The following is a 57083-nucleotide window of genomic DNA, read 5'->3' on the forward strand; positions in this document are numbered from 1 at the left end:
TTTGACTATGAGGTGATGATATCACCTCTATTCAGGTGGCCAAATTCACTATGCCACTACACCACTACATTTTCCAACTATTACCCAGGCCTGCGAATCATCTCATCTTCATCCCTTAAATTCTCAATGTATCGATAATCGCTCGTAGAGCGGGTGACACATTTCTGTGCGGATAATAGATATATGAACCTTCCAGGCGTTGGCTGTAGCATTGCAAAACTCTGATCAGCGCCCCCTGTTCTATATCATCAGACACCAATTCCTCCGGAACATAAGCCAGTCCCAGACCTAGCCTCGCGGCTTTGGCTTCCATATAACTGTCAGCAAAGGCCCATTGTCCCTGAGGCTGATGGGTGATCTTTTTACCGTCCTGATTGAGTTCCCAGGCATACAGGCTGCCGTCGCCGAACTGGTAAGCGATGCAGGGATGACCCACTAAATCGGTGGGGGTTTGCGGAAATCCGTAGCGACGAAAGTGCTCGGGTGTGCCGACAACGGCCATCTCCATATCGGGCGAAATACGCACCGCGACCATACCGCTATCCACTTCCGAGCCCAGACGTATACCGGCATCGAAGCGTTCAGTAATAATATCGACAAACCGGCTTTCACTGATGAGCTCCAGCCGAATATCCGGGTAGCGTTGTTTAAACACCGCCAGCTTCGGCAGCAGTACTTTGTCAATGGCGTGCTGGCTGGCATTAATACGGACCGTACCCGATGGTGTATGGCGATAATGGGCCAGCGTGGCAAGCCCCATATCTAAGGCGTCAAATCCAGATTCGACGTTTTTATAGAGCAACTCGCCAGCATGGGTGAGCGATAGCTTGCGCGTGGTGCGTACCAGAAGCTGCACGCCCAGTCGTTCTTCCAGCTCGCGCACTGCACGGCTAATTCCTGACTGCGCCAGACCAAGCCTCTGTGCGGCGGCGGTAAAACTCCCTTCTCGCACGACCTGCATAAACAGATAGAGATCGTTATAGTTTTCCCTTTTCGCCATCATTCTTCCTCTGCTGCTGCATCACAATTCAGAACAATATGGTATTAATCTTAGCATTATTTACCCTCTAATCAGCACTATTAGTGCTAACTATAATATGCGCGTTGCAACAAAGCACGGCAGCGTTGGCCGTATGAAACCAGTATCTGGCACATTTTATGAAGGGGATTTTGATGACTGCTTTCACCCAAAAATTGACAGCTGCGATACCCGCCATGCTGTTATGCGCATCATTAAGTGGAGTCACAAATATGAGTTACGCTGATACAACCAATCCGAACGCGCCCGTTTCGCTGGTTGAGAAATGGGATAAAACTTTTGCTGAGAGCACGAAAGTTGATCACCGTAAGGTGACCTTTCCGAACCGGTACGGGATCACCTTAGTCGGGGATCTCTACATACCGAAGGATCGTGGAGATCGCAAGCTGGCCGCTATTGCTGTTAGTGGCCCCTTCGGGGCGGTGAAAGAGCAATCCAGTGGCCTGTATGCGCAGACGCTGGCTGAACAGGGATTTGTCACTCTGGCTTTCGACCCTTCATACACGGGTGAAAGCGGCGGCTACCCGCGAAACGTCGCATCTCCGGATATCAACACCGAGGATTTCAGCGCGGCGGTTGATTTCTTAGGCCTGCAAAAAGAGGTGGATCGCAACCGTATCGGGTTGCTCGGTATTTGCGGATGGGGCGGCATGGCTTTAAACGACGCTGCGATGGACACGCGTGTCAAGGCGGTGGCGAGCAGCGTGATGTATGACATGAGCCGTGCAATGGGTCATGGCGTGGGCGATGGCAAAGACCGCTATACCACTGCCGATCGTCGTGCCGTATTGCAGTATCTGAACATGCAGCGCTGGAAGGATGCGGAAAATGGCGCTTTCGCGCCAGGCGGGCATGACATTTACGTTGATGAGAAGGGCAACGTCACCGCTTCCGATCGTATTTTACCGGAAACTCTGCCCACGAATCCTAATCCGGTATTGAAAGAGTTCTTTGATTATTACCGCATGCCGCGTGGTTTCCATGCGCGTTCGGTCAACTCAACCGGTGCCTGGAATGCAACCATGCCGCTGTCATTTATGAATATGCCGCTGCTGAGTTACGCTAATGAAGTTACTATCCCTACACTCATCGTGACCGGCGAAAAAGCCCATTCACGCTATTTTGCTGAAGATGCCTTTAACGCGATCGGCAGCAAAGAGAAAGAGTTAGTGATTGTTCCCGGGGCAAACCATGTTGATCTGTATGACAACGTTGCGGGTAAGATCCCATTTGCCAAATTTGAGCAATTTTTCAAGGCAAACTTAAGATAACCCGAAAGGTTTACCAGGCCACCTGTCGTAAACGGGTGGCTTTTAACTGCCTGGTGTGATGCAGAATATGCCACATCGCCCTCTATTCTCACCCAACTATTATGTCGTTATTCCCTGAATAACTTCTGACCCGACTGCGCCTGAATCTGGCTGGTTCGATATTAAGGGATGCTAATAATGTTCACTATAAGTCTAAAACAATCATACGAAAAAACGCATGCATACTGGAGCGGCGTATTTGCCATGACGCTTTGCGTGTTTGTGCTGATCGCTTCTGAGTTTATGCCAGTCAGCCTGCTTACGCTCATTGCCCATGATTTACACGTTACCGAAGGGCTGGCAGGGCAAGGAATTGCTGTGTCTGGCGCGCTGGCGGTGCTTACCAGTCTGACTATCTCCCGTATTGTCGGAGACCTGAATCGAAAATATCTTCTGCTGGGGCTGACGGTCTTAATGGCCATATCGGGAATAGTTATCACCATAGCGCCTAACTATCCGGTTTATATGCTGGGGAGGGCTCTGATTGGCGTCGTCATCGGAGGATTCTGGTCAATGTCGGCTGCAACCGCCATTCGGCTCGTGCCGCAGCACCAGGTCCCCCGCGCACTGGCAATTTTTAACGGCGGCAACGCGCTGGCCACCGTTGTGGCTGCGCCGCTTGGTAGCTATCTGGGGACAACCATCGGTTGGCGTGGCACCTTTTTATGTCTGGTCCCCCTTGCGATAGCTGCGTTCATCTGGCAATGGATCAGCCTGCCTTCGATGGAAAGCGATAAAACACATAAACCACAGGGGTCTGTGCTTCGTCTGTTCAGTGTCGCCATCGTACCAACGGGACTGCTGGCCTGTGGGCTCTTCTTTATGGGACAGTTTGCTTTATTTACCTACGTGCGCCCCTTTCTGGAAAGCGTCACCAGAGTGGGAGCTTCTGATCTTTCTCTGATTTTGCTCGCAATAGGTGTAGCAGGTTTTGTCGGCACAATGCTCGTCTCAACATTCCTGAACACCATATTTTATAAGACATTAATCATGATCCCGTTGCTTATGGCAGCGATTACCAGTGCGTTACTGCTGGTCGGACACCACATCTGGGCTGTTGCCGTTTTACTCAGCCTGTGGGGGCTACTTGCAACGGCTGCGCCAACGGGGTGGTGGACATGGATAGCACGTGCGTTACCCGAAGATGCAGAGACGGGGGGAGGCCTCATGGTTGCGGTGATTCAGCTATCTATTGCACTTGGTTCAACGGCTGGAGGTCTGGTATTCGACAGTCTGGGATGGAGAAGTGCTTTTGGTTTAAGTGGTTTGTTACTTCTGGGAGCGGTGGCGATGACATGGGTCACATCCCGTCAAAGTAGGAATGCGCAGTAGCGCAATCCTTTTATTTCTGGCGTACGTTCTTTAAGGCATACGGCTGAGGGGCTAATGACCGCTCCTCGCTCATAACAGACATTCAGTACAGTTGTGACAGAAAGGTATGCATGCTGGGGGTGGGGAAGTCGTGAAAGAAAAGAAGACATCTGCGTCGTTTGACATCACTGCTATCTTCTTACGGGTTATGCAGGTCGTAGTGGGTGGCACACAAAGCTTTGCACTGGAATACAAGGCGTTGTGCTTCTCTGGAGTGCGATATGTTCTGATGACAAAAAATTAGCGCAAGAAGACAAAAATCACCTTGCGCTAATGCTCTGTTACAGGTCACTAATACCATCTAAGTAGTTGATTCATAGTGACTGCACATGCTGTGTTTTGCAGTATTATGTAGTCTATTATTTAGACCAAAATCTTCATAACACATTGATATTAATGTTTTTTACAGTTTCTTGTTCAGCTTTTTTATACTAAGTTGAGCGAAACGGGAAGGTAAAAAGACAAAAAGTTGTTTTCAATACCTTTAAGTGATGCCAGATGGTATTGCGCCATCTGGCAGAGTATTTAACTGAACATCGCAGTAATCGAGGCACTTGCCAGAGAATGGAAATGGACGTTAAAACCGACCATCGCGCCGCTGGCACCTTCATCAACATCAATACGTTCTACATCCAGCGCGTGAACGGTAAAAATGTAGCGATGGGTTTCGCCTTTCGGCGGCGCTGCGCCATCGTACCCGGTTTTACCAAAATCGGTACGCGTCTGCAAAACACCGTCTGGCATTGCCACCAGACCAGAGCCAAACCCTTGCGGCAATACGCGGGTATCAGCAGGCAAGTTAACAACGACCCAGTGCCACCAGCCGGAGCCAGTAGGCGCATCCGGATCATAACAGGTGACAACAAAACTTTTTGTTCCCGCAGGAACATCATCCCACGCCAGATGTGGCGAAATATTATCACCATCGTAACCCATGCCGTTAAAGACATGACGATGCGGTAGCTTATCGCCATCGCGCAGATCATTACTGATGAGTTTCATGAACCCTCCCTTCTTGTTTGCAGAAAGTGTAGCCAGAAACACTCACGCTGACTGCTCGTTATTGGCAAAAAAATGTTTCATCCTGCACCGCACGGTTAACTGCTGCAGTCAGACGCTGCAGCTGCTCCGGGCGAATAATATAGGGCGGCATCAGGTATATAAGCTTGCCAAAAGGCCGGATCCAGACGCCCTGTTCGACAAAGAATTTTTGCAGTACTGCCATATTCACCGGGCGAGTGGTTTCTACTACACCAATTGCCCCCAGTACGCGGACATCGGCAACCATTTCGGCATCACGGACTGGTGCCAGTTGCTCATGTAGCTGCGCTTCAATACTTGCCACCTGCTGTTGCCATTCGCCGGATTCGATAATTGTCAGGCTGGCGTTTGCTGCAGCGCAGGCCAGCGGATTGCCCATAAAAGTTGGCCCATGCATAAAGCAGCCGGCTTCGCCGTTACTGATGGTTTCAGCGACCAGACGCGTGGTGAGCGTGGCGGAAAGGGTCATCGTACCGCCGGTTAAGGCTTTGCCGAGGCATAAAATATCCGGCGCGATCCCCGCATGTTCGCAGGCAAACAGTTTGCCGGTGCGACCAAAACCAGTCGCTATTTCGTCAGCAATCAGCAAGATACCTTCACGATCGCACATTTTGCGGATTCGTTTTAACCATTCAGGATGGTAGATGCGCATTCCGCCAGCGCCCTGAACAATCGGTTCAATGATTACGGCGGCGATATCATGACGATGCGCCGCCATCAGGCGGGCAAAGCCCACCATATCGCGCTCATCCCATTCGCCGCCCATGCGGCTTTGCGGGGCGGGAGCAAACAAGTTTTCCGGCAGATATCCCTTCCACAGACTGTGCATTGAATTGTCCGGATCGCACACCGACATCGCGCCAAAGGTATCGCCATGATAACCATTGCGGAAAGTCAGAAAACGCTGGCGCGCTTCACCTTTGGCCTGCCAGTACTGCAACGCCATTTTCATCGCCACTTCCACCGCCACGGAACCGGAGTCTGCGAGAAAAACGCATTCCAGCGGTTGCGGCGTCATCGCCACCAGTTTGCGGCACAGCTCAATGGCTGGCGCATGGGTGATACCGCCAAACATCACATGCGACATGGCATCAATTTGCGACTTCATTGCGGCATTAAGCTGCGGGTGATTGTAGCCGTGGATCGCCGCCCACCAGGACGACATACCGTCAACCAGGCGTCTGCCGTCAGACAAAATCAACTCGCAACCTTCTGCACTCGCCACCGGATAAACCGGCAGCGGGGAGGTCATGGATGTGTACGGATGCCAGATATGGCGTTGGTCAAAGGCAAGATCGTCCGTTGTCATAATCGACTTGTAAACCAAATTGAAAAGATTTAGGTTTACAAGTCTACACCGAATTAACAACAAAAAACACGTTTTGGAGAAGCCCCATGGCTCACCGCCCACGCTGGACATTGTCGCAAGTCACAGAATTATTTGAAAAACCATTGCTGGATCTGCTGTTTGAAGCGCAGCAGGTGCATCGTCAGCATTTCGATCCTCGTCAGGTACAGGTTAGTACTTTGCTGTCGATTAAAACCGGCGCCTGTCCTGAAGATTGCAAATACTGTCCGCAAAGCTCGCGCTATAAAACTGGGCTGGAAGCCGAGCGGTTGATGGAAGTTGAGCAGGTGCTGGAGTCGGCGCGCAAAGCGAAGGCGGCGGGATCGACGCGCTTCTGCATGGGCGCGGCGTGGAAAAATCCCCACGAGCGCGATATGCCGTACCTGGAACAAATGGTGCAGGGGGTAAAAGCAATGGGTCTGGAAGCGTGTATGACGCTGGGCACATTGAGCGAATCTCAGGCGCAGCGCCTCGCGAATGCTGGACTGGATTACTATAACCACAACCTCGACACCTCGCCGGAGTTTTACGGCAATATCATCACCACACGTACTTATCAGGAACGCCTCGATACGCTGGAAAAAGTGCGCGAAGCCGGGATCAAAGTCTGTTCAGGCGGCATTGTGGGCTTAGGTGAAACGGTGAAAGATCGTGCCGGATTATTGCTGCAACTGGCGAATCTGCCGACGCCGCCGGAAAGCGTGCCAATCAACATGCTGGTGAAGGTGAAAGGCACACCGCTGGCCGATAACGAGGATGTCGATGCCTTTGATTTTATTCGCACCATTGCGGTGGCGCGGATCATGATGCCGACTTCCTATGTCCGCCTTTCTGCCGGACGCGAACAGATGAACGAACAGACCCAGGCAATGTGCTTTATGGCCGGGGCTAACTCGATTTTCTACGGCTGCAAACTGCTGACCACGCCGAATCCGGAAGAAGATAAAGACCTGCAACTGTTCCGCAAACTGGGACTGAATCCGCAACAAACCGCCGTGCTGGCGGGCGATAACGAACAACAGCAGCGTCTGGAGCAGGCACTGATGACCCCGGATACCGACGAATATTACAACGCGGCAGCACTATGACCTGGCAGGAGAAAATTGATGCGGCGCTTGATGCGCGGCGTGCTGCAGATGCCCTGCGTCGCCGTTATCCGGTGGCGCAAGGGGCCGGACGCTGGCTGGTGGCGGATGATCGCCAGTATCTGAACTTTTCCAGCAATGATTACCTCGGTTTAAGCCATCATCCGCACATCATCCGTGCCTGGCAGCAGGGTGCAGAAAAGTTTGGTGTCGGTAGCGGCGGCTCCGGGCATGTTAGCGGTTATAACGTGGCGCATCAGGCGCTGGAAGAGGAACTGGCGCAGTGGCTGGGCTATTCGCGTGCGCTGCTGTTTATCTCCGGTTTTGCTGCTAACCAGGCGGTCATTACCGCGATGATGGCGAAAGAGGACCGTATCGTTGCCGACCGCCTTAGCCATGCCTCATTGCTGGAGGCCGCCAGTTTAAGCCCGGCGCAGCTTCGCCGTTTTGCCCATAACGATGCCGCTCATCTGGAACGTCTGCTTGCTAGCTCCTGTCCGGGGCGGCAACTGGTGGTGACAGAAGGCGTGTTTAGTATGGACGGCGATAGTGCGCCGCTTACGGAAATTCAGCAGGTAACGCATCAGCAAAACGCCTGGTTAATGGTCGACGATGCCCACGGTACCGGGGTTATCGGTGAGCAGGGGCGAGGCAGCTGCTGGCAGCAAAAGGTGAAGCCGGAACTGCTGGTGGTCACTTTTGGCAAAGGATTTGGTGTCAGCGGAGCGGCGGTGCTTTGCTCTAATACCGTGGCGGATTATCTGCTGCAATTTGCCCGTCATCTTATCTACAGCACCAGTATGCCGCCCGCTCAGGCGCAGGCATTGCGTGCATCGCTGGCGGTTATTCGCAGCGAAGAGGGAGATGCACGGCGCGAAAAACTGGTGGCTCTGATCGCACGTTTCCGTGCCGGAGTGCAGGGCTCGCCATTTACTCTTGCTGATTCACGTAGCGCCATCCAGCCATTAATCGTAGGCGATAACAGTCGTGCATTACGACTGGCAGAAACACTGCGTCAGCAAGGTTGCTGGGTAACGGCGATTCGCCCGCCAACCGTCCCCGTCGGCACTGCGCGACTGCGCCTGACGTTGACTGCGGCCCATGAAACACAGGATATCGACCGCCTGCTGGAGGTGCTGCATGGCAACGGTCAATAAACAAGCCATTGCGGCGGCATTTGGTCGGGCAGCCTCACAGTATGAACAACACGCAGAGTTACAGCGCCAGAGCGCCGATGCCTTGCTGGCAATGCTCCCGCAGCGTAAATACGCCAGAGTGCTGGACGCTGGCTGTGGACCTGGCTGGATGAGCCGCCACTGGCGCGAGCATTGTCAGCAAGTCATGGCGCTCGATCTTTCGCCGACGATGCTTGCGCAGGCGCGCCAACAAGATGCCGCAGATTATTATCTGGCGGGCGATATCGAATCCTTACCGCTGGCGAACGAGACGTTTGATCTGGCGTGGAGCAACCTTGCCGTGCAGTGGTGTGGCGAGTTATCCACGGCATTATGCGAGCTTTGCCGAGTAGTACGTCCCGGCGGCGTGGTGGCGTTTACCACCCTGGCGCAGGGTTCGCTCCCTGAATTACATCAGGCGTGGCAAGCGGTAGACGAACGCCCGCATGCCAATCACTTTTTACCGCCCGCTGACATTGAACAGGCGCTGAAAGGTTTTCGTTATCAACACAATATGCAACCTGTCACGCTGTGCTTTGATGATGCGCTCAGTGCCATGCGTTCCCTGAAAGGCATTGGCGCAACGCATCTTCACGAAGGGCGCGACCCGCGAATATTAACGCGTTCACAGCTACAGCAACTGCAACTGGCCTGGCCGCAAAAACAGGGGCGATATCCTCTGACTTATCATCTTTTTTTGGGAGTGATTGCTCGTGAGTAAACGCTATTTTGTTACCGGAACAGACACCGAAGTGGGGAAAACCGTCGCCAGTTGTGCGCTTTTACAGGCCGCGAAGGCGGCAGGCTACCGGACGGTAGGTTACAAACCTGTTGCCTCCGGCAGTGAAATAACGGCAGAAGGATTACGCAATAGCGACGCACTGGCGTTGCAACGCAACAGTAGCCTGCAACTGGATTACGCCACGGTAAATCCTTACACCTTCGCAGAACCCACCTCGCCGCATATCATCAGCGCGCAAGAGGGCAGGCCGATTGAGTCATCAGTAATGAGCGCCGGATTACGCGCACTTGAACAACAGGCTGACTGGGTGTTAGTGGAAGGTGCAGGAGGCTGGTTTACGCCGCTTTCTGATTCTTTCACTTTTGCGGATTGGGTAACGCAAGAACAACTGCCAGTGATACTGGTTGTGGGCGTGAAACTCGGTTGTATTAATCACGCGATGCTGACCGCACAGGCTGTACAGCAAGTCGGACTTACCCTTGCAGGGTGGGTAGCGAACGATGTCACTCCACCGGGCAAACGTCATGCTGAATATATGGCCACGCTCAAGCGGATGATTTCCGCACCGCTGCTTGGGGAGATCCCGTGGCTTGATGAACCCCCTGAAAACGCGCTAACCGGAAAGTACCTCAATCTCACCGCATTGTTGTAGCAATATATTTGGTTAAAGTGCGAGCGAGATCGCGTCGTCTGTTGCCTGCAATTTAACCAATTAAATTTTAAAAGAATCGAGAAAAAATATTTACGCCCACAATATGCGGTTAGTGTGGGAATTGCCCAGGCGGCAGGGCATACGGGCTGCAGGCAGTTATCCACTATTCCTGTGGATAACCATGTGCATTAGAGTTAGAAAACGCGATGCAAGCGAGAGAATACGCGGCTTGCACGCGAATTGACGCGAAAGAAGGCTTGAGAAAATATTTGTTATTTTTCAATTAATTAAATAAAAGCAATGGCAGTCATGAAAGTGACATCTCTTGCCATAAATCCGTCATCAGTCATCTTGACAATTGTTAAAAAAGCCGTTGCTTTGGGGATAACCCCGCAAGCCTGGAGTTTTATCTCGTCACTGAGCAAATTATGCTCATGATTGACACCTTCGTTGACGATGTAACAGAAATAATGTGGCGTGAAACTGTTTTTTTATCCAGTATAATTTGTTGGCATTATTAAGCACGACGAGTAAAATTACATACCTGCCCGCCCACTCCTTCAGGTAGCGACTTATGAGTAAACCGTTCAAACTGAATTCCGCTTTCAAACCTTCTGGCGATCAGCCTGAGGCAATTCGACGCCTCGAAGAGGGACTTGAAGATGGCCTGGCTCACCAGACTCTACTTGGCGTAACGGGCTCCGGGAAAACATTTACCATCGCTAACGTCATCGCTGACCTTCAGCGCCCGACGATGGTGCTGGCGCCCAACAAAACGCTGGCGGCCCAGTTGTACGGCGAGATGAAAGAATTTTTCCCGGAAAATGCGGTGGAATACTTCGTCTCTTACTATGACTACTATCAGCCGGAAGCCTATGTGCCGAGTTCTGACACCTTCATTGAAAAAGATGCCTCGGTAAACGAACATATTGAACAGATGCGGCTTTCAGCGACTAAAGCTTTGCTGGAGCGCCGCGATGTGGTGGTGGTCGCCTCTGTTTCAGCCATCTACGGTCTGGGCGACCCTGACTTATATCTTAAGATGATGCTGCATCTGACGGTCGGCATGATTATCGATCAGCGCGCGATTCTGCGGCGTCTGGCGGAACTGCAATACACCCGCAACGACCAGGCGTTCCAGCGCGGGACTTTCCGTGTTCGCGGAGAAGTGATTGATATTTTTCCGGCGGAGTCCGACGACGTTGCGCTACGTGTTGAATTGTTCGACGAAGAGGTAGAGAGGCTGTCGCTTTTCGACCCGTTAACAGGGCAGATTATCTCAACCATTCCCCGCTTTACCATCTATCCGAAAACACACTACGTTACCCCGCGTGAGCGTATTGTGCAGGCAATGGAAGAGATCAAAGAAGAGCTGGCCGATCGGCGCAAAGTGCTGCTGGCAAATAACAAGCTGCTGGAAGAACAACGCCTGACTCAGCGTACCCAGTTTGATCTGGAGATGATGAACGAGCTGGGTTATTGCTCAGGCATTGAAAACTATTCGCGCTTTCTTTCCGGTCGTGGACCCGGTGAGCCACCGCCGACGCTGTTTGATTATCTACCCGCCGATGGTCTGTTGGTGGTCGATGAATCCCACGTGACTATTCCGCAAATTGGCGGCATGTATCGAGGCGATCGGGCGCGTAAAGAGACGCTGGTAGAGTACGGTTTCCGCCTGCCCTCGGCGCTGGATAACCGTCCGCTGAAGTTCGAAGAGTTCGAGGCATTAGCACCGCAAACCATCTATGTTTCTGCGACCCCCGGTAATTACGAGCTGGAGAAATCCGGTGGCGACGTGGTGGATCAGGTGGTGCGTCCAACAGGACTGCTGGACCCGATTATCGAAGTGCGCCCGGTAGCGACCCAGGTTGATGATCTTCTTTCAGAAATTCGCCTGCGGGCGGCAATTAACGAACGCGTACTGGTCACGACGTTGACTAAGCGGATGGCGGAAGATCTCACCGAATATCTGGAAGAACACGGTGAACGCGTGCGTTATCTTCACTCGGATATCGACACCGTCGAGCGTATGGAAATCATCCGCGACTTGCGTCTGGGCGAGTTCGATGTGTTGGTTGGCATCAACTTACTGCGCGAAGGTCTGGATATGCCGGAAGTCTCGCTGGTGGCGATCCTCGATGCCGACAAAGAAGGCTTCCTGCGTTCAGAACGTTCGCTGATCCAGACCATTGGTCGTGCAGCGCGTAACATCAACGGCAAAGCGATTCTCTACGGCGACAAGATAACCCCGTCGATGGCGAAAGCGATTGGCGAAACGGAACGTCGTCGTGAGAAACAGCAGCGGTACAACGAAGAGCATGGTATTACGCCACAAGGGCTTAACAAGAAAGTGGTCGATATCCTGGCGCTGGGGCAGAACATTGCTAAAACCAAAGCGAAGGGCAGAGGAAAATCGCGCCCGATTGTCGAACCGGATAATGTGCCGATGGATATGTCGCCTAAAGCGTTGCAGCAGAAAATCCATGAACTGGAAGGTCAGATGATGCAACACGCGCAAAACCTCGAATTCGAAGAGGCGGCACAAATTCGTGATCAGTTGCATCAGTTGCGTGAGTTGTTTATTGCAGCTTCGTAACAGGATAGCGAAGAAGACAGATGACAAATGAAAAACAGCCTGATGCGCTACGCTTATCAGGCCTACATTTTCTCTGCAATATATTGAATTTGCGCGGTTTGCACGCCGCATCCGGCATGAACAACGCGCGCTTTGTCAGCAATCTGAAGCCGGAATGTTCTTCCGGTTTTCCGTTAACCCAACGCCTGTAATGCCTTTTCCAGCGCGTTATGTAACAACTGGCGGTCATGACGATAGGGAATATCGCTGGCCTCCAGTACGTCCTGAATGACTAATCTGTCGTTAACCATAGAAACATCCACCTTCGGTCCGACAATTACCGCATCAATCACCTTTTTACCGACATACTGCTCCATAATCGCCAGCTTGTTTTCCAGCTTCAGATTCGCCGCAGGCAGGCTTAATTCTCTTCCCAAATTGCCAATATAAACCATCGGGGCTGGAGAGCGGCGTAGCGCCTGTGCCATTTCCTCAAGCAGCAGGATTGGCATCAGGCTGGTATAAAAACTCCCAGGCCCGATAATTATCAGGTCAGCCTCATTGATCGCCAGCACCGCTTCACGAGTGGCAGGTACGTTGGGGGTTAAAAGTAGTTCCTGAATCGGCGTAGTTAACTGATCGATATTGACCTCGCCGTAAACTTCGTGTCCCTGATCATCAATGGCCATCAGATCAACGGGATGCTCTGACATCGGAATTAATTGCGCGTCTACTTTCAGCAGATTACGAATCAAATTGATGGCTTCCAGAGGCCGCACGCTAAGGTGATCCAGCGCCTTTAACATCAAGTTTCCAAGGTTATGCCCGGAAAGTTCGCCATTACCGCCAAAACGGTATTCAAACATCGCGGAAGCGACGCTCGGTTCCGTTATCAGCTGGTTTAGACAGTTGCGCATATCGCCCCAGGCAATACCGCCTTCCGAGCGACGAATACGGCCCGTCGAACCACCATTATCAGTAGTGGTTACGATGCCCGTTAAACGAGAACCTAAAGACGAAAGTGATGAGAGAACGCGTCCCAGTCCATGCCCCCCGCCGAGAGCAACGACACGATCAAGGTCAGCCAGCGTACGATTGCGCATATACATTCCTGAAGTCAGATTATCCGCGCTACAGTAGCGCAAATTACGGGGAGACAGCAATTAGCCTGCCAATATTGAGGATACAACTCATGGTTTTCTACCTCCAAAGGACGATACTCGCTCTGCATCCCTGATGATGTATATCAAAGTAAAACCGCCATTTTCCCTTATTCTGTAGCGAAATAGGCCGATCATGACGCTATATACATGATTACATAGCGAAAAGGGTGAATGGTAAAAATCTCATTTACGCGCTAGTATCGGCATAACCACTAAACACTCTAGCCTCTGCACCTGGGTCAACTGATATGGTGCTTTGGCCGTGACAATGCTTTGAAAGGTTGCCACCAGGGCGAAGGAAGAAATGACTTCGCCTCCCGTATCTGGAAAGGTGTACATGGCTTCACAACTGACTGATGCATTTGCGCGTAAGTTTTATTACTTGCGCCTGTCGATTACCGATGTGTGTAACTTTCGTTGCACATATTGCCTGCCGGATGGCTACAAGCCGAGCGGCGTCACCAATAAAGGCTTTCTGACCGTCGATGAAATTCGCCGGGTTACACGCGCCTTTGCCAGTCTGGGTACCGAAAAAGTCCGTCTGACAGGCGGTGAGCCGTCTTTACGTCGCGACTTTACCGATATCATCGCCGCTGTACGAGAAAACGATGCTATCCGCCAGATTGCGGTCACCACTAATGGTTACCGTCTGGAACGCGACGTGGCGAACTGGCGCGATGCCGGCCTGACGGGCATTAACGTCAGCGTTGATAGCCTCGATGCCCGTCAGTTTCATGCTATTACCGGTCAGGATAAATTCAACCAGGTAATGGCGGGCATCGATGCCGCATTTGAAGCCGGTTTTGAGAAGGTCAAAGTCAATACCGTGCTGATGCGCGATGTCAATCATCACCAACTCGACACCTTTCTGAACTGGATCCAGCATCGCCCTATCCAGTTGCGTTTCATCGAACTGATGGAAACAGGCGAGGGCAGTGAACTCTTCCGTAAGCACCATATTTCTGGTCAGGTTCTGCGTGACGAGCTGCTGCGTCGCGGCTGGATCCATCAACTGCGTCAACGCAGCGACGGCCCGGCGCAAGTCTTTTGTCATCCGGATTACGCCGGAGAGATCGGCCTAATCATGCCGTATGAAAAAGACTTCTGTGCCACCTGCAACCGTCTGCGCGTCTCCTCCATTGGTAAACTCCACCTCTGCCTGTTTGGTGAGGGCGGCGTTAATCTGCGCGATCTACTGGAAGATGATACCCAGCAACAGGCGCTGGAAGCGCGTATTTCAGCGGCGCTGCGGGAGAAAAAACAGACCCATTTCCTGCATCAAAACAACACCGGTATTACGCAAAACTTATCGTACATTGGCGGTTAAAACGTCAAAAGGAGAGATCAGATGAGTCAGGTAAGCACTGAATTTATCCCGACCCGTATTGCTATTCTTACGGTTTCTAATCGTCGCGGTGAAGAAGACGATACCTCCGGTCACTATCTGCGCGATTCTGCGCAGGAAGCGGGCCATCATGTTGTAGATAAAGCTATTGTCAAAGAAAACCGCTACGCCATCCGTGCTCAGGTATCTGCGTGGATAGCCAGCGACGATGTACAAGTGGTGTTGATTACTGGCGGTACTGGCCTGACTGAAGGCGATCAGGCACCTGAAGCATTGCTGCCGCTGTTCGACCGTGAAGTCGAAGGTTTTGGCGAAGTGTTCCGTATGCTGTCGTTTGAAGAGATTGGCACCGCAACGTTGCAATCCCGTGCGGTAGCGGGCGTCGCTAACAAGACGCTGATTTTCGCCATGCCTGGTTCAACCAAAGCGTGTCGCACCGCCTGGGAAAACATCATCGCGCCGCAGCTGGACGCCCGTACGCGTCCGTGCAATTTCCATCCACATTTGAAGAAATAAGTATGTCGCAACTGACCCATATCAATGCCGCTGGCGAAGCGCACATGGTGGATGTCTCCGCCAAAGCGGAAACCGTACGTGAAGCGCGAGCTGAAGCTTTTGTCACCATGCGCAGCGAGACGTTGGCGATGATCATCGATGGTCGCCACCACAAAGGCGACGTGTTTGCTACTGCGCGTATTGCCGGTATTCAGGCAGCAAAACGCACCTGGGATCTGATCCCGCTGTGTCATCCGCTGATGCTCAGTAAAGTCGAAGTCAATTTACAGGCCGAGCCGGAGAATAATCGGGTACGTATTGAAACACTTTGTCGCCTGACCGGGAAAACCGGTGTCGAAATGGAAGCATTAACGGCGGCCTCCGTGGCCGCGCTGACCATCTACGATATGTGTAAAGCGGTGCAAAAAGATATGGTGATTGGTCCGGTACGTTTGCTGGCGAAAAGTGGCGGCAAGTCAGGTGACTTTAAGGTGGAAGCGGATGATTAACGTTCTTTTTTTCGCCCAGGTGCGCGAGCTGGTGGGGACCGATGCAATCGAAGTGACTGCGGATTTCCCAACCGTAGAAGTATTACGTCAACACCTGGCTGCGCAGAGCGATCGCTGGGCGCTGGCACTGGAAGATGGCAAATTACTGGCTGCCGTCAACCAGACGCTGGTGAGTTTTGACCATCCGCTGACTGACGGCGACGAAGTGGCTTTCTTCCCGCCGGTAACCGGAGGATAAGATGGCAGAAACCAAAATTGTTGTCGGACCTCAACCGTTCAGCGTAGGGGAAGAGTACCCGTGGCTGGCGGAGCGTGACGAAGACGGTGCAGTGGTCACCTTTACCGGAAAGGTGCGCAACCATAACCTGGGGGACAGCGTAAAAGCATTAACCCTCGAACACTATCCGGGGATGACTGAAAAAGCACTGGCTGAAATCGTTGATGAAGCGCGTAACCGCTGGCCGCTGGGAAGAGTAACGGTTATTCATCGCATTGGCGAATTATGGCCGGGTGATGAAATCGTTTTTGTCGGCGTTACCAGTGCGCACCGTAGCAGTGCGTTTGAGGCCGGGCAGTTTATTATGGATTATCTCAAAACCCGCGCGCCGTTCTGGAAGCGCGAAGCCACGCCGGAAGGCGACCGCTGGGTCGAAGCCCGGGAGAGCGATCAGCAGGCGGCAAAACGCTGGTAGTTTTTAGTATGCCGGATACCGCACAGTTGCATCCGGCAATTTCTCCGCTCTGGACATGCGTTTACGCGGCGTCGATGCACACCCTCCTCATTTGCAGTATCCTTAAGATATTCCTTATATCTTCAGGAGAAAGTCATGGACAGATTCCCACGTTCTGATTCAATCGTACAAACCCGAGCTGGCCTGCAAACCTATATGGCACAGGTCTATGGCTGGATGACAGTGGGCTTGCTGCTTACTGCATTTGTTGCCTGGTATGCGGCCAATTCCGCCGCCGTTATGGAGCTGTTATTCACCAACCGCATCTTTTTAATTGGTCTGGTAATAGCGCAATTAGCTCTGGTTATTGTGTTATCAGCGATGATTCAAAAGCTGAGTGCAGGCGTGACAACCATGCTCTTTATGCTTTATTCGGCGCTGACTGGCCTGACGCTTTCCAGTATTTTCATTGTCTATACTGCTGCCTCTATCGCCAGTACCTTCGTCGTTACTGCCGGGATGTTCGGCGCAATGAGCCTGTATGGTTACACCACGAAACGCGATTTAAGCGGCTTCGGCAATATGCTGTTTATGGCGTTAATCGGTATTGTCATCGCCTCGCTGGTGAACTTCTGGCTGAAAAGTGAGGCATTAATGTGGGCAGTCACCTACATCGGTGTGATTGTCTTTGTCGGCCTGACGGCGTATGACACTCAGAAATTGAAAAATATGGGTGAGCAGATTGATACCCGCGACACGTCGAACCTGCGTAAATACTCCATTCTTGGCGCGTTAACCTTGTATCTGGACTTCATCAACCTGTTCCTGATGTTGCTGCGGATATTTGGCAACCGCCGTTAATTCTTTTTTCACCATCAATATCCCGGCCAGGTGCCGGGATTTTTTTCGGATTTTATAAAGACTATTCCGCTCATTTACATGAGAATTGAATCGCCACAAATGCCAGACTATGTCCACTGCATCATTTCAGGGACAGATAACGCATTTGAACAGACGATCCTCTGCTACTCAATTACAGCAAAAAAGCGCTTTGCGCAGCAAAATGCTGCCCCTCATTTGGTGGCGATTGTCGTTGCTAGTTTAGCGTCTGTGTCTGTCATAAATAAAAAGGTTTATGAAATGTTCAAAGATAAAAATATAGCAGAAGATATCAGCGCATTAATGCTCGATATTGGTTCTATATTAGATGCGTCAGTATCACGTGTTCAGCAAACTTGCGATGAATCTGAGCTTAATACTTATCGTTCCGCCGTTGGTGAAATAATGGGGCGCATGCTAATCGACATCATGAACCCCATCTATAAACAGCATCCCGAACTTAAACCAAAAGAACTTAACTAAACATCACATCGCCGCTTCATTTTTCGCCCGCAACTTCTTCGCCTGACTTTCCAGTACCAGATAGCAAATCAGCGCCAACAGCAGCGGGATAAAGTAATACAGCACACGGTACGCGAGTAGAGCGGCGATAATCGTGCCTTTTGATGTATGCTCTCCTGCCAGTAGCGCGATAAACACCGCTTCCAGTACACCAATCCCCGCCGGAATATGCACAATGACGCCGGCAATACTGCTAACCAACAACACGCCTAAAACAAAGAAATAGTTCACGCTTTGACCGAGTAACAGCCAGATAATCGCTCCCATTACCATCCAGTTAACGCTGGAAATCAGCATCTGCGCCAGGGCGAATTTCCATGAAGGTAGCACCAGCTTTTGCCCCTTGATGGTCATATGGCGGTGCTTCGCGAACGCGCAAAACCACAAATAAACCGCGATAATCATCAGTAAGCCAATGCCGAGAATACGCAGCGTGGTTTGATCGATATACCAATGGTCCGGCAGTTCCACCACGCCTGCGGTAAAGATAATCCCCGCCAGTAAAATATAGCCCAGCCAGTTGGTGGTAATACTCAGCGAGAAAATCCGTGTGATAGTGCTACCGGGCAATCCCAGACGAGAGTACAAACGATAGCGCATACCAATGCCGCCGACCCAGGTACTGAGCGTCAGGTTGAAGGCGTAGCAGATAAACGACACCAGCATCACCTGGCGCTTCGCCAGTTTGTGACCACAGTAGAAGCGGGCGAGCAGGTCATAGCAGCCGTAAATCAGATAACTGACGACCACTAGCCCAACCGCACTGAGCAGCGCAACGCGATTGTAGTCGCGGATGACCTTCCAGACCTCTTCCCAGTCTACCTTTTTGGCATAGACCACCAGCAACACAATCACCGCGATAAAAAACAGCCAGGTGAGGATCTTCTTTGTCCGGCGCCAGCGTGGATGCGATTTACTCATCAGGGTTTTATCCCCGTGTTTTCCGTTTCTACCCGATCCTGCGTTTCCATTGCCGGCTGCGCGGGGGGATCAACCTGTGCCAGACGCGGCGTATGCGCCGGAAGCCAGCCCACCAGCGCCGGGAAATGGCGCAAAAAGTGGAACGCCAGCACGCTTTTGCTCAGGTTCCACCAGGTGCGTTTCGGCAGCATAGTTTCATCCACCAGCTGACAGTCGGCAGCGATGATGCTGTTAAGATTGTCGCGCAGCGTCTGGTTAAATTTTCGATCGTGAATGATGACGTTTGCTTCGAGATTTAGCGACAAACTGAGCGGATCGAGATTACTGGAACCTACCGTTGCCCAGTGATCGTCCATCAATGCCACTTTGCCGTGGAGCGGGCGGCGACAGTACTCAAACACCTGAACACCGCCTTTAACCAGATAGTTATACAGCAAGCGCGCGCCGACTCTGACAATGGGCATATCCGGTTCGCCCTGAATAATCAGTTTGATCCGCACTCCGCGCCGCGCCGCTTTACGCAAGGCGTGTAAAAACCGATAGCCAGGGAAGAAGTAGGCGTTGGCGATAATCACTTCCCGCCGTGCCTGAGTGAGCATTTTCAGATAGTGACGTTCAATATCGCTGCGATGTTCTTCGTTATCGCGCCAGACCAGCAATACCTGCGCTTCTCCCGGCTGGCGGTTTTCTTCCGCTTTGTGATGACGTCGCCACCAGCGCCGTGCTGCGCTTTGCCCGGGCAGATTTTCCAGTTCAAATTGCAAAATATCTTCAACAATCGGCCCTTCCAGACGTACCGCGTAATCCTGTTTAGCCTCTGGACCGTAGCTGGACATATGCTCGGCGGAGTAATTCAGTCCACCAATAAAGGCGATACGTGCATCGATCACCACAATTTTGCGATGCATCCGGCGGAATACATTAGTACGCATACCGAACAGGCGAGGGCGGGGATCGTAATAACGAAATATCACGCCAGCCGCAGTCAGTTCATTGACAAACTCATCGCTGAGATCCGGCGAACCGTAGCCATCCAGCAAAACTTCCGCTTTAACTCCACGTTGCACCGCCGCCAGCAGTGCCGCATGCAGTTGTTTACCGACGTCATCCTCAAACCAGATAAACGTTTCAAGAATAATGCGTTCTTGCGCCTCATCAATCGCTTTAAATACAGCGGGATAATATTGCTCGCCGTTTTCCAGCAACTGGATCTTATTGCCTTCGCGCCAGCTACATTTCATAAATGAATCTCCGCACTCAAAGGAGCATGGTCAGAAAGATGTCGCCAGGTCCGCAGCGGCAACGCCGTTGGCGCGCTGGCGCTGGCATTTTTGACATAGATCCTGTCCAGTCGAAGTAGAGGAAATTGCACCGGAAAAGTGCGCGCCGGGCGTCCGTGGGCGCGGGTAAATATCTCATCCAGCCCGGCATGGGCCTTCAACAGATGATTGGCTTTTTGCCGCCAGTCGTTGAAATCACCCGCCACTAAAACGGGTTCGTCGGGCGGAAGCTGGTTTACCCATTCGGCAAGCAACGCAAGTTGCGCCTGACGTTGCGCCTCTCGCAAACCGAGATGTACGCACATCACATGAATCGCTTTTCCGGTCATTGGCGGCACAATGCGGCAGTAGAGCACGCCACGTTTTTCCGCGCCATCGACCGAAACATCGCGATTCTCATAATGTTCAATGGGATAGCGTGACAGTACCGCGTTTCCGTGATGCCCTTCCGGATATACAGCATTACGTCCGTAGGCAAAATCGCTCCACATGGTGTCGGCAAGAAACTCGTAGTGAGATGTGTCGGGCCAGTTTTCTACATGCAGCGGATGAACTTCGTGCGCGCCCATCACTTCCTGCAGGCAAACAATATCGGCGTTGACGGTGCGCACGGCGTCGCGAAGTTCCGGCAAAATGAAGCGTCGGTTAAACGCGGTAAAACCTTTGTGAATATTGATGGTGAGCACCTTGAACGAAAAGTGTTGTGTTTGATCGGGCATAATTTTCCTGTCTTTGCCTCTTATCTCATTGAAATAGTGTAGTCGGCGTCACAAAAAGGTGCGGTCTTACGGAATTTTCCGTAAAGTTCGGTACTCTGAGTTAGTAGAGATAAATTCTTCAGGAGAGAAGCCATGAAGTGGCAACAACGTGTTCGTGTCGCAACTGGCCTAAGTTGCTGGCAGATTATGTTGCATTTACTGGTAGTGGCGCTGCTGGTGATGGGCTGGATGAGTAAAACTCTGGTTCACGTCGGCGTGGGATTATGCGTGCTGTATTGTGTCACCGTGGTGATGATGCTGGTGTTTCAGCGTCATCCCGAGCAACGCTGGCGAGAGGTGGCGGATGTGCTGGAAGAGCTGACCACCACCTGGTATTTTGGCGCGGCGCTGATTGTGCTGTGGCTGTTGTCCCGCGTACTGGAAAACAACTATTTGCTGGCTGTTGCAGGGCTGGCGATCCTTGCCGGCCCGGCGGTAGTGTCGTTACTGGCGAAAGATAAAAAATTACATCACCTTACGTCTAAACATCGCGTACGCCGCTGACCCTGTCGTGGCCGTTATGACCAATAGCGGCCACAAGCTGTTCCACACAATATCCAGACTCGCATCCTTCAAATAAATCTGCTTGGTAATGTCCGTAAAGTGGCGAATAGGGTTAATCCACGTCAGGTTTTGCAGCCACACCGGCATGTTCTCCACCGGCGAAACGTAACCGGAAAGCAGAATGGCGGGCATCATAAAGACGAACACGCCGATAAACGCCTGCTGTTGCGTTGAGCAGAGTGACGAAATCAACAGACCGAATCCCACCAGCGATAAACCGTAAATCACCATCGTAAAGTAGAACAGCGCCAGCGATCCGGCAAAGGGGATTTGATATGCCCAGATACCAATGGCCAGCACAATGGTCGCCTGGAATGTGGCGACAATTAACGCTGGTACGGCTTTGCCGATAAATATCTGCCAGGTTGTGAGCGGCGAAACCAGGAGCTGATCGAGCGTACCTTGTTCACGTTCGCGGGCGACGGAAAGTGAAGTGACGATCATTACGCCAATAGTGGTGATCATGGCAATCAGCGACGGCACCACGAACCATTTATAGTCGAGATTTGGGTTATACCAGTTGCGTACCACCAGCTCGCTGTTGTTTGGCTTCGGTTTTCCTTCCAGCAGCTCCTGCTGATAATTTTTGACGATCTGTTGCAGGTAGTTGGCGGCGATTTGCGCACTGTTGGAGTTACGCCCGTCGAGAATCAACTGCAACGGCGCGGTCTGGAAGGTATCCAGTTTGCGCGAGAAGTCAGCCGGAAAGCGCACCAGCAGTAGCGCCTTTTGTGTGTCGATTGTCGGGCGGATCTCCTGCGGACTTTTCAACAGCAGCACATGGGTAAAGGCGCTGGCACGGGCAAAACGCTGGGTCAACTCCACCGAATGTGCGCCGTTATCTTCGTCGTAGATGGCGATGGTGGCATTGGTCACTTCCAGTGTGGCGGCGAACGGGAACAGAATTACCTGAATCAGCACGGGTAAAATCAAAATCGCACGCGTTTGCGGTTCGCGCAGCAATGACTGCAACTCTTTGCGGATTAACGTCCATAAGCGATGAAACATGCTCTTCTCCCTAATCCAGCCGACGTTTGGTTTTCAGCCACGTCAGGCCGATAAACATCACCGCCGAAGCGATCAAAAACAGCACGTTCACCACCAGCACCACCGGAATATTCCCGGCGAGGAACAGGCTTTGCAGGGTGCTGACGAAGTAACGTGCGGGAATAATGTACGTCACCGCGCGGATCACCGCAGGCATACTGTCGATCTGAAAAATAAAACCAGAGAGCATAATCGACGGCAGGAAAGCGGCGTTCAGTGCCACCTGAGCGGCGTTGAACTGGTTGCGGGTAATCGTAGAAATCAGCAGCCCCATCCCCAGGGTACTGAGTAAAAACAGACTGGTGATAAAAAACAGGATCAGCAGCGACCCGCGATATGGCACGCCGAGAATAAACACCGACACCAGCATACACAGCAGCATCGCCAGCATGCCGAGGAAGTAATAAGGGATAAGCTTACACAACAGCAGCTCCGTGCGGGTAATCTCGGTGGAGAGCAGAGCCTCCATGGTGCCGCGTTCCCATTCCCGTGCCACCACCAGCGAGGTGAGGATCGCGCCGATGACCGTCATGATAATGGTCACCGCACCGGGGATAATAAAGTGCTGGCTAATCGCCGCCGGGTTAAACCAGTAGCGGGTTTGTACGTCGATAAGCGGTTCAAAAGTCTGCCCGTTGTCCTCCGCTCGCTGCATTTGCCAGATTTGCCAGATCCCTTCGACATAGCCCTGCACAAAGTTGGCGGTGTTTGGCTCGCTGCCGTCGGTGATCACCTGAATCGGCGCGGTAGCGTCGGCGCGCTCCATCTGTTCGGCGAAATCCACCGGAATCACCACCAGACCGCGAATTTTCCCCGCCTGCATTTTGGCGATCAGTTCCTGACGGTTATCGCTGATAGTGGCGTCAATATAGGGCGAACCAGTCATAGTGTGGGTGAAATCCAGCGCCGCTTCGCTACGCTGTTCCAGCAAAATCCCGACCCGCAGCTTGCTGGAATCGAGGTTAATGCCGTAGCCAAAAATAAACAGCAGTAACAGCGGGATCACTACCGCAATCAGCCAGCTACTCGGATCGCGAATGATCTGCCGCGTCTCTTTGACGCACAGCGCCCGCACACGACGCCAGGAAAGGATCGGATTACTCATTGCCATGCTCCTTATCCCAGTCGTGGATCAACTGAATAAAAGCCTGCTCCATGGTGGGATCGGGTTGCTCATCGTTAGCCGACTGCGCTTTCAAATCGTCCGGCGTGCCGCTGGCAATCAGCTTCCCGCGATACACCAGACCGATGCGGTCGCAATATTCCGCTTCATCCATAAAGTGGGTAGTAACCATCACCGTGACGCCTTTCTCTACCATGCTATTGATATGCAGCCAGAATTCGCGGCGGGTGAGGGGATCGACGCCAGAAGTTGGTTCATCGAGAAACAGAATGTCCGGTTCGTGCATTAGCGAGCAGGCCAGCGCCAGACGCTGTTTAAAACCTAAGGGCAGTTCATCAGTGGCGTGCGAGGCGATACTTTTCAGGCCGAATGCCTCGCTCATACGGGTGATTTTTTCGTTCTGCGCCCGACCGCGTAAGCCATACACGCCGGAGAAAAAGCGTAAATTCTGTTCGACGGTCAGGTTGCCATAGAGCGAAAATTTTTGCGCCATATAGCCGAGATGCTGGCGCGCTTTACCGGAACTCTCTTTCAGGTCCATTCCCAGCACCAGCGCCTGGCCGGAGGTCGGCACCAGCAAGCCACACATCATCTTAAAAGTGGTCGATTTCCCTGCGCCGTTTGGCCCGAGCAAACCAAAGATTTCACCGCGTTTGACGGCAAAATTAACATGATCGGTGGCGGCAAAATCGCCAAACTTTTTGGTCAGTTCTTTCGCTTCGATTACCGTCTCGTCGGGTGTACCTTCTACCGTATGCAATATTGCGCCCAGCGGGGATTCCGAGGTTCCAGCTCCGCCCAGCAAATCAATAAACGCATCTTCAAAGCGGGGCGAGGTTTGGCTGATGTCGATTTCCGGCATCCCGTCGGCGTGGCGAATATCGTCTGGTGTGGCTTCTTTTTTGAGGATCAGACGCACCGATTTCCCCTGAATCATGCCGTCGCTGACCTGCGGCAGTTTTAATGCCCGTTGTAGCAGTTTGCGGTTGCCCTCGTGCGGGCTGGTCATCAGAAAGCTACGTCCGGCCATGGTTTGCGTCAGGGCCGTCGGTTCTCCCTGATATAACAGCTCGCCTTCGTTCATCAAAAGCACGTCGCGGCACTGTTCGGCTTCGTCGAGATACGAAGTACTCCAGAGAATTAACATCCCTTCGCCTGCCAGTTCGTGCACCATCTGCCACAGCTCGCGCCGTGAGATGGGGTCGACGCCGACGCCAGGTTCATCGAGCAGCAACACTTTCGGTTCGCCCACCAGGGTACAGGCCAGGCCGAGTTTTTGCTTCATCCCGCCGGAGAGCTTGCCCGCCAGGCGCCCGGTAAACGGGCCAAGAGAAGTAAATTCCAGCAGGCGAGCAAAAGTCTGCTTCCGCGCTTCACCGGTGACGCTGCGCAAATCCGCGTACAGATTGAGGTTTTCCATCACCGTGAGATCTTCATACAGACCGAATTTCTGCGGCATATAGCCGAGCACGGCGTGCAGCGCAGCGTCGTTTTTGATCGGATCAAAGCCAATCACGGTAGCACTGCCGCTGTCAGGTTTCAGTAATCCTGCCAGCATCCGCATCAGCGTGGTTTTGCCCGCACCGTCCGGCCCCACCAGCCCCGTCACATAACCGGCATGAATGGTGCAGTCGAGCGGCGCGACGGCGGGCTTGTCCATGCCCGGAAAGCGTTTTTCCAGGCCGTTTAGCGTGATAACGGCATCATTCATGTCCTGCCTCGTCACCGAATTGCACCGTTACTGGCATTCCCTGGCGTAACGCATCATCGGCGTCGGTCACCACAATACGCAGGCGATAGACGAGGTCGGTACGCAGATCCGGCGTTTCGACGGTTTTCGGGGTAAATTCAGCGGTTGGCGAAACGAAACCAATCTGCCCGTGATAGGGCTTGTCCGGACGACCATCGGTATAGAGCAGCACTTTGCGCCCTGGCTGGGCCTGGTCAAGATTACGTTCATCAACATAAGCGCGCACCCACACCGGACGCGTCAGTGAGACGGTAAACACCGTGCCGCCTTCATTGAGCACCGTACCAGGCTCTACCGCGCGGGTTAACAGCGTGCCATCAGACGGTGCGACCAGAGTCGAGTCCTGTAAATTCAACTCCGCCTGCGCCAGTTGCGCCTGCGCCTGTTCGAGGCTGGCTTTCGCCTGGGCGATGTCCTGCTCACGGTTACCGGAACGGTACTGACGTAATTTATCCTGAGCTGATTTCAGCGTTGCCTGCGCCTGGTCGCGTGAGGAGCGCGCATTTTCCAGGTCGTTTGCCGAAATGGTGCGGCTTTTCCACAACCCTTGCTGGCGGTTATAGAAGTTCTGCGCATAGTCATAAGCGGCCTGCGCCTGTTTTACGGCGGCGGCGGCCTGAGCGATTTCTTCGTCGCGATAACCGGCCAGCATCAGGTCGTACTGCGCCTGCGCTACCGAAACGCCTGCTTTCGCCTGCATCAGGGCAATCTCATACGGTTTATGATCCAGTTCGCCCAGCACCTGGCCCGCTTTGATTGCATCACCTTCGTCCACCGCCAGCGACTCAACGCGACCACCGACACGGAAGCTAAGATTCACCGTACGAATATCCACGTTGCCATACAGCGTCAGGCCGTTATCCTGGCGGCTTTGATACCACCAGTAGCCTCCGGCAACCACGGCGGCAAGCACTACTACCGCCAGTCCAATCACGACAGGTTTTTTCATCACTACAAACTCCTTTGCGATAATCCTTGCAAAATCAGGTCGATATGACATGTCACCGTCTGGTTAATCAGTTCGGTCTTTTCTTCATCGAACGAGGTCCAGCCGGTGCGTAACAGAATCGTTTCTTTACCAAGACGAAACGCCAGAATCTCGCCAAGTAATGCATGGGTATGGAGGATCATGCGGGTATCGTTGGCATCACAACCGGTCCAGGCGGCGATCAGACGCGTAAGATGGCTGTGTAGCGGGCTAATCACCTGTTCATGCACCAGATGGTAGGCCGCCGTGGGAGAGAGCTGCTCACGGGAGATAAACTTGCTGAGGTTGACGGTGTCATCCTGGGTGAGCAATTGAATCATGTTCCTGCAGGCGCGAAGGATCAGTTCGCGGATGGCAGCGCGATCCGGCTGTGGTTGCGCGAACAAGCGTTCGGCTTCCTCGGCGTGTGGGCGGAACTGCTCGCCAATAAAATCGGCAATCCACTGGGCGCAGGCGAGATATAAATCTTCTTTCGAACCGAAGTAGTAGGTGATGGCAGCAATATTCTGCCCGGCCAGGGCGGCGATTTCGCGGGTGGTGGCGTTCATTCCGTACTCGCCAAACTGCGCCAGTGCGGCGGCAATCAGCTGTTTTTTCGCCTGTTCACCCTTGATTGTCATGGCGGGATTATTCATCGCACAGTCCATTCTTAATCAAATGATTGATTAAGATTATGACTCCTTATCGGAGTTGTCCAGTATGGCTAACTATTTTTGCAATGCCAGCAATAGGGATAATTTATGCGCCGCGTCACAAAAACTGCTACACTCCGCTCCCTCATGACATTGTGGTTTTTGTCATTTTCCTTTTCAGTATCTCCCTGAAAACTACACCGGTAACGGTCGGGGCGGTTCGGAGTAGTTATGTCTTTCGATTCTTTGGGTTTAAGCCCTGATATCCTGCGCGCCGTTGCCGAGCAAGGTTACCGTGAACCCACCCCTATTCAGCAGCAGGCGATCCCTGCGGTGCTGGAAGGCCGCGACCTGATGGCCAGTGCCCAGACCGGCACGGGCAAAACAGCGGGCTTTACGCTGCCGCTGTTGCAACACCTGATTTCCCGCGAGCCGCACGCCAAAGGGCGTCGTCCGGTACGTGCGTTGATCCTCACCCCGACCCGTGAACTGGCGGCGCAGATTGGCGAAAACGTCCGTGATTACAGCAAATACCTGAACATTCGTTCGCTGGTGGTGTTTGGCGGCGTCAGCATTAACCCGCAGATGATGAAGCTGCGCGGCGGCGTTGACGTGCTGGTGGCAACACCGGGGCGTCTGCTGGACCTGGAACATCAAAACGCGGTGAAACTGGACCAGATAGAAATCCTCGTCCTCGATGAAGCTGATCGCATGCTCGACATGGGCTTTATCCACGATATCCGTCGCGTGCTGACTAAACTGCCAGCGAAGCGCCAGAACCTGTTGTTCTCCGCGACCTTCTCTGACGATATTAAAGCCCTGGCGGAAAAACTGCTGCATAACCCACTGGAAATTGAAGTGGCACGCCGCAATACCGCGTCTGATCAGGTGACACAACACGTTCACTTTGTCGATAAGAAACGCAAACGGGAACTGTTGTCACACATGATTGGTAAAGGCAACTGGCAGCAGGTGCTGGTGTTTACCCGTACCAAACATGGCGCTAACCATCTGGCGGAACAATTAAATAAAGATGGTATTCGCAGTGCGGCGATCCACGGTAATAAATCGCAAGGCGCGCGTACCCGTGCGCTGGCTGATTTTAAATCGGGCGATATTCGTGTACTGGTAGCAACCGACATTGCCGCGCGTGGCCTGGATATCGAAGAGTTGCCGCACGTCGTCAACTACGAGTTGCCAAACGTACCGGAAGATTATGTCCACCGTATCGGGCGTACTGGCCGTGCGGCGGCAACTGGAGAAGCGTTGTCGCTGGTGTGTGTTGATGAACACAAGCTGCTGCGTGATATCGAAAAATTGCTGAAAAAAGAGATCCCGCGTATTGCGATTCCGGGCTATGAGCCGGACCCGTCAATCAAAGCCGAACCGATCCAGAATGGTCGCCAGCAACGTGGCGGCGGTGGTCGTGGGCAGGGCGGTGGTCGCGGTCAACAGCAACCACGCCGTGCAGAAGGTGGCGCGAAATCAGCTAGCGTGAAACCTGCAGAAAAACCGTCTCGTCGTCTCGGCGATGCCAAACCGGCAGGCGAACAACAACGTCGTCGCCGTCCGCGTAAACCTGCCGCTGCGCAGTAATCTTTTATGCCGGGCCATGCCCGGCATCTTCGTCACAAGTCTCTTTCTACCGCAATTTCATCCTGGACAATTTACGATCAAAAAATGCAATTTATTATTAATTGCGCTATCTTTAATTATAAATTGCATGCCGTATACAAAGAGGTTAGCGCATTATGGCACCAGAAACGATTGATCACTCAACCTTACATAAACTGGTTGAATCTGGCGTAGTGGATGCAGCACACGTTATTGGCACCCAGGGCGGCTGGTCGTTGACCGTGAAATACGGTCACACTGAACGGCCTCTTGCAGCACAACGCAGTCGGCAAATTCGCTTGTTTAAACGGCTGGAAACGGTTGTCAACTACCTGAAAGATGTTGGTATTGCCCGGTTTGAAGTCGACGCCTCTAATTACGACCCGGACGGTCAGATGAAAACGACCCGACCTGACAGGGCAGAGGCATTAAAACGTGCTCATGAAGCTGCTGCGTATGATGCCTGGTTTCGTGAACAGGTGCAGGCCGCCATTGACGACCCACGCCCGGCGCTCTCTCATGAAGAGGCCAAAAGTCTATTTGCTGCCCGTAAAAAAGCATTGTTGAAGGGGGATTAATGCGTCTGGAATGGAAGCCAATGTCCCTGTCTGACAGGGAGCAAATCATGGAATACATCAGTAAAGATAATCCGCAAGCGGCAATTGCCCTTGATAATCAATTTGAAAACATTGCGGAACAGGCCTGTGAACGCCCTGAAATGTATCGTGCCGGACGATTCGCTGGTACTCATGAAGCCGTTGTCAGACCGCATTATGTGCTTGTTTATCAAGTGGAGGGCGATACGCTCTCGGTACTGCGCGTTTTGCATACCGCCCTGCAATGGCCGCCAGCGGAATAAGCCTGTGTATAATGTCTTTTGCTGCGCAATGATGTTTCTTTAGCTGCGGGAAACCCCCGCATCCAGAAAACGTTATTGCGAGCCGCTTTCCAGAAACAGAAAAACCATTACCCCTGAAAACCGAAAAATGCCACAATAATGGCTGTTTATACAGTATTTCAGGTTTTCTCATGGCATTAACCGCCGCGCTTAAAGCGCAAATTGCCGCCTGGTATAAGGCGCTTCAGGAACAGATCCCCGACTTTATTCCCCGTGCGCCACAGCGGCAGATGATTGCGGACGTCGCCAAAACGCTGGCCGGAGAAGAAGGGCGGCATCTGGCGATTGAAGCTCCCACAGGCGTTGGGAAAACGCTCTCCTATTTGATCCCCGGCATCGCTATTGCCCGCGAAGAGCAAAAAACGCTGGTGGTGAGTACCGCCAACGTGGCGTTGCAGGATCAGATCTACAGCAAAGATTTACCGCTGCTGAAAAAGATCATTCCCGATCTTAAATTCACTGCCGCTTTTGGGCGTGGGCGCTACGTTTGCCCGCGTAACCTGACAGCGCTCGCCAGCACTGAACCCACACAACAGGATCTGCTCGCGTTTCTCGACGATGAACTCACGCCGAACAATCAGGAAGAGCAAAAACGCTGTGCCAAGCTGAAGGGCGATCTCGATACATATAAGTGGGATGGTCTGCGCGATCATACTGATATCGCTATTGATGATGATCTCTGGCGTCGTTTGAGCACCGATAAAGCCAGCTGCCTCAACCGCAACTGTTACTACTATCGCGAATGCCCGTTTTTTGTTGCTCGTCGGGAAATTCAGGAAGCGGAAGTGGTGGTGGCAAACCATGCGCTGGTGATGGCGGCGATGGAAAGCGAAGCGGTATTGCCTGACCCGAAAAATTTGCTACTGGTGCTGGATGAAGGTCATCACCTGCCAGATGTAGCGCGGGATGCGCTGGAGATGAGCGCCGAAATCACCGCGCCCTGGTATCGGCTACAGCTGGACTTGTTCACGAAACTGGTCGCGACCTGCATGGAGCAGTTTCGCCCGAAGACGATCCCACCGCTGGCGATCCCCGAGCGTTTGAATGCGCATTGTGAAGAGTTGTATGAACTTATTGCCTCTTTAAACAACATCCTAAATCTTTATATGCCTGCCGGGCAGGAAGCTGAACACCGTTTTGCGATGGGCGAACTGCCTGATGAAGTGCTGGAGATCTGCCAGCGGCTGGCAAAACTCACCGAGATGCTGCGTGGGCTGGCGGAGTTATTCCTCAATGATTTAAGTGAGAAAACCGGCAGCCATGACATTGTGCGTCTGCATCGGTTGATTTTGCAGATGAACCGCGCGCTGGGGATGTTTGAGGCACAAAGCAAACTCTGGCGGCTGGCTTCGCTGGCGCAATCTTCCGGTGCGCCAGTGACCAAATGGGCGACGCGGGAAGAGCGTGACGGGCAGTTACATCTCTGGTTTCACTGCGTGGGGATCCGCGTCAGCGATCAGCTGGAAAGACTGCTGTGGCGCAGCATTCCGCACATTATTGTCACTTCTGCGACCTTGCGTTCGCTAAACAGTTTTTCGCGATTGCAGGAGATGAGCGGGCTGAAAGAGAAAGCGGGCGACCGTTTTGTGGCGCTGGATTCACCGTTCAACCACTGCGAGCAGGGCAAAATTGTTATTCCCCGGATGCGCTATGAGCCTTCCATCGACAACGAAGAACAGCACATTGCTGAAATGGCGGCGTTCTTCCGTGAGCAAGTGGAGAGTAAAAAACATCTCGGTATGTTAGTGCTGTTTGCCAGCGGGCGTGCGATGCAGCGGTTTCTCGACTATGTGACGGATTTACGCCTGATGCTGCTGGTACAGGGCGATCAGCCGCGCTATCGCTTAGTTGAACTGCACCGCAAACGTGTTGCTAACGGCGAGCGCAGCGTACTGGTTGGTTTACAGTCTTTTGCCGAAGGTCTGGATCTGAAAGGCGATCTGCTCAGTCAGGTGCATATCCATAAAATTGCCTTCCCGCCTATCGACAGTCCGGTGGTGATCACCGAAGGCGAATGGCTAAAAAGTCTCAATCGCTATCCGTTTGAGGTGCAAAGCCTGCCGAGCGCTTCGTTTAATCTGATCCAGCAGGTCGGGCGTCTTATTCGAAGCCACAGTTGCTGGGGCGAAGTGGTTATCTACGACAAACGCTTGTTGACCAAAAATTATGGCAAGCGACTACTGGATGCATTACCGGTATTTCCGATTGAGCAACCGGAAGTCCCTGAAGGTATAGTTAAAAAGAAAGAAAAAGCGAAATCCCCACGCCGTCGGCGGCGTTAATGATGTGAGTCAGGTAAGGAGTCGTAAATGGACTATCGCAAAATCATTAAAGAGATCGGGCGCGGGAAAAACCACGCGCGCGATTTAGACCAGGATACGGCGCGCGGTCTGTATGCCCATATGCTCAATGGTGAAGTGCCTGAGCTTGAGTTGGGCGGTGTATTGATTGCGCTGCGTATCAAAGGGGAAGGGGAAGCAGAGATGCTTGGTTTTTACGAAGCCATGCAAAATCACACTATCAAGCTGACGCCGCCTGCCGGTAAGCCGATGCCGATTGTCATCCCCAGTTACAACGGTGCGCGTAAACAGGCCAACCTGACGCCGTTGCTGGCACTTCTGCTACACAAACTCGGTTTTCCTGTGGTGGTTCACGGCGTCAGCGAGGATCCAACTCGTGTGTTGACCGAAACCATTTTCGAACTGATGGGGATAGCACCAACGCGACATGCCGGACAAGCGCAAGCGAAGCTCGACGAACATCAACCTGTCTTTATGCCTGTTGGCGCGTTTTGCCCGCCGCTGGAAAAACAACTGGCAATGCGCTGGCGGATGGGCGTGCGTAACAGTGCACATACCCTGGCGAAACTGGCGACGCCATTTGCCGAAGGTGAGGCACTGCGTCTTTCCAGCGTCTCGCATCCGGAATACATCGGGCGACTCGCAAAGTTCTTTAGCGATATTGGCGGACGGGCACTGTTAATGCATGGCACCGAAGGCGAAGTTTATGCTAACCCGCAACGCTGCCCGCAAATCAATTTGATCGACCGTGAAGGGATGCGGGTGCTGTATGAAAAACAGGACACTGCTGGCAGCGAGCTACTGCCACAAGCCAAAGACCCGAAAACCACGGCGCAGTGGATTGAACGTTGCCTGGCTGGCAACGAACCGATTCCCCAGTCACTAAAAATCCAGATGGCTTGCTGCCTGCTGGCGGCGCGCGAAGTGGCAACCATTAGCGACGGCCTGGCGCGCGTTAACCAGGCATTTTAATTTTTCTCTCCGCCGGATGAGCACTGTCATCCGGCCTTTACCCCACCGCAATATGAAATTCCTGCATCTTTATTGACCTTCCCGCGTCTGGCGCGCAGCATAAAAAAGCAACAGGCATATAACATAAACAGGAGTTAACTATGGAAAGTGGTCATCGCTTTTATGCGCAGACGCTACACCGTTTTATTCAGGCTGTATTTCGTCAGATGGGGAGCGAGGAACAGGAAGCAAAATTAGTTGCCGATCATTTAATCGCGGCAAATCTGGCTGGGCATGATTCACATGGTATTGGCATGATCCCAAGCTATGTGCATTCCTGGCGCCTGGGTTCTTTGCAAATCAACCATCACGCCAAAATTATCAAAGAGGCGGGGGCTGTGGTCACGCTTGATGGCGATCGCGCATTTGGTCAGGTGGCGGCACACGAAGCGATGGCGCTGGGGATTGAGAAAGCGCATCAGCACGGCATTGCTGCCGTGGCGCTACATAACTCGCATCATCTCGGCCGAATCGGTTATTGGGCGGAACAGTGCGCGGCGGCGGGGTTTGTTTCTATCCACTTTGTTAACGTGGTCGGTATTCCAATGGTTGCACCGTTCCACGGCCGCGACAGCCGCTTTGGCACCAATCCGTTCTGTGTGATATTCCCACGTAAAGATAATTTCCCACTGTTGCTTGATTACGCCACCAGCGCCATCGCATTTGGTAAAACTCGCGTCGCCTGGCATAAAGGTGTCCCCGTGCCGCCAGGCTGCCTGATTGATGTTAACGGCGTCCCGACGACAAATCCGGCGGTCATGCAGGAGTCGCCGTTGGGTTCGTTGTTGACCTTTGCCGAACATAAAGGCTACGCCCTGGCGGCGATGTGTGAAATTCTTGGCGGGGCGCTTTCTGGCGGTAAAACGACGCATCAGGAAACGTTACAAACCAGTCCCGATGCCATTCTTAACTGCATGACCACTATCATCATCAATCCGGAACTGTTCGGCGCGCCGGATTGTAGCGCGCAGACCGAAGCCTTTGCCGAGTGGGTGAAAGCTTCGCCGCATGATGAAGATAAGCCGATTTTGCTACCGGGTGAGTGGGAAGTGAACACGCGTCGCGAACGGCAGGAGTTGGGGATCCCATTGGATGCGGGAAGCTGGCAGGCCATTTGTGATGCGGCGCGACAGGTTGGTATGCCGGAAGAGACGTTGCAGGCTTTCTGTCAGCAGTTAGCCAGCTAAAAAAAAGCCCGTCCAGTGTCGGACGGGCAAACAAGGGTAACATAGGATCAATGAGGGTTAGAGCATATGCGTCTGTCGGCAAACAGACAGGGAAATACCTTTGCTGAATGTAGCGTAAACGCCATATCCGACCAACGGTTCGGATTTTGTAGGCCTGACAAGACGGGGTAGCGTCGCATCAGGCATCTGTTGTCGGATGCAGTCTAAACGTCTTATCCAACCTACGAATTACTTATAGATAACCGCAGTTCCGCTTAATTTATTGTTGTTGGTGGCAGAAGTGATGCTGTATCCACTCGCACCGGCAGCCGCAGCTTTTTCAGCCAGTTTCGCTTCCAGAGCATCGAGGGTGGACGCGCCATCGGCAGACACAACACCGATTTTATTCATGTTCTGGGCCTGAGATGACGTTACCGGCTCCGCCGCAAACACGCCAAATGACAGAGTTGAAAGAGCCATAGCAGCAACAACAGTTTTGATAGTTTTCATAATTAATCTCTCGCAGGTGATTTTGTTTAAGTGACGTTGTTTCGTCGATGTGATGAGTATCACGTTTTCTTACGAGAGATAAAATCGAAGAGAATTGACCACCTTGTTCAAATAAATTGATTGATATCTAACATACTGATAATCCATTCATTTGTTGTATTTATGAATCATCTTTCTACCACGTGGCGGTCACGGCTGCGTTAAAGGCACGGAATGCCACGCAAAATACAAATTATACTGGCTCTACATTATGCCTGTTGTAGTTAACGTAACTGGCTGTCTTTCGAACCTCTGCGATTATATCCTGCATAATCCTGTTTTTGTAAATCTTTCTCCTGCTGGCAATGAATGCATAAGCGCACGCCAGGAATGGCTTCCCGACGGGCCTGCGGGATGGGCGCGCCACACTCTTCACATTCATACAGGCTCTCGCCACGCGGAATTTCACCCCGAGCGCGGGCAATCGCATCTTCAATTGTACTGTTGATCTGTTCGTTGACGGCGTCATCGTTAGCCCAACCGGATGCCATATCGCCCTCCCCATATCAATGCTTGTACAGTTAAGTGTAGCTAATATAGGGGCGAACTCGGGCAGTTCAAGCGTCAGATCTCCGACCATTCCCGCAGCAGATTATGATAAAGATTGAGTAGCGACAGGATCTCTTCACTTTCGCCGTAGTGGCTTTTCAGCGACTGAATATTGTTGTCCAGTTCAAACAGCATGGCGCGCTTTTTATCATCGCGGATCATCGACTGGATCCACATAAATGATGCCACTCGCACGCCGCGGGTTACGGGTGTCACGCAATGCAGGCTGCTGGAGGGATACAACACCAGATCGCCTGCCGGGAGTTTTACCCGATGTTGCCCGAAGGTGTCATTAACGACCAGTTCGCCGCCGTCGTAGCTTTCTGGATCGCTTAAAAACAGCGTGGCAGAAAGGTCAGTGCGCATCCAGCCGTTTTGTGGATGGCTGCGTACTGCGCCATCCACATGAAAACCATAGGTTTCATTGTTCTGATAGCGATTAAACAGCGGCGTGGAAAGGGTACGCGGCAAGGCAGCGGCAAAGAACAAAGCATGTTGGTTAACCGCGTTCAGCACTTCATTTTGTAATGCGGCGTACAGGGCGCTGCGGGTGTCTACCTGTTGATTATTCTTGACCTGCGCGCCTTGTGCGCCGGTGGTGACGCGTCCATCAATCCATTCGGCTTGTTCCAGTTGTTCAAGAAAACGCGCGACGTCGTGTGGCGATAACACGCCGGGAATGTGGTACATCATACAAGTTCTCCAAAAAGTGGGGCTTTCACCCCCCCCCCCCCGATTTTTAACAGCAGGTGCTTTGTTCATGCCGGATGCGGCGTGAACGCCTTATCCGGCCTACCAAATGATGTGAACTCATGTGTTGCACAACCTTGTAGGCCTGATAAGCGCAGCGCATCAGGCAGTCCTGTTCTCGCCATCAACATTAGTGAGCCCTGCACCCCACATCTGAATCAGAAATGCATATTGGCCGTGAGCAAGAAGGTTCTTGGCTCGCCCGGGTGATAACGGTATCCGCTCTTGTTAATTGAGGCGACGTAATCGGTATCAAACAGGTTGTAGACGTTTAGCTGGAAGTCGAGATTGCGATTGACGCGATACCCCAGTTTGGCATCGGCGACCCAATAACCTTCGGTAAACGCCGGCGTTCCCACCGCGCCGTCTGAACCTTTATGCATACTGCCTATATAGCGAGCACCTGCGCCAACGGAGATATCATCGGTTGCCTGATACTGGCTCCATAAGGTAAAGGCGTGCTCCGGCGTATATGGCAGTGATGATGAACCATCCTGAGCCACATCCGCACCATTTTTAATGGTCGCTTTTTGCTGGGTAAATCCGCCAATCACCTGCCACGCGGGAGTGATATTCCCGGCCACGGATATCTCATAGCCTTCGACGCGTTTCTTACCGTATTGTGAGTAAGTCCCGTCATCGTTTTGCTCAACTTCATTTTCGATATCAGTACGGAACAGCGCGGCGGTAAGCAACAGCCGTTTATCCAGCACCTGCCATTTGGTGCCAATCTCACTGGTTTTCGCTTTTTGCGGTTTAAAGTCGGTGCGACTGGCGCTGTTACCGCTGCCAGACTGCGCAAGGGCAAAGTTGCTGCCGCCTGGTGGTTGTTGGGAAACAGCATAGTTCACATAGACATTGCCATTGTCTGTCAGGTGATACAGCGCCCCGGCTTTCCAGTTCACCAGGTTGCCAGACTTGGCGGTGTCGACAGTGGTTACCGGAGAACCGTTTGCCACGCCAGTTGGGCAGGTGACGGCACCGCGACCAGTGCCGCCGCAGGCGGTAGCACTGTCATAATCAGTGTGATAATTGTCCAGTCGAACTCCGCCGTTCAGCTCAAAATCACGGGTGATTTGCAGCGTATCGAAGGCGTAAATCGCAAAGGTATCTGTTTGACCATTGGCGTTTGCACCGTTGCGCGTCAGGCCGCCAGGATGAATGCTGCTGTCAGGATGATAAATATTCACCGCCGGTAACGTCACCGGATTAACCCCGTAGTTGGTCTGCGTTTCACGGGTAAATTCCACGCCGGTACTGACGTCATGACCGATAGAACCAGTATAAAATGTGGTGGTCAGGTTGGTCTGGTTGGTGAGAATTTTATTACTCACATCTTTGGTATTCGCCGTGCGTGACCACGTCCAGCTATCCACATCGCTGGTGGGCTGGGTAATATTTGATGCCCCGCCCATAATCGCCGTCATCAGGTAATCCTGCTTCACGCGCGACCAACGCGTAGTGTTGCGAATGGTGGTGTTATCGTTGATGTCGTGCTCAAAACGCATGGTAGCGGTGTCGGTGGTCGAATCGTCGTAATCGGAATCCGTCCCATAAAAGTTATGCGTATCAACTTTTCCGGAATGATTCAGTGCCGCCGTTCCCGCAGAAGGGGCGGAATAGCCCGGCAAACCGATGGTTGGAATACCACCGTCTGGCGTGTTGTGCTGGGTGACATGCAGATAATTAAGATACAAACGATTCGCTGTACCGAGGCCAAAAGCTACGGAAGGGGCGACGCCGTAACGCTCATCTTTGACCTTATCGCGCCCGGCATCGTGCGTTTTTTCGCCCATTAAATTCAGACGTACGGCGGTGGTGTCACCAATCACCTGGTTGACGTCCAGCGTGCCGCGACGGAACCAGGCACTACCAATACTGGCGGAGGCGTCAATGCCGGAATCATTACGCGGCTGTTTGCTGATCATATTGATCGAGCCAGTCGGCGCGCTGCGCCCGTAGTCGGTGCCGGACGGCCCTTTAATCACTTCGACCTGTTCGGTATTGAAGGTGTCGCGCGAAACGCTGCCAATATCTCGAATGCCATCAATATAAATACTGTTAGAGGTATCGGCACCACGCATATAAATGGCGTCGCCAGTGGTGGAGTTACCGTTCTCACCAGCAAAAAACGCACCCACGCCGGGGACGTTTTTGAGCGCGTCGGTAAGGTTGGTTGCGCCCTGATCTTTAATCACCTGTTCAGAAATCACCGTCATCGTGCGGGTAGTATCCGCTACCGGACGGGAGAATTTCGGATCGGCAGATTTAAGTGGCGCATAAAGCGAAGGCGTTGACGCCTCGACAACCAGTGTGTCATCAGCGTTGTTTTGCCCTTCGGCGGCGAGTGCCTGTGCCACAGGCGTGATGCCAATACAAAGGCCGGCAAAGAACGTGAGCGAATGAAATTGTCTGGCAGGGAAATTGCGATTGTTTTCCATTTTGCAGGTGACTTTTTCTTATATGTTGAAGTTTTCACTGTCACGAGAAAGCATCTCTGCGGATGCGATGCCACTGTTAATCCCGTAATAGCGTTCGTGCAAGTGATAATAATTTTGATAAGCATTATCACTTGGCGCGATTTTCTATCACCCCTGAAGCGAAAAAGAAATACATTTATTTACATTTAGTTCATATTTGATGTTTTTTGATTACAAAATGGACGAAAACTGCATCCAGAGGCGAATGCAGTTACGTTGGTGTGGTTATTTGTAGATGATTGCGGTACCGAACATCTGATCATTTCCTCCCGCGGAATTAATGACATAACCTTTCGCACCTTGTTCGCGCGCTTTTTCTGCCAGTTTATCCTCCAGATCGCTTAGGTTGGATGCGCCAGTTGCCGAAACGGTTCCGGCTGGCCTTAGTTGGCCGCTGTCCTGGTTACTCAGTGGTTGTGCGGCATAAGCCGTGACAGTGATTCCGCTCAGGACGGTGGCAATCAGTAGTGTGAGGCACTTTCTCATAATGACATCCTCATAAATACAACGGGTAGTGCCTGATAAGTGTAGGTCGCCTGCGCGATGCAAATGACGCAAAAAATTGACAGAGATGTGCTTATTTTTTGAACGATATATTTTTACAAAACAAGACAAATCAATAAGATAAATGCTACTGATTTTTATGATGAATTGCCATAAACCATAGTCATTCTAAGGTTTTTGGAAATGATAAACGCAGCCAGATATTTACCCTGTAGCGTTATGCGGGTATCTTACGCCGCTGCTTAAAGGAGAATGCTATGTCTGCCCAGAAACCGGGGTTACACCCGCGCAACCGTCATCACAGTCGCTACGATCTTGCCACGCTTTGTCAGGTCAATCCTGAACTGAAGCAATTCCTCACGCTTACTCCTGCCGGGGAACAAAGCGTAGACTTCGCCAATCCACTGGCGGTGAAGGCGCTCAACAAGGCATTGCTGGCGCATTTTTACGCCGTGGCGAACTGGGATATTCCGGACGGTTTCCTCTGCCCGCCAGTGCCGGGCCGGGCGGATTATATTCATCACCTGGCTGATTTACTGGCAGAAGCAACAGGAACGATTCCAGCCAATGCCAGCATTCTGGATATCGGCGTTGGTGCGAACTGTATTTATCCGCTGATTGGCGTACATGAATATGGCTGGCGTTTTACTGGCAGTGAAACCAGCAGCCAGGCGTTAAGCAGCGCGCAGGCGATCATCAGTGCTAATCCAGGTCTTAACCGCGCTATCCGTCTACGTCGGCAGAAAGAGAGCGGGGCAATTTTTAACGGTATCATCCACAAAAACGAGCAATACGACGCCACCTTGTGTAACCCGCCGTTCCACGATTCCGCCGCTGCGGCACGGGCTGGTAGTGAGCGTAAACGCCGTAACCTGGGGCTGAACAAAGACGATGCACTGAACTTTGGTGGTCAGCAACAGGAGCTGTGGTGTGAAGGCGGTGAAGTGGCCTTTATCAAAAAGATGATTGAAGAGAGTAAAGGCTTCGCGAAGCAGGTGATGTGGTTTACCTCACTGGTTTCTCGTGGCGAAAACTTGCCGCCACTTTATCGCGCACTGACGGATGTTGGTGCGGTGAAGGTGGTCAAAAAAGAGATGGCCCAGGGGCAAAAGCAGAGTCGCTTCATAGCCTGGACCTTTATGAACGACGAGCAGCGCCGTCGTTTTGTCAATCGCCAGCGTTAAAGCGTCGGTTCTCCCGGTAGCAACGGTTCTGCGGGGGCCGCGCCCGGAGCTGGCAGCACCTGATAAGTCTGTACCGGAGCGCGAACGCCAGCCAGGTCGAAATGCTTTTTCACCTGGCTGTCGAGGGCAAAGCGGACCGTCCACTGTTTGAGTGGCAGCGTGGTGAATGACACGCGCAGCGTAAACGCGGTATTGCTTAAACCGACAATCCCGGCAAAGTTCGGTTCACCAATAATCAGCCCGCGAATTTCTTCGTTTTCCATCAATTCCGCTACCGCATCTTTCAGTGCCTGATTGGCTTTATCAGCATCTTCATGGCGATCAACATCGTAATTTGCCACCACTGAACCAATGCCGCGGACAAAGTTGGCAAAGGTGGTAATCGAAGACCACGGAATGATGTGATACGCCCCGGTATCCTGGCGCACGCCAACGGAGCGAATTGACATCCGTTCCACCGTACCCGTCAACGGCCCGATGGTCACTAAATCTCCGGTATTCATGCCGTTTTCAAACTGAATAAATACCCCGGTGATGATATCTTTCACCAGCGTTTGCGAACCGAAAGAGATAGCCAGACCTAATGCCCCGGCACCTGCCAGCAGCGGCGCAATATTGACGCCGATTTCCGACAACACAATCATGATGGTGATGGTACTGATGATCACCGCCAGCGCGTTGCGAAACAGCGTCAGCAGGGTACGCGTGCGGGCGCTGGGCAGCGGACGGCCATGAATATCTGAAGCCAGCCGGTTTTCGATCAAACTGGCGAGCACTGTCCAACCAACCGCCGAGAAGAAAAGAATGAGCGCGATGCGGATCAGGATATCCACGGTTTTCTGCCCCGCACCGTTTTGCAGCCAGTTCCAGAAATCGAATAATCCCCATGCGCTCAACAACAACATAACTGCCACGCAGACCGTCAGAATACGCGCCGTTTTCAGCGTCGCCGACAGCCAGCCGTTCAGCCGTTTTTGCAGTTCCGGATAGCTACGCTGAGTATGTGGCGAGAGAGTGATGGTCTTCGCCAGCCAGCGGGAAAACATGCCGGAAACAAACGCCGCGATAGCAATAATCGCCAGGCTGCGTACCGTCGCGCCCATCATAAATTTCAGGCTGTTTCCCGGATCGAACAACGAAAAGAAAAACAGCACGATAAAATAGGCGCTTGCCAGCCAGTGCCACACCAGCGCAAAGGCGCGGATAAACAGGCTGAAAAAGGCCAGCGAGTGTTCCGCAAAGTTGAGCAAATGTTGGGTGATCTCTTTTTTATTGTGAAAGATCAGGTACAGCGCCCAGACAGTCATACACAGCATGATTACCACGTTTGCCAGCGCGCCTGTCTGTACATTCACTTGATTAGAGATAATCGGCACTGCCACGATCAGGCCATAACCTATCAGACTGCTTAACCAGCTCAGGCGGCGACTCCAGTAACGGGCGCTCTCATCCTGGATGTTAAACGGGCGCAGCTCCGCCACGTTCGGGCAGAAAATCAGGCGTAAAACCGCTTTGAAAAATTCAATCAGGGCGAAAGCATTAAGGAACAAACTTTGTTGAAAGGCGATGGTGCGACTGCCCGCATTCAGGTTATCGCTTAAAACCTGACCGACAAATAACGTCAAAGCCAATAACAGCAGGTCGATAATAAACGCCCCGATAATCATCGCCGGGAGCTGCAGCCAGTTACTGCGCTCGCGATTTTTTTGCCGCGCCCACTGGCCCATTTTGCAATACAGCGGCAGAGCGAACAGGCGAATCAGCCAGTAAAAACCAAACACTAACACCGCTAACATTGAAAAATGGGTCAGCGCATTGCTGAAGGTTTGTGGATTAAACGGTTTATGCGGGGAGCCGGTGATATTGCGATAAAGTTGCCCGAAGCGGGCGGAAAGGGCTTCACCATAATGACGGCTGACTTCGGTGACCTTTTGCAGCACGGTTTGCTCTTCAACCAGCGTCGGCGGCACGATCTTCGGTACCGGTTCCGCAGGGGGCGTAGCGGCGACGGTACGCAACTGGTCGATCAACTCTTTGCGAGATGTGTCGTTATCCAGCACATCCGCCAGTGCGCCATAGGCCGCTTTTTTTTGTTCGATATCCGGTTCCGGGGCCGGTTCAGAGGCTGAATCCGATGAGGCTGTGGTTGTAACGCCGGGTATGGATACCGCGTGGGCAGGTGCGCCCAGCAGGCAGAAGAGGATGAACAGGATCCACCGCATGACTCCTCCAGTGAGAAAACAGAGCAAAAAGATAAGTATAGATGCTGGGGGAGGGGCGATTTTAAATGAGAGGAATCTGGTGTGCCTCCCCTTCGGGTGAAAGGGAGGAAGGGACATTTAGCAGGTTGTTGACAACGTGCGGGCTTTTTTGCCGGATGGGCGTGAACGCCTTATCTGTCCTACAAGTTCATGCAATTTCAATAAGTTGCTATATATCCTGTAGGCCTGATAAGCGTAGCGCATCAGGCAATGTGTCTTATTAAGAGACGTGCTGTAAAAATTCCTGTAAACGCTGGCTCGGTGGGTTCTTGATCAACACCTGTGGATCGCCATCTTCTGCAATCCGGCCTTTGTCGATAAAGATCAGGCGCGAAGCCACTTTCTCGGCAAAACCGATTTCGTGGGTCACGATCACCATCGTCATCCCTTCTTCAGCCAGATCCTGCATAACCTTCAGCACTTCATGGCGCAGTTCCGGATCAAGAGCTGATGTCGGTTCATCGAACAGCATCATTTTCGGTTTTACCGCCAGCGCACGGGCAATCGCCACACGCTGTTGCTGACCACCAGAAAGCTCGGAAGGGTAGTGGTGGGCGCGTTCCGCCAGACCGACTTTCGCCAGCAGTTCACGAGCCAGTTTTTCCGCGTCTTTTTTGTTCGCACCACGTACACGCAGCGGACCAAACATCACGTTTTCCAGCGCCGTCAGATGTGGGAAAAGGTAAAACTGCTGAAACACCATGCCCGCTTCCTGACGAATCAAACGCTCGTCAACTTTCGGGTCGTTAACTTTCAGACCATCGACAATCAGATCGCCGGAGGTTATCTCTTCCAGTTTGTTGATGCAGCGCAGCAGAGTCGATTTACCGGAACCGGAAGGCCCGATAATCACCACCACTTCACCCTGGGCAATGTTCAAATCGATATTATGCAGCACCTGGGTAGGACCAAAATGCTTGGAGACGTTTTTAAATTCAATCACAGGATTTTCATCCTTCTTTCCAGACGACGCAGAATAAAACTCAGCACCAGGGTAATAATCAAATAGAACACCGCAACGGCGCTCCAGATCTCAAGGGCGCGGAAGTTACCGGCAATAATTTCTTGCCCCTGACGGGTCAATTCCGCCACGCCGATAACAATAAACAATGAGGTATCTTTAATGCTGATGATCCACTGGTTACCCAGCGGTGGCAGCATGCGGCGCAGTGCCAGCGGTAAAATCACGTAGCGAATGGTTTCCCAACGTGAAAGGCCGAGCGCCAGTCCTGCTTCACGAAAACCTTTGTGGATTGACAGCACCGCACCACGCGTGATTTCCGCAATGTACGCGCCGGAGTTGATCATGATGGTGACCACCGCCGCAGTAAACGGGTCGATGCGTAAGTCGTTAAACGCCATCGGCAGGGCGAAGTAGATAAACATCACCTGGACGACGATAGGTGTGCCGCGGATCACTTCAATAAAGACCAGCGCGACGTGGTTGGCTATCCAACCACCGAAGGTGCGTGCAAAACCTGCCGCCAGGCCGATTACAAGGCCGCCAGCCAGACCGAGGACAGAAATCCACAGGGTCATTTTGGCGCCTTCAATCAGAAGCGGAATGGCAGGCCAGATGGCACTCCAGTCAAACTGCATATGTTGTTCCTGTTACCGTGGTGTAAATACCCTGAGCCAGAAGACTGGCTGGGCGAAACGCAGGCCCGGTATGCAAAAGGCCACCGGGCCATAAATTAAAGGCAGTAATTATTTCGGTTCAGTACCGAACCATTTTTTGTAAATTTCGTTGTAAGTTCCGTTTTCGCGCAGGGTTTTCAACGCGCCATTGACTTTGTCACGCAGCTCGTCGCTACCTTTCGGGAAAGCAATACCGTATTGCTGTGCTTCCAGAGAGTCACCCACCGCTTTGAACTGGCCATTACCGGCGGTTTTGATGAAGTACAGAATGTTTGGTGTATCGTGCAGGACGGCGTCTGCGCGGTTAGTACCCAGTTCCATATAAGCGTTATCGATGTTCGGGAACTGTCGCAGATCTTTGGTTTTGATGTTCGTCTTCGCGTAATCAACGGAGCCCGTGCCGCTCTTCACAGCAACCACTTTTCCGTCGAGATCTTTCACGCTTTTCACATCGTTATTGTTCGCTTTCACCATCACTAACAGGCCGCTTTTGTAGTAGCCGTCAGAGAAATCGATCGCTTTTTTACGCTCGTCGGTAATAGTGATACCCGCCAGCGCCAGATCGATGTTTTTGGTTTGCAATGCCGGGATGATGCCGCTGAAATCCATCGGTTTCAGTTCGTAATCCAGCTTCAGTTCTTTGGCGATTGCCGCCCACAGATCGACATCAAAGCCCACGTATTTGTCGCCCTGTTTAAATTCAAACGGAACGAAAGCGGTATCTGTCGCGACAACTAATTTTTTATCTGCGGCATGGGAAGAAACCGCAAAAGCCAGGGTCAGTGCTGCCAGTGAAACTTTTAATACAGACTTCATAGCATTTCCTTTTTTCTATCCACGGGACGATCCCCTGCGTAACACTTACCTATATGAAAAAATCGTGCCAGTTTTGCAACTCATTGATTTTTCGAAAAGCGATGAAAACTCATTGCACGATTTATGAGGCAACACCGTTGGATTGCACCATTCTGGGGCGCCAAAGTGGTGCGCTAAAATAGTGCAGTCAACACAGTGATTATTTAGCGTAAATCCTGATGAAAAAACAATCTTTATGTAACGATTGTGTGATGTTGTTGATACAAAAAAATTACTTTATCGGAAGGGAAGGGCGACGGGATGCACTAAAAAAGTGCGTAGAAGCAGGCAGCAAAACAAAACGGCCTCCTGTCAGGAAGCCGCTTTCTAAATCTATTAGCGATGGATTAAGACCGATGACAAACGCAAAACTGCCTGATGCACTTCGCTTATCAGGCCTACATAGTTCATGCAATATATTGAATTTGCTTGTTTTTGTAGGCCGGATAAGGCGTTCACGCCGTATCCGGCATGAACAAGCGCACTTTATCAACCATCTGAATTCATCAGCGATGGAGTTATTCGATATTAGACTCGATAAACCACAAGAATTTATCCAGGTCGCGGGAAGCGGCGGTCAGGATATCTGCGGTGTCGTCATCTTTCGCTTCGCCAATCGCTTTGCGCACGTCGTTGGCAACAATCGCGTAACGATCAGCCAGTTCTTTCAGGTGATCCTGTACGCTGTGGATATCCAGCGGGTAGCTTTTCAGCGGGGTTTTGCTGTTAATAACTTGAGTGGTACCAAGGGCAACGCCGCCTAGCTGCACCGCGCGCTCTGCCATGGTATCCAGGTGATCGGTCAGTGCGGTACGGAAACCATCCAGCATCTCATGTACGGCAATGAAGTTAGCGCCGCGCATATTCCAGTGCGCTTGTTTGGTAATCAAGGAGAGATCAATAAACTGGATAACCTGGCGATTCAGCAACTCAACTGTCGCTTTCTTCTCGCTGTCAGAGACATCGTTGCGGGTATAAAGCAGATTGGTCGCTTTTGCTTTGACTAATTTAGCGGTACTCATAATTTCATATCCTCTTGATGTTGTGTCCCAGTAATTAACGAGACTAAGTATAGCACCGCCCTGGTGTTCCGCTATTCTGGCTGTCCCTATCACACTAATAGCGGTAACAAGCGTAAAAAATAAAAACCATATAAATTCACATAGTTATGTATATCGCCGGGGACGATTCTTATTTTCTTTTTTACGCGAACTATTCACAGAGAATAGGTTTTGGGAGAACAAGATATATAAAAAATGACGAGTGGAGGATTCGTGTAATATTCTGCATGGTTATGCATAACCATGCAGAAAGGCAGGTTTAATTAATATCTAATTCTTTAATTTTAGTCTCTTTGCGCGCTGTCAGCGTTGAGCCCATTGAGGCACAAATAATCGCGCCGAGGGCCAGCAGTTGTATTGGCGCCAATGTCTCACCGAGGAAAATCATTCCGGAAATGGCAGCCAGCGCAGGTTCCATACTCATTAGCGTACCAAATGTCCGTGTCGGTAAACGGGTGAGCGCAATCATCTCAAGGGAATAGGGCAGAGCGGTAGAGAGGATAGCGACAGCCAGACCCAATGGAACAACCGACCAGTGCCAGAGTGCCTCTCCGGCCTGGAATGCGCCAATCGGCACGAAAATAAGCGCCGCAATCAGCGAGCCGATTGCCACCGTCGCCGGGCCGTGTTCCGCCCCGGCGCGTTGCCCACTTAATATATAGATAGCCCAGCAAGCACCGGCACCGAGCGCCAACGCACAGCCAGCCAGGTCGACATGTGAAACATCCTGCCCCAGCGGCAGCAGGAACCACAGGCCGAGAACCACCAGCACAACCCAAACAAAGTCTACGGGGCGACGAGAAGAGAACAGCGCCACTGCCAGTGGCCCGGTGAACTCCAGCGCCACCGCAATCCCAAGCGGCACGGTCTGAATAGAAAGATAAAAAAGATAGTTCATTCCACCCAGTGAGACGCCGTAAAACAACAGCGGCAAGCGCTGTTCTTTGGCAAACCGCAATCGCCACGGTTTAAAGAATGCGATAAGAATCAGCGTTCCCAGTGCCAGACGCAGTGCAGTCACGCCCGGCGCGCCAACCAATGGAAAAAGCGATTTTGCTAATGAAGCCCCACCCTGAATAGACGCCATGGCAACGAGCAATATGACTATCGGTAACCAGACCGGCATTTTACGTAATGTCCCTGGCATCCGTTCCCCCCATAAATGTGTATAGTCAGATAAAGCGAGGAGTGTACTGGATATAACCAAAACTGGTTGAGCATTTGTTGAAAAAATTTTCCCCCGTTTTGACTAAAATGCGCCAGGATTGATTGATTCATCAGCTTGGTGATTAGGAATAATCTGGATGAATGGCAGTGAAAATATGCGTAATACTTAAGCAGCTCACTGAAAAAATGATTTAAATTTAGATGGATAGCGGCATGTGGAAACGTTCTGTTACATGAAATAGCCCGTTAGACATCACAAATCGCGAAGAGTTTCCCATTAATTTTTGATATATTTAAAGCTTAGGACTTATTTGAATCACATTTGAGGTGGTTATGAAAAAAATTGCATGTCTTTCAGCACTGGCCGCAGTTCTGGCTTTCACCGCAGGTACTTCCGTAGCTGCAACTTCTACCGTAACTGGCGGTTACGCTCAGAGTGACGCTCAGGGCAAAATGAACAAAATGGGCGGTTTCAACCTGAAATACCGCTATGAAGAAGACAACAGCCCGCTGGGTATGATCGGTTCTTTCACTTACACTGAAAAAAGTCGTACTAACAGTGCAGGCGATTACAACAAAACCCAGTACTACGGCATCACCGCTGGTCCGGCATACCGCATCAACGACTGGGCGAGCATCTACGGTGTTGTAGGTGTGGGCTACGGTAAATTCCAGGACACCAACTACCCGACCTATAAACACGACACCAGCGACTACGGTTTCTCCTACGGCGCAGGTCTGCAGTTCAACCCAATCGAAAACGTTGCGCTGGACTTCTCTTACGAGCAGAGCCGTATTCGTAGCGTTGACGTAGGCACCTGGATTGCCGGTGTTGGTTACCGCTTCTAATCACTTCGGTGATATAAAAAATCCGCCTCTCGGGGCGGATTTTTTTATCTTAAGATTTCGGGTCGAAAATATCGGTTCCCAGATGGTTGTAATCCACCTTCTGTAACTGGAAGTTGGTGATGTATATCGGCCCGGCTTTCTTCTCGGAAATAAACGGGTAGTTGATGTTGATTTCCTGCGCTTTAATTCCCGTCCACTGAGAGAAAAAACCTAAGAAATCATTGGCTGAACGGCGGGCTTTAATCACCCGGTGCGCTTTATCGTCGCTGGAAATGACCATAAAAGGCACCTGAAAATTCTGCTGATATTTATCATCGTGGGCCAGGTATTGCACTTCTTTTCCGCGTTCTTTAAAGGCTAAACCGTGGTCTGAAAAATAAACCATGGAGAAACTGCTGCCGCTGTTGCGTAACTGGTCGTACAGTTTGCGCAGTAAATCGTCCGTTTGCGTCATGGTATAGAGATAGCACGATGTTTCTTTCGATTGTACAAAGGTTTCGTATTTGCCTTGTGTCCGGTCGCAGGCCTGAGGATGTGAGCCCATCAGATGCAAAACAATCAGTTGCGGCTGCGAATGTTCTTCCGCCAATACCTGAGCGGTCATTGCCAGTAGTTCTTCGTCTTTGGCATTCTTATCTGCTTCAAAATTACCATTTTTCAGGAAGTACACTTCATCTGCACGTTTAGCGATGCTGGCGATAGCCGTATCGTATTCACCTATTTGCCCTTGATTAGAAAACCACCAGGTCTGGAATCCTGCCCGGTTGGCCAGGGTCACAAAGTTATCCTGAAACTGTGGCTTGCCATCGACCACGCGGTTAAGCGTTAATCCGAGAGATTTCTGCGTGGAGCCACTGGCAGCAATGTAATCAGCAAAAATCAGGCCGTTAACGCTGCTGGCAAACGGGGTATTGTTCCAGTGACCGCCAAAGGCACCGAGGGCATCGCGACGTGCGCTTTCGCCAATGACCACCACATAAGTGTGATATTTTGGTTTAACTGCAGTGACTGTCCAGGTATCTTTCATCCCGGAAAGCTTTGCCATCCGTTCTTGCTCTTCAATCACCTCGTTATTATTGACGATGACATCCTTAGCAAAACGAAATACCGGATAACCGGTGTCTTTGAGTTTAAATACGCCGCCCCAGGCGAGATTTTGAACCGGAGCGACAAAAAATGTCGCCACACTGAATACCAGGCACAGGCTGTCGAATTTATTCCAGCGTGCTTTTTCATTCTCTTTTTTCCGCCTGATCGCAATCACGCCGAGTGCAAAAATAAATAAGCCGACCAGATAGCTATACCACGGGAAGATCGTAAGAATTTCGGTCGACTCTTCCATATTGGTGGAATGCAGCGCCAGCAAGGTATTGAAGTTAGGCGCACCGTACGCCTGAGCAAAAGGAAAATAACAGGCCGCCACCAGCGAACAGACGCCTATTAAGGTTTTTTGCACGCGCGGCAACATCCGCCATAGCAAAAGCAAAATGGCAGTAAAAGCGGCGGTATAGAGAAAACTAAAGGGATAACCTAAACCAAGGTTAATCAATAGCGACTGTAAAAAGTAGAACGCAGTCCACGGGCTAAAAGCCTGGCTACGGGAAACAAGCGATTCTTTAAGGGTTAAGTTCATATGCCACTATCGTAACAAACGCCATGTGCTTACCCTGGCGTCAAGGGTCAATACCTGCAAGAGTGCGTGAAGAGGGGGAAGGGTCCGCATCTGCGAGCCGCAATATACGCAGGGCTGCAAGAAGATAGAGCGAGCCGCCGTTCAGGTCAACTACTGAGGAACAAATCTTTTGCGAAGAGAATAGCAATACCGATAAAAAGTGGGGGAATTCAATCCTGAACAATTTATGCCTGCAATAAAGCAGGAGTGAAGCGGCGTACCGCGACGCCGCTATTTATTGGAGGGTTTATCCTGCTGCGGTTTGTTGTTGACCATATCGCACAACATCGAGAGCAGCATTAACCGTACTTTAAAGGGAGAGTGACTAAACACGCGCATACACCTCTTGAACTCATTCATAAGACCTCCTGACTTGCTAATCCCGTCGGTCCTTGAGGGATGATTGCATTACATACAGATATAGCACAGGCTATATTATATAGCTATTGCTAAAACGTTAATTTTTTGTGCCTTCGCAACTCTGGTTTACAATGTGTGCACGAAATGAGAACGCTATCCATGCGTCACCATAATGAGGAAGCACAATGAGTCGTCGCGCAGGTACGCCAACAGCAAAAAAAGTGACGCAGTTAGTGAACGTGGAAGAGCACGTTGAAGGATTCCGCCAGGTCAGAGAGGCACATCGTCGTGAACTTATCGACGATTACGTTGAGCTGATTTCTGACCTGATGAGGGAGGTTGGAGAAGCGCGTCAGGTTGATATGGCCGCCCGTCTGGGTGTCTCTCAACCTACGGTGGCTAAAATGCTTAAGCGACTGGCGACAATGGGATTGATTGAAATGATCCCCTGGCGTGGCGTGTTTTTAACGGTGGAAGGGGAGAAACTGGCACAGGAAAGCCGCGAGCGGCACCATATAGTTGAAAACTTCTTGCTGGTATTGGGGGTTAGCCCGGAAATCGCCCGTCGCGACGCGGAAGGCATGGAGCACCATGTCAGTGAGGAGACGCTGGACGCCTTTCGTTTGTTTACCCAGAAACACGGTGCCAAATGAGTCTGCCTTTTTTACACACGCTGCAAGGCGATCGCTTTTTTCAGTTATTAATTCTCGTTGGCATCGGATTAAGTTTTTTCGTTCCTTTCACACCTAAGTCCTGGCCTGGTGCTATTGACTGGCACACCATCATCACCTTAAGTGGCCTGATGCTGCTGACCAAAGGCGTCGAGTTAAGCGGTTATTTTGATGTGCTTGGGCGCAAAATGGTGCGCCGTTTTGCTACTGAGCGCCGGCTGGCGATGTTTATGGTGCTGGCAGCGGCGCTGCTTTCTACGTTTCTGACCAACGATGTCGCGCTGTTTATTGTTGTTCCGCTGACCATCACGCTAAAAAGACTGTGTGAGATACCGGTTAATCGGCTGATTATTTTCGAGGCGCTGGCGGTGAATGCCGGATCGTTGCTGACGCCGATTGGCAATCCGCAAAATATCCTAATCTGGGGATGCTCTGGTCTTTCGTTTGTCGGTTTTATTGCCCAAATGGCTCCGCTGGCTGGTGCGATGATGCTGACACTACTGCTGCTGTGTTGGTGTTGCTTCCCTGGAAAGGCGCTGCAATATCATACGGGTACGCAAATGCCGGAGTGGAAACCACGACTGGTGTGGAGTTGTCTGGGGTTGTATATCGTCTTTCTTATGGCACTTGAGCTAAAACAAGAGCTGTGGGGACTGGTGATTGTGGCGGCGGGGTTTACGCTGCTGGCGCGTCGCGTGATACTGAGTGTGGACTGGACGCTGCTGCTGGTGTTTATGGCGATGTTTATTGACGTCCATTTACTGACCCAGCTTCCGGCATTACAGGGCGTGTTGAGCAACGTGAGTCATTTATCTGAACCTGGATTATGGCTGACGGCGATTGGTTTATCGCAGGTAATCAGTAACGTGCCGAGCACGATTTTGCTGCTGAACTATGTGCCGCCGTCATTGTTGCTGGCATGGGCGGTAAACGTAGGTGGCTTTGGTTTATTACCCGGATCGCTGGCAAATTTGATTGCGTTACGGATGGCGAACGATCGCCGTATCTGGTGGCGTTTCCATCTCTATTCAATACCGATGCTGCTGTGGGCGGCGCTGGTGGGATATGTTTTGTTGGTGATGATCCCGGCAGTGTAAGAGCCGGCAAATAAAAAAGGCGGATTATGAGTCCGCCTCTGATTGTTGGTAATACGCGCTTTGTTCATGCCGGATGCGGCGTTAACGCCTTATCCGGCCTACAAAATCAATATATCGCAGGTTCTTCGTAGGCCTGATAAGCGTAGCGCATCAGGCGGATTATTACTCCGCCTTTTGCTTTACGTTTTGACGATTAATTCAGACGAACCGGCATCCCGGAACGGTTTTTAATCGCTTCATCCAGAACAACCTGATCAACGTCTGGCTGGCCAGTTACTGTCTGCACGCTCTTCGTCAGAGTAATCGGTACAATTTCCTTACCTTCAAACTGGGCTTCGGTGGTAGACAGTGGGTTATGGACTTCAATGTAACGGCTGCCGTCTGGCTCAGTAGTCGCTTTTACCGGCTCATCAATAAACTGCACGCGAGTACCGACTGGCACTTTCTCGAACAGGAATTTAATGTCTTCGTTACGCAGACGTACACAGCCGTGGCTTACGCGCAAACCGATACCGAAGTTAGCGTTGGTGCCGTGGATAGCGTACAGGCGACCGATGTACAGTGCGTACAGCCCCATCGGGTTATCCGGGCCAGCCGGAACGACAGCCGGAAGCGGTTCGCCCGCTGCGCGGTACTCTGCGTGCATTTTGGCGGTCGGTGTCCAGGTCGGGCCTGCTTTCTTACGCTCTACTTTGGTGGTCCAGTTGATAGGTGTGTCTTTACCTAACTGACCAATGCCGATCGGCAGCACGATAACGGTGTTGGTCCCTTTCGGATAGTAATACAGACGCATCTCTGCGCTGTTAATCACAATGCCTTCATGCACAGTGTCCGGCAGGATCAGTTGCTGCGGAATGTTCAGTACGGTGCCGCCTTTCGGCAGGAAGGTATCTACTCCAGGGTTCGCTTCCATCATGTTGGAAAGCCCCATCTGGTACTCGGCCGCAAAATACTCCAGCGGCTGAGTGTTACCTTCAGGGATAGTGATCACCTGATTCTGACCAACCAGGCGACTCCCGTCGGTTGGCAGAGGATAAGTTACCGCAGAGGCGGTACTGCAAAAGCCGACAACAGCGAAGGCCGCTGCGAATAATGTTTTCAATTTCATATTCATGTTAAGCGAGATTTAGTGCCTGGCAGGCCATTAGGTTGAGAATCTTAGAGTATTGGAAGCGCATTATATGTTCATTCCAGCTAACAGTGAAATCAGATGTGTACGAAATCACATTTTTTGCCTTTGGGAAGAGTGTAGACCTTAAGCGGCAAGCGGGATCTTCTTTCAGACTTATGGCATAATACGCGGTTTGTCATATCTCTTTTCAGGATACGCCTGTGTTAGTTTCCAGTAACGTCACCATGCAGTTCGGCAGTAAGCCGTTGTTTGAAAACATTTCCGTCAAATTTGGCGGCGGCAACCGTTACGGCCTGATTGGCGCGAACGGTAGTGGTAAATCCACCTTTATGAAAATCCTCGGCGGCGACCTTGAGCCGACGCTGGGTAACGTTTCCCTCGATCCGAATGAGCGCATTGGTAAGCTGCGCCAGGATCAATTTGCCTTTGAAGAGTACACCGTGCTGGATACGGTGATCATGGGGCATAAAGAGTTGTGGGAAGTGAAGCAGGAGCGCGACCGCATCTATGCTTTGCCGGAAATGAGCGAAGAAGATGGCTATAAAGTGGCCGATCTGGAAGTGAAATACGGCGAAATGGACGGTTACTCTGCGGAAGCGCGCGCCGGTGAGTTGTTGCTCGGCGTGGGTATTCCAGTGGAACAACACTACGGTCCAATGAGCGAAGTGGCGCCAGGCTGGAAACTGCGTGTGTTGCTGGCGCAGGCGCTGTTTGCCGATCCGGACATCCTCCTTCTCGACGAACCGACCAACAACCTGGACATCGACACTATTCGCTGGCTGGAACAGGTGCTGAACGAGCGTGACAGCACCATGATCATCATTTCGCACGACCGTCACTTCCTCAACATGGTTTGTACCCACATGGCGGATCTGGATTACGGCGAACTGCGCGTTTATCCGGGTAACTACGATGAGTACATGACGGCGGCGACCCAGGCGCGCGAACGTCTACTGGCTGATAACGCCAAGAAGAAAGCGCAGATTGCCGAGCTGCAATCCTTCGTTAGCCGCTTTAGCGCTAACGCCTCGAAATCTCGTCAGGCAACTTCGCGTGCGCGTCAGATTGATAAAATCAAACTGGAAGAGGTAAAAGCCTCCAGCCGTCAGAACCCGTTCATCCGTTTTGAGCAGGATAAGAAACTGTTCCGTAACGCGCTGGAAGTAGAAGGGCTGACCAAAGGGTTTGATAACGGTCCGCTGTTTAAAAATCTCAACCTGCTGCTGGAAGTGGGTGAAAAGCTGGCGGTGCTCGGTACCAACGGCGTCGGTAAATCTACGCTGCTGAAAACGCTGGTGGGCGATCTGCAACCGGATAGCGGCACCGTAAAATGGTCTGAGAACGCGCGCATTGGTTACTATGCGCAGGATCACGAATATGAGTTCGATAATGATCTGACCGTGTTCGAATGGATGAGCCAGTGGAAGCAGGAAGGCGATGACGAGCAGGCGGTGCGCAGCATTCTTGGCCGTTTGTTGTTCAGCCAGGACGACATCAAAAAACCTGCCAAAGTGCTTTCCGGTGGTGAAAAAGGCCGTATGCTGTTTGGTAAGTTAATGATGCAGAAACCGAATATTCTGATCATGGACGAACCGACCAACCACCTGGATATGGAATCTATCGAGTCGCTGAACATGGCGCTGGAACTGTATCAGGGTACGCTGATCTTTGTTTCTCACGACCGTGAGTTTGTAAGTTCACTGGCGACCCGCATTCTGGAAATCACTCCGGAACGCGTGATCGACTTTAGCGGTAATTACGAAGATTATCTGCGTAGCAGAGGGATCGAGTAATATTATGCTGGCTCTACAGAGGTAATCTCTGTGGGGCCGCGCTACATTCAAGGTATATTATGTGGAAGAGACAGCTCACTTTCTGAATATCGACTGGATGATCGTTTACCTTCAAAGTTTATAAAATAAAGGGGTGTCTCATTTTTAAAATGCCAATAAATATCAATAATTGTGCCCACACTATTCTTTGTTTTAACCCAAACAGATTGATTAATATAAAATTTCAAATCCGGCACGGTGTGATATATCACTGGATCGATTTTAAATGTTTTCTCGCCATAGATTACTGAACACCATTTATCATCAATTCTTATACATTTAAATATCTTTCCTGCTGGTTTTAAGTTAATAAACTCCAGGAGATCATCAGGCGAGACTAAATGACTTCCATGTTCAGGATACCAGTTACATATACCATAATGCTCAATAACCTCCAGATTTTTAATCTCCATAATATGTATGTCCTGATTTTTATAAGCTAAACATCTTCGCTAGGGTAATTTTCAATGTTATTTATAATTTCATGGCATTCTCATTAACATTTCTTTTAATCTGGTTATAAGGGTTAAATCGTTATTGCAATCCAAAGGCGTTAAATAGCCCAGGGCCGGAACTTTATTCTCAATCCAGGCAAGATAATACCCCTCACCAATCTTTCCATAAATGACACTTGCCAATATTAAATCATTATTAAATTTCCTTGCTAATTCTTGTACTTTTTCAATGTCTTTATACTCTTTATATAAATTTGAGAAAATAATCCAATTATCATTTCCTGAGTAGTATATTTCCAAGTGATGCATTTTGATAACCCTTAAATAATGTTAGATCAAAACCTATTGTATCCCTTGCTAAAGGCGTAGAGATATTAGCATGCCCTGTATTGACTTCCCAGCCTCCGATCTGATGAGTAACATTATGCAAGTCGGTGAAACAACGTTTATGAAATTGCGTGATCCCCTTGATAATGAATATTACTTACAGAGACCTGGAACCACATTAGTGGTTGAGCTGATTGAAGAAGATGAGTGTAACGCTCATTGAGAAATCGGGGCAATTGCCCCGGCTCTCGTTAAAGAGTAAAAGGCGGTTTATTTTCCAGCACTGCCTGAATCACATTCAGCGCGCCTTCATGATTATTGTCATCCGTAGCGTAATGAGCGATTTGTTTAATACTTTCAGCAGCATTGCCCATCGCAAAAGAATAACGCGCCATTTTTAACATTTCGGCGTCGTTACCGCTGTCGCCAATCGCTACCACATTTTGCGGTGACAAATCCCAGCGTTTTATCAACCGTGAAATACCGTTCGCTTTATGCAGGCCGGGTATAATCAGGTCAATAAACCCAAAACCACTGGTCACCGGTTTCATAATTCCGTCGAGTGCAATGTGCAGTTTGTCTATCACTAATGGGATTTGTTCATCCGGCAGGTTGAGCGAAAATTTGAACAGCACATCGTCAATGTCCTGGTAATCCTTTACAGGTTTCAGGCGATGGTAGTGTTTTGCCATCAGGGCGACAAAAGCTTCTGGCGCATTCTCACTGACATAGGCACTTTGCAGACCACAGGCGACAAAATTTAGCTGTTTATCTTTCAGCAGCTCACCAATGACAATTTGCGATTCATGCCGGGTCAACTCGCCGTGAAACAGTTGTTTGCCATGTTCGTAAACCAGCGCGCCGTTTTCTGCGACAAATGAGATTTCATCCTTTAGCTCAGGAAAGAAGGAAATAAGCTGATAATACTGATTACCACTGGCGACAACGAACTCAATACCGCGTTTTTTAAATTCCTGATACTGCGCCATAAAACGCTCATGATTGTACGTTTTGGCGTCGTTTAGAAAAGTACCGTCCATGTCTGTGACGATAACTTTTACGCTCATAGAAGTGCTCCTGGCAATGAATGCAAACCGCCACAGTGTAATAACAATGTGACGCAGGACACAAATTTATTTCGAATGAAAGAGAGAGTGAAATTGATGATGTGAATGATTTGGCCCGGCGACGCCGCCGCCGGGCTGAGGGGATTACAGCATATGTTCGGTACGGGCGATGATATCGTCCTGCGCTTCCGGCGACAGGGCGGTGAAGAAGGCGGAATAGCCCGCGACGCGTACCACCAGATCGCGGTATTGATCCGGATGTTTTTTCGCTTCCAGCAATGTTTCGCGGGAAACAATGTTGTACTGAATGTGCCAGCCTTTATGCACTTCAAAGAAGGTGCGCAGCAGGATCATCAGTTTCTGCTTGTCAGATTCATTTTCCAGCGTCGCCGGATTCAGTTTCTGGTTGAGCAACACGCCGCCAAGAATCGCTGCCGTAGGCAGTTTCCCCACCGAGCCAATGACCGCCGTTGGGCCGAGATGGTCGGTACCGGAGGCTGGGCTTGCGCCTTCTGCCAGCGGGGTATGCGCTTTACGCCCGTCCGGCGTTGCCATCGTCTGCGCGCCAAACGGTACGTTGGCGGAAATAGATGATGTACCTGCGTAATAATTGCCGCCGATCGGGCCACGACCGTAGCGTGGGTTATGG

Annotated in this window: 56 protein-coding genes, 2 pseudogenes and 1 riboswitch (1 of these 59 running past the window's edge); of the genes and pseudogenes, 28 read left to right on the forward strand and 30 right to left on the reverse strand. The window is 51.5% G+C overall.

Annotation, left to right across the window (positions count from 1 at the left end):
• Window positions 1–115: 115 nt before the first annotated feature.
• Window positions 116–1000 carry a LysR family transcriptional regulator gene (locus A9180_RS18785; protein ID WP_064530080.1) on the reverse strand — a complete coding sequence of 295 codons (885 nt, stop codon included), beginning with the start codon at window positions 998–1000 and terminating at the stop codon, window positions 116–118.
• Window positions 1001–1173: 173 nt separating this feature from the next.
• Here A9180_RS18785 and A9180_RS18790 point away from each other — a divergent pair, with 173 nt between their 5' ends.
• Both A9180_RS18790 and A9180_RS18795 read left to right on the forward strand, forming a co-directional pair.
• Complete coding sequence (locus A9180_RS18790; RefSeq protein ID WP_010350796.1) at window positions 1174–2310, forward strand: alpha/beta hydrolase; 1137 nt, start codon at window positions 1174–1176, stop codon at window positions 2308–2310.
• 177 nt (window positions 2311–2487) lie between these two features.
• Window positions 2488–3681, forward strand: coding sequence for an MFS transporter (locus tag A9180_RS18795; RefSeq protein ID WP_064530081.1), 1194 nt, complete (start codon window positions 2488–2490; stop codon window positions 3679–3681).
• Between the two features lie 564 nt (window positions 3682–4245).
• On the opposite strand, the gene A9180_RS18800 is transcribed toward A9180_RS18795, so the two are convergent.
• Both A9180_RS18800 and bioA read right to left on the reverse strand, forming a co-directional pair.
• Window positions 4246–4722: a kinase inhibitor gene (locus A9180_RS18800; RefSeq protein ID WP_000767391.1), complete on the reverse strand. Its 477-nt coding sequence runs from the start codon at window positions 4720–4722 to the stop codon at window positions 4246–4248.
• A gap of 58 nt (window positions 4723–4780) precedes the next feature.
• Window positions 4781–6070: an adenosylmethionine--8-amino-7-oxononanoate transaminase gene (gene bioA, locus A9180_RS18805; protein ID WP_074399642.1), complete on the reverse strand. Its 1290-nt coding sequence runs from the start codon at window positions 6068–6070 to the stop codon at window positions 4781–4783.
• Window positions 6071–6156: 86 nt separating this feature from the next.
• Between bioA and bioB the strand changes: the two genes are divergently transcribed.
• The 5 genes from bioB to uvrB all read left to right on the forward strand — a co-directional run bounded on the left by bioB (window position 6157) and on the right by uvrB (window position 12359).
• Window positions 6157–7197: a biotin synthase BioB gene (bioB, locus tag A9180_RS18810; RefSeq protein ID WP_064530083.1), complete on the forward strand. Its 1041-nt coding sequence runs from the start codon at window positions 6157–6159 to the stop codon at window positions 7195–7197.
• A complete protein-coding gene (gene bioF, locus A9180_RS18815; RefSeq protein WP_064530084.1) occupies window positions 7194–8351 on the forward strand; it encodes an 8-amino-7-oxononanoate synthase in 1158 nt (385 codons plus the stop codon). Before bioB ends, bioF begins: the two co-directional genes overlap by 4 nt.
• Complete coding sequence (bioC, locus tag A9180_RS18820; protein WP_064530085.1) at window positions 8335–9090, forward strand: malonyl-ACP O-methyltransferase BioC; 756 nt, start codon at window positions 8335–8337, stop codon at window positions 9088–9090. The genes bioF and bioC overlap by 17 nt, the downstream gene beginning before the upstream one ends.
• Window positions 9083–9763: a dethiobiotin synthase gene (bioD, locus tag A9180_RS18825; protein ID WP_064530086.1), complete on the forward strand. Its 681-nt coding sequence runs from the start codon at window positions 9083–9085 to the stop codon at window positions 9761–9763. Before bioC ends, bioD begins: the two co-directional genes overlap by 8 nt.
• Window positions 9764–10337: 574 nt before the next feature.
• The gene (gene uvrB, locus A9180_RS18830) at window positions 10338–12359 is read left to right on the forward strand and encodes an excinuclease ABC subunit UvrB (RefSeq protein ID WP_064530087.1); all 2022 of its coding nucleotides are present in this window, start codon (window positions 10338–10340) and stop codon (window positions 12357–12359) included.
• Between the two features lie 173 nt (window positions 12360–12532).
• On the opposite strand, the gene yvcK is transcribed toward uvrB, so the two are convergent.
• On the reverse strand, window positions 12533–13441 hold the full coding sequence (yvcK, locus tag A9180_RS18835) for a uridine diphosphate-N-acetylglucosamine-binding protein YvcK (protein WP_064530088.1): 909 nt from the start codon (window positions 13439–13441) through the stop codon (window positions 12533–12535).
• Window positions 13442–13706: 265 nt separating this feature from the next.
• A riboswitch (molybdenum cofactor riboswitch) is annotated at window positions 13707–13851 on the forward strand.
• On the opposite strand from yvcK, the gene moaA reads away from it, so the two are divergent.
• From moaA to A9180_RS25030, 7 genes are all read left to right on the forward strand, one after another.
• Window positions 13839–14828, forward strand: coding sequence for a GTP 3',8-cyclase MoaA (gene moaA / locus A9180_RS18840; RefSeq protein WP_001295301.1), 990 nt, complete (start codon window positions 13839–13841; stop codon window positions 14826–14828). (Overlaps the previous riboswitch by 13 nt.)
• 21 nt (window positions 14829–14849) lie before the next feature.
• The gene (gene moaB / locus A9180_RS18845; RefSeq protein ID WP_000084634.1) at window positions 14850–15362 is read left to right on the forward strand and encodes a molybdenum cofactor biosynthesis protein B; all 513 of its coding nucleotides are present in this window, start codon (window positions 14850–14852) and stop codon (window positions 15360–15362) included.
• A gap of 2 nt (window positions 15363–15364) precedes the next feature.
• Window positions 15365–15850 carry a cyclic pyranopterin monophosphate synthase MoaC gene (gene moaC / locus A9180_RS18850; protein ID WP_064530089.1) on the forward strand — a complete coding sequence of 162 codons (486 nt, stop codon included), beginning with the start codon at window positions 15365–15367 and terminating at the stop codon, window positions 15848–15850.
• A complete protein-coding gene (gene moaD, locus A9180_RS18855; RefSeq protein ID WP_064530090.1) occupies window positions 15843–16088 on the forward strand; it encodes a molybdopterin synthase sulfur carrier subunit in 246 nt (81 codons plus the stop codon). The genes moaC and moaD overlap by 8 nt, the downstream gene beginning before the upstream one ends.
• Window position 16089: 1 nt before the next feature.
• Window positions 16090–16542, forward strand: a complete 453-nt coding sequence (gene moaE, locus A9180_RS18860) for a molybdopterin synthase catalytic subunit MoaE (protein WP_000852287.1) — start codon at window positions 16090–16092, stop codon at window positions 16540–16542.
• 135 nt (window positions 16543–16677) lie between these two features.
• Complete coding sequence (locus A9180_RS18865; RefSeq protein WP_064530091.1) at window positions 16678–17382, forward strand: Bax inhibitor-1/YccA family protein; 705 nt, start codon at window positions 16678–16680, stop codon at window positions 17380–17382.
• Between the two features lie 99 nt (window positions 17383–17481).
• Window positions 17482–17883: a hypothetical protein gene (locus A9180_RS25030; protein ID WP_241957084.1), complete on the forward strand. Its 402-nt coding sequence runs from the start codon at window positions 17482–17484 to the stop codon at window positions 17881–17883.
• 3 nt (window positions 17884–17886) lie between these two features.
• On the opposite strand, the gene A9180_RS18875 is transcribed toward A9180_RS25030, so the two are convergent.
• Genes A9180_RS18875 through A9180_RS18885 form a run of 3 tightly spaced genes read right to left on the reverse strand, consistent with a single transcriptional unit; the run spans window position 17887 to window position 20842 of the window.
• Window positions 17887–18843, reverse strand: a complete 957-nt coding sequence (locus A9180_RS18875; RefSeq protein ID WP_064530092.1) for a YbhN family protein — start codon at window positions 18841–18843, stop codon at window positions 17887–17889.
• The gene (gene clsB / locus A9180_RS18880; protein ID WP_064530093.1) at window positions 18843–20084 is read right to left on the reverse strand and encodes a cardiolipin synthase ClsB; all 1242 of its coding nucleotides are present in this window, start codon (window positions 20082–20084) and stop codon (window positions 18843–18845) included. The genes A9180_RS18875 and clsB overlap by 1 nt, the downstream gene beginning before the upstream one ends.
• Window positions 20081–20842 (reverse strand): endonuclease/exonuclease/phosphatase family protein, encoded by a 762-nt coding sequence (locus A9180_RS18885; protein WP_064530094.1) that lies wholly within the window; start codon window positions 20840–20842, stop codon window positions 20081–20083. The genes clsB and A9180_RS18885 overlap by 4 nt, the downstream gene beginning before the upstream one ends.
• A gap of 132 nt (window positions 20843–20974) precedes the next feature.
• Between A9180_RS18885 and A9180_RS18890 the strand changes: the two genes are divergently transcribed.
• On the forward strand, window positions 20975–21385 hold the full coding sequence (locus A9180_RS18890; RefSeq protein ID WP_064530095.1) for a YbhQ family protein: 411 nt from the start codon (window positions 20975–20977) through the stop codon (window positions 21383–21385).
• On the opposite strand, the gene A9180_RS18895 is transcribed toward A9180_RS18890, so the two are convergent.
• Genes A9180_RS18895 through cecR form a run of 5 tightly spaced genes read right to left on the reverse strand, consistent with a single transcriptional unit; the run spans window position 21347 to window position 26988 of the window.
• A complete protein-coding gene (locus A9180_RS18895; RefSeq protein ID WP_000469020.1) occupies window positions 21347–22453 on the reverse strand; it encodes an ABC transporter permease in 1107 nt (368 codons plus the stop codon). The genes A9180_RS18890 and A9180_RS18895 overlap by 39 nt on opposite strands.
• A gap of 10 nt (window positions 22454–22463) precedes the next feature.
• Window positions 22464–23597, reverse strand: coding sequence for an ABC transporter permease (locus A9180_RS18900; RefSeq protein ID WP_064530096.1), 1134 nt, complete (start codon window positions 23595–23597; stop codon window positions 22464–22466).
• On the reverse strand, window positions 23590–25326 hold the full coding sequence (locus A9180_RS18905; RefSeq protein WP_064530097.1) for an ATP-binding cassette domain-containing protein: 1737 nt from the start codon (window positions 25324–25326) through the stop codon (window positions 23590–23592). Before A9180_RS18905 ends, A9180_RS18900 begins: the two co-directional genes overlap by 8 nt.
• A complete protein-coding gene (gene hlyD, locus A9180_RS18910) occupies window positions 25319–26314 on the reverse strand; it encodes a secretion protein HlyD (protein WP_001334148.1) in 996 nt (331 codons plus the stop codon). The genes A9180_RS18905 and hlyD overlap by 8 nt, the downstream gene beginning before the upstream one ends.
• A 2-nt stretch (window positions 26315–26316) precedes the next feature.
• The gene (gene cecR, locus A9180_RS18915; protein WP_064530192.1) at window positions 26317–26988 is read right to left on the reverse strand and encodes a DNA-binding transcriptional regulator CecR; all 672 of its coding nucleotides are present in this window, start codon (window positions 26986–26988) and stop codon (window positions 26317–26319) included.
• 228 nt (window positions 26989–27216) lie between these two features.
• Between cecR and rhlE the strand changes: the two genes are divergently transcribed.
• From rhlE to hcxB, 6 genes are all read left to right on the forward strand, one after another.
• A complete protein-coding gene (rhlE, locus tag A9180_RS18920) occupies window positions 27217–28581 on the forward strand; it encodes an ATP-dependent RNA helicase RhlE (RefSeq protein ID WP_064530098.1) in 1365 nt (454 codons plus the stop codon).
• 155 nt (window positions 28582–28736) lie between these two features.
• Window positions 28737–29177: a hypothetical protein gene (locus A9180_RS18925; protein WP_064530099.1), complete on the forward strand. Its 441-nt coding sequence runs from the start codon at window positions 28737–28739 to the stop codon at window positions 29175–29177.
• Window positions 29177–29458 (forward strand): type II toxin-antitoxin system RelE/ParE family toxin, encoded by a 282-nt coding sequence (locus A9180_RS18930; protein WP_064530100.1) that lies wholly within the window; start codon window positions 29177–29179, stop codon window positions 29456–29458. Before A9180_RS18925 ends, A9180_RS18930 begins: the two co-directional genes overlap by 1 nt.
• A gap of 170 nt (window positions 29459–29628) precedes the next feature.
• Window positions 29629–31779 carry an ATP-dependent DNA helicase DinG gene (gene dinG / locus A9180_RS18935; protein ID WP_064530101.1) on the forward strand — a complete coding sequence of 717 codons (2151 nt, stop codon included), beginning with the start codon at window positions 29629–29631 and terminating at the stop codon, window positions 31777–31779.
• Window positions 31780–31806: 27 nt separating this feature from the next.
• The gene (gene ybiB / locus A9180_RS18940) at window positions 31807–32769 is read left to right on the forward strand and encodes a DNA-binding protein YbiB (protein WP_064530102.1); all 963 of its coding nucleotides are present in this window, start codon (window positions 31807–31809) and stop codon (window positions 32767–32769) included.
• 140 nt (window positions 32770–32909) lie between these two features.
• Window positions 32910–33995 (forward strand): hydroxycarboxylate dehydrogenase HcXB, encoded by a 1086-nt coding sequence (hcxB, locus tag A9180_RS18945; RefSeq protein ID WP_064530103.1) that lies wholly within the window; start codon window positions 32910–32912, stop codon window positions 33993–33995.
• A gap of 228 nt (window positions 33996–34223) precedes the next feature.
• On the opposite strand, the gene ybiJ is transcribed toward hcxB, so the two are convergent.
• From ybiJ to mcbA, 5 genes are all read right to left on the reverse strand, one after another.
• Window positions 34224–34484 (reverse strand): DUF1471 family protein YbiJ, encoded by a 261-nt coding sequence (gene ybiJ / locus A9180_RS18950; protein WP_064530104.1) that lies wholly within the window; start codon window positions 34482–34484, stop codon window positions 34224–34226.
• 263 nt (window positions 34485–34747) lie between these two features.
• Window positions 34748–35014: a C4-type zinc finger protein YbiI gene (gene ybiI, locus A9180_RS18955; protein WP_064530105.1), complete on the reverse strand. Its 267-nt coding sequence runs from the start codon at window positions 35012–35014 to the stop codon at window positions 34748–34750.
• 73 nt (window positions 35015–35087) lie between these two features.
• Window positions 35088–35765, reverse strand: a complete 678-nt coding sequence (ybiX, locus tag A9180_RS18960; protein ID WP_064530106.1) for a PKHD-type hydroxylase YbiX — start codon at window positions 35763–35765, stop codon at window positions 35088–35090.
• Between the two features lie 215 nt (window positions 35766–35980).
• Window positions 35981–38263 (reverse strand): catecholate siderophore receptor Fiu, encoded by a 2283-nt coding sequence (locus tag A9180_RS18965; protein WP_064530107.1) that lies wholly within the window; start codon window positions 38261–38263, stop codon window positions 35981–35983.
• Window positions 38264–38527: 264 nt separating this feature from the next.
• A complete protein-coding gene (gene mcbA, locus A9180_RS24415; protein WP_064530108.1) occupies window positions 38528–38788 on the reverse strand; it encodes a DUF1471 family periplasmic protein McbA in 261 nt (86 codons plus the stop codon).
• Between the two features lie 275 nt (window positions 38789–39063).
• On the opposite strand from mcbA, the gene rlmF reads away from it, so the two are divergent.
• On the forward strand, window positions 39064–39990 hold the full coding sequence (gene rlmF / locus A9180_RS18975; protein WP_064530109.1) for a 23S rRNA (adenine(1618)-N(6))-methyltransferase RlmF: 927 nt from the start codon (window positions 39064–39066) through the stop codon (window positions 39988–39990).
• Here rlmF and ybiO read toward each other — a convergent pair.
• The 6 genes from ybiO to rhtA all read right to left on the reverse strand — a co-directional run bounded on the left by ybiO (window position 39987) and on the right by rhtA (window position 46952).
• A complete protein-coding gene (ybiO, locus tag A9180_RS18980) occupies window positions 39987–42212 on the reverse strand; it encodes a mechanosensitive channel protein (RefSeq protein ID WP_064530110.1) in 2226 nt (741 codons plus the stop codon). The genes rlmF and ybiO overlap by 4 nt on opposite strands.
• Before the next feature lie 259 nt (window positions 42213–42471).
• Entirely contained in the window at window positions 42472–43194 is a 723-nt protein-coding gene (glnQ, locus tag A9180_RS18990; RefSeq protein ID WP_064530111.1) for a glutamine ABC transporter ATP-binding protein GlnQ, read from the reverse strand.
• Window positions 43191–43850 (reverse strand): glutamine ABC transporter permease GlnP, encoded by a 660-nt coding sequence (gene glnP, locus A9180_RS18995; protein ID WP_061090926.1) that lies wholly within the window; start codon window positions 43848–43850, stop codon window positions 43191–43193. The genes glnQ and glnP overlap by 4 nt, the downstream gene beginning before the upstream one ends.
• A gap of 108 nt (window positions 43851–43958) precedes the next feature.
• Window positions 43959–44705, reverse strand: coding sequence for a glutamine ABC transporter substrate-binding protein GlnH (gene glnH, locus A9180_RS19000; RefSeq protein WP_001516049.1), 747 nt, complete (start codon window positions 44703–44705; stop codon window positions 43959–43961).
• A 557-nt stretch (window positions 44706–45262) separates the two neighbouring features.
• Window positions 45263–45766, reverse strand: a complete 504-nt coding sequence (gene dps, locus A9180_RS19015) for a DNA starvation/stationary phase protection protein Dps (protein WP_064530112.1) — start codon at window positions 45764–45766, stop codon at window positions 45263–45265.
• Window positions 45767–46064: 298 nt separating this feature from the next.
• The gene (rhtA, locus tag A9180_RS19020; RefSeq protein ID WP_064530113.1) at window positions 46065–46952 is read right to left on the reverse strand and encodes a threonine/homoserine exporter RhtA; all 888 of its coding nucleotides are present in this window, start codon (window positions 46950–46952) and stop codon (window positions 46065–46067) included.
• Window positions 46953–47205: 253 nt separating this feature from the next.
• On the opposite strand from rhtA, the pseudogene A9180_RS24420 reads away from it, so the two are divergent.
• Together A9180_RS24420 and ompX are read left to right on the forward strand one after the other, a co-directional pair.
• Window positions 47206–47253 (forward strand): annotated as a pseudogene (locus A9180_RS24420) (hypothetical protein).
• A 52-nt stretch (window positions 47254–47305) separates the two neighbouring features.
• Window positions 47306–47821: an outer membrane protein OmpX gene (gene ompX, locus A9180_RS19025; protein WP_064530114.1), complete on the forward strand. Its 516-nt coding sequence runs from the start codon at window positions 47306–47308 to the stop codon at window positions 47819–47821.
• 49 nt (window positions 47822–47870) lie between these two features.
• On the opposite strand, the gene opgE is transcribed toward ompX, so the two are convergent.
• Together opgE and mntS are read right to left on the reverse strand one after the other, a co-directional pair.
• Window positions 47871–49454, reverse strand: a complete 1584-nt coding sequence (gene opgE / locus A9180_RS19030; protein WP_064530115.1) for a phosphoethanolamine transferase — start codon at window positions 49452–49454, stop codon at window positions 47871–47873.
• 270 nt (window positions 49455–49724) lie between these two features.
• Window positions 49725–49853, reverse strand: coding sequence for a manganase accumulation protein MntS (mntS, locus tag A9180_RS19035; RefSeq protein ID WP_001001762.1), 129 nt, complete (start codon window positions 49851–49853; stop codon window positions 49725–49727).
• Window positions 49854–50038: 185 nt separating this feature from the next.
• On the opposite strand from mntS, the gene mntR reads away from it, so the two are divergent.
• Both mntR and A9180_RS19045 read left to right on the forward strand, forming a co-directional pair.
• Window positions 50039–50506 (forward strand): manganese-binding transcriptional regulator MntR, encoded by a 468-nt coding sequence (gene mntR, locus A9180_RS19040; RefSeq protein ID WP_064530116.1) that lies wholly within the window; start codon window positions 50039–50041, stop codon window positions 50504–50506.
• Window positions 50503–51621 carry an anion transporter gene (locus tag A9180_RS19045; RefSeq protein ID WP_064530117.1) on the forward strand — a complete coding sequence of 373 codons (1119 nt, stop codon included), beginning with the start codon at window positions 50503–50505 and terminating at the stop codon, window positions 51619–51621. Before mntR ends, A9180_RS19045 begins: the two co-directional genes overlap by 4 nt.
• A 193-nt stretch (window positions 51622–51814) precedes the next feature.
• Here A9180_RS19045 and ldtB read toward each other — a convergent pair whose 3' ends face one another.
• A complete protein-coding gene (gene ldtB / locus A9180_RS19050) occupies window positions 51815–52735 on the reverse strand; it encodes a L,D-transpeptidase (RefSeq protein WP_064530118.1) in 921 nt (306 codons plus the stop codon).
• 218 nt (window positions 52736–52953) lie between these two features.
• Between ldtB and A9180_RS19055 the strand changes: the two genes are divergently transcribed.
• Complete coding sequence (locus A9180_RS19055; protein ID WP_064530119.1) at window positions 52954–54546, forward strand: ABC-F family ATPase; 1593 nt, start codon at window positions 52954–52956, stop codon at window positions 54544–54546.
• Window positions 54547–54593: 47 nt separating this feature from the next.
• Here the strand turns inward: A9180_RS19055 and A9180_RS19060 are convergent, their stop codons facing one another.
• Window positions 54594–54983 carry a DUF6960 family protein gene (locus A9180_RS19060; RefSeq protein WP_064530193.1) on the reverse strand — a complete coding sequence of 130 codons (390 nt, stop codon included), beginning with the start codon at window positions 54981–54983 and terminating at the stop codon, window positions 54594–54596.
• An 84-nt stretch (window positions 54984–55067) separates the two neighbouring features.
• Window positions 55068–55349 (reverse strand): hypothetical protein, encoded by a 282-nt coding sequence (locus tag A9180_RS19065; RefSeq protein ID WP_064530120.1) that lies wholly within the window; start codon window positions 55347–55349, stop codon window positions 55068–55070.
• A 115-nt stretch (window positions 55350–55464) separates the two neighbouring features.
• On the opposite strand from A9180_RS19065, the pseudogene A9180_RS24825 reads away from it, so the two are divergent.
• Window positions 55465–55590, forward strand: a pseudogene (locus tag A9180_RS24825) (hypothetical protein); the annotation flags it as partial.
• A gap of 28 nt (window positions 55591–55618) precedes the next feature.
• On the opposite strand, the gene ybiV reads toward A9180_RS24825, so the two are convergent.
• The gene (ybiV, locus tag A9180_RS19070; protein ID WP_064530121.1) at window positions 55619–56434 is read right to left on the reverse strand and encodes a sugar-phosphatase YbiV; all 816 of its coding nucleotides are present in this window, start codon (window positions 56432–56434) and stop codon (window positions 55619–55621) included.
• Window positions 56435–56578: 144 nt separating this feature from the next.
• On the reverse strand, window positions 56579–57083 hold the end of the coding sequence (locus A9180_RS19075) for a glycyl radical protein (protein ID WP_064530122.1). It continues 1928 nt past the right edge of the window; 505 of the gene's 2433 nt are visible here — the last part of the coding sequence; its start codon lies beyond the right edge, outside the window; it ends in the stop codon at window positions 56579–56581.

Origin of the sequence: Escherichia sp. B1147 (assembly GCF_001660175.1) — a bacterium.
Taxonomy (GTDB): domain Bacteria; phylum Pseudomonadota; class Gammaproteobacteria; order Enterobacterales; family Enterobacteriaceae; genus Escherichia; species Escherichia whittamii.

Excerpts from the sequence above, each read along its gene's own strand:
- A9180_RS18785 (WP_064530080.1), bottom strand. The coding sequence starts at position 1,000 with ATGGCGAAAAGGGAAAACTATAACGATCTCTATCTGTTTATGCAGGTC.
- A9180_RS18790 (WP_010350796.1), top strand. The coding sequence starts at position 1,174 with ATGACTGCTTTCACCCAAAAATTGACAGCTGCGATACCCGCCATGCTG.
- A9180_RS18795 (WP_064530081.1), top strand. The coding sequence starts at position 2,488 with ATGTTCACTATAAGTCTAAAACAATCATACGAAAAAACGCATGCATAC.
- A9180_RS18800 (WP_000767391.1), bottom strand. The coding sequence starts at position 4,722 with ATGAAACTCATCAGTAATGATCTGCGCGATGGCGATAAGCTACCGCAT.
- bioA (WP_074399642.1), bottom strand. The coding sequence starts at position 6,070 with ATGACAACGGACGATCTTGCCTTTGACCAACGCCATATCTGGCATCCG.
- bioB (WP_064530083.1), top strand. The coding sequence starts at position 6,157 with ATGGCTCACCGCCCACGCTGGACATTGTCGCAAGTCACAGAATTATTT.
- bioF (WP_064530084.1), top strand. The coding sequence starts at position 7,194 with ATGACCTGGCAGGAGAAAATTGATGCGGCGCTTGATGCGCGGCGTGCT.
- bioC (WP_064530085.1), top strand. The coding sequence starts at position 8,335 with ATGGCAACGGTCAATAAACAAGCCATTGCGGCGGCATTTGGTCGGGCA.
- uvrB (WP_064530087.1), top strand. The coding sequence starts at position 10,338 with ATGAGTAAACCGTTCAAACTGAATTCCGCTTTCAAACCTTCTGGCGAT.
- yvcK (WP_064530088.1), bottom strand. The coding sequence starts at position 13,441 with ATGCGCAATCGTACGCTGGCTGACCTTGATCGTGTCGTTGCTCTCGGC.
- moaA (WP_001295301.1), top strand. The coding sequence starts at position 13,839 with ATGGCTTCACAACTGACTGATGCATTTGCGCGTAAGTTTTATTACTTG.
- moaB (WP_000084634.1), top strand. The coding sequence starts at position 14,850 with ATGAGTCAGGTAAGCACTGAATTTATCCCGACCCGTATTGCTATTCTT.
- moaC (WP_064530089.1), top strand. The coding sequence starts at position 15,365 with ATGTCGCAACTGACCCATATCAATGCCGCTGGCGAAGCGCACATGGTG.
- moaD (WP_064530090.1), top strand. The coding sequence starts at position 15,843 with ATGATTAACGTTCTTTTTTTCGCCCAGGTGCGCGAGCTGGTGGGGACC.
- moaE (WP_000852287.1), top strand. The coding sequence starts at position 16,090 with ATGGCAGAAACCAAAATTGTTGTCGGACCTCAACCGTTCAGCGTAGGG.
- A9180_RS18865 (WP_064530091.1), top strand. The coding sequence starts at position 16,678 with ATGGACAGATTCCCACGTTCTGATTCAATCGTACAAACCCGAGCTGGC.
- A9180_RS25030 (WP_241957084.1), top strand. The coding sequence starts at position 17,482 with ATGCCAGACTATGTCCACTGCATCATTTCAGGGACAGATAACGCATTT.
- A9180_RS18875 (WP_064530092.1), bottom strand. The coding sequence starts at position 18,843 with ATGAGTAAATCGCATCCACGCTGGCGCCGGACAAAGAAGATCCTCACC.
- clsB (WP_064530093.1), bottom strand. The coding sequence starts at position 20,084 with ATGAAATGTAGCTGGCGCGAAGGCAATAAGATCCAGTTGCTGGAAAAC.
- A9180_RS18885 (WP_064530094.1), bottom strand. The coding sequence starts at position 20,842 with ATGCCCGATCAAACACAACACTTTTCGTTCAAGGTGCTCACCATCAAT.
- A9180_RS18890 (WP_064530095.1), top strand. The coding sequence starts at position 20,975 with ATGAAGTGGCAACAACGTGTTCGTGTCGCAACTGGCCTAAGTTGCTGG.
- A9180_RS18895 (WP_000469020.1), bottom strand. The coding sequence starts at position 22,453 with ATGTTTCATCGCTTATGGACGTTAATCCGCAAAGAGTTGCAGTCATTG.
- A9180_RS18900 (WP_064530096.1), bottom strand. The coding sequence starts at position 23,597 with ATGAGTAATCCGATCCTTTCCTGGCGTCGTGTGCGGGCGCTGTGCGTC.
- A9180_RS18905 (WP_064530097.1), bottom strand. The coding sequence starts at position 25,326 with ATGAATGATGCCGTTATCACGCTAAACGGCCTGGAAAAACGCTTTCCG.
- hlyD (WP_001334148.1), bottom strand. The coding sequence starts at position 26,314 with ATGAAAAAACCTGTCGTGATTGGACTGGCGGTAGTAGTGCTTGCCGCC.
- cecR (WP_064530192.1), bottom strand. The coding sequence starts at position 26,988 with ATGAATAATCCCGCCATGACAATCAAGGGTGAACAGGCGAAAAAACAG.
- rhlE (WP_064530098.1), top strand. The coding sequence starts at position 27,217 with ATGTCTTTCGATTCTTTGGGTTTAAGCCCTGATATCCTGCGCGCCGTT.
- A9180_RS18925 (WP_064530099.1), top strand. The coding sequence starts at position 28,737 with ATGGCACCAGAAACGATTGATCACTCAACCTTACATAAACTGGTTGAA.
- A9180_RS18930 (WP_064530100.1), top strand. The coding sequence starts at position 29,177 with ATGCGTCTGGAATGGAAGCCAATGTCCCTGTCTGACAGGGAGCAAATC.
- dinG (WP_064530101.1), top strand. The coding sequence starts at position 29,629 with ATGGCATTAACCGCCGCGCTTAAAGCGCAAATTGCCGCCTGGTATAAG.
- ybiB (WP_064530102.1), top strand. The coding sequence starts at position 31,807 with ATGGACTATCGCAAAATCATTAAAGAGATCGGGCGCGGGAAAAACCAC.
- hcxB (WP_064530103.1), top strand. The coding sequence starts at position 32,910 with ATGGAAAGTGGTCATCGCTTTTATGCGCAGACGCTACACCGTTTTATT.
- ybiJ (WP_064530104.1), bottom strand. The coding sequence starts at position 34,484 with ATGAAAACTATCAAAACTGTTGTTGCTGCTATGGCTCTTTCAACTCTG.
- ybiI (WP_064530105.1), bottom strand. The coding sequence starts at position 35,014 with ATGGCATCCGGTTGGGCTAACGATGACGCCGTCAACGAACAGATCAAC.
- ybiX (WP_064530106.1), bottom strand. The coding sequence starts at position 35,765 with ATGATGTACCACATTCCCGGCGTGTTATCGCCACACGACGTCGCGCGT.
- A9180_RS18965 (WP_064530107.1), bottom strand. The coding sequence starts at position 38,263 with ATGGAAAACAATCGCAATTTCCCTGCCAGACAATTTCATTCGCTCACG.
- mcbA (WP_064530108.1), bottom strand. The coding sequence starts at position 38,788 with ATGAGAAAGTGCCTCACACTACTGATTGCCACCGTCCTGAGCGGAATC.
- rlmF (WP_064530109.1), top strand. The coding sequence starts at position 39,064 with ATGTCTGCCCAGAAACCGGGGTTACACCCGCGCAACCGTCATCACAGT.
- ybiO (WP_064530110.1), bottom strand. The coding sequence starts at position 42,212 with ATGCGGTGGATCCTGTTCATCCTCTTCTGCCTGCTGGGCGCACCTGCC.
- glnP (WP_061090926.1), bottom strand. The coding sequence starts at position 43,850 with ATGCAGTTTGACTGGAGTGCCATCTGGCCTGCCATTCCGCTTCTGATT.
- glnH (WP_001516049.1), bottom strand. The coding sequence starts at position 44,705 with ATGAAGTCTGTATTAAAAGTTTCACTGGCAGCACTGACCCTGGCTTTT.
- dps (WP_064530112.1), bottom strand. The coding sequence starts at position 45,766 with ATGAGTACCGCTAAATTAGTCAAAGCAAAAGCGACCAATCTGCTTTAT.
- rhtA (WP_064530113.1), bottom strand. The coding sequence starts at position 46,952 with ATGCCAGGGACATTACGTAAAATGCCGGTCTGGTTACCGATAGTCATA.
- ompX (WP_064530114.1), top strand. The coding sequence starts at position 47,306 with ATGAAAAAAATTGCATGTCTTTCAGCACTGGCCGCAGTTCTGGCTTTC.
- opgE (WP_064530115.1), bottom strand. The coding sequence starts at position 49,454 with ATGAACTTAACCCTTAAAGAATCGCTTGTTTCCCGTAGCCAGGCTTTT.
- mntS (WP_001001762.1), bottom strand. The coding sequence starts at position 49,853 with ATGAATGAGTTCAAGAGGTGTATGCGCGTGTTTAGTCACTCTCCCTTT.
- mntR (WP_064530116.1), top strand. The coding sequence starts at position 50,039 with ATGAGTCGTCGCGCAGGTACGCCAACAGCAAAAAAAGTGACGCAGTTA.
- A9180_RS19045 (WP_064530117.1), top strand. The coding sequence starts at position 50,503 with ATGAGTCTGCCTTTTTTACACACGCTGCAAGGCGATCGCTTTTTTCAG.
- ldtB (WP_064530118.1), bottom strand. The coding sequence starts at position 52,735 with ATGAATATGAAATTGAAAACATTATTCGCAGCGGCCTTCGCTGTTGTC.
- A9180_RS19065 (WP_064530120.1), bottom strand. The coding sequence starts at position 55,349 with ATGCATCACTTGGAAATATACTACTCAGGAAATGATAATTGGATTATT.
- ybiV (WP_064530121.1), bottom strand. The coding sequence starts at position 56,434 with ATGAGCGTAAAAGTTATCGTCACAGACATGGACGGTACTTTTCTAAAC.